This window comes from Candidatus Sysuiplasma jiujiangense (assembly GCA_019721075.1).
GTDB lineage: Archaea > Thermoplasmatota > Thermoplasmata > Sysuiplasmatales > Sysuiplasmataceae > Sysuiplasma > Sysuiplasma jiujiangense.
The window spans coordinates 57,672-98,149 of record JAHEAD010000007.1; the positions used below are offsets into that span (position 1 = coordinate 57,672).

Below are 40,478 nucleotides of genomic sequence, written 5' to 3' on the forward strand. Positions count from 1 at the left end.
AGGCAGACACTGGAAAAAGAAGTCCTCCTCCTCATAGAGCGCAGGGAGAACGCCAGGAAGGCAAGGCGGTTTGATGAAGCGGATGCAATCAGGGCAAGACTGAGCGAAATGGGCATTGTGCTTGAGGACACGCCTGAAGGTGTCAGATGGCGTAAGAAATAGAAAATTCAGTTATGTGTGTAGTAGAAGAGCAGTTTCTCTCCTTTCCTTCTCAGATTCACGAACCCGAACCTCTCAAACTGGATTGGCACGTCGATAGCTACGTCCTTTACCGATGGTTCCGCAAATCCGCTTATCTTTGATCCGTCCACCATCACAACCTCGCACGGAACTGCGCCGTCAACTGGTGCCCACTGTATTCTCGGTATGTTTTTGTTATCTCTTCCGGTGAATAATCCCTTCCTTCCGCTGAGAACGAGATTGCAGTAGTCTTTCAGCCTTATCTCCTGTCCTCTGAATCGGTCCGCGTCTGCGGAAGGTATATACACATACCTTCCCGCGTCTATGCGCCTCTTGCCTTTTTCCGGCCGATCCGGATGAAGCGGTACCTCCACGTAATCTATGTCCGGGGCGTTCTCTATTTCAATTCTCGCTGGGGTGTCGGCAAAGAAGTACCTGTTTGCATCTGCCTCAAGGAATTTCCTGTTTTCCGAATAAAGCGACTCCACCGGCACAGTGATGTCATTGAGACTCATTCCGAAATTCAGTATGAAATTTCTGATTGCCTCCGGCTTTATTCCCCTTGAGCGCAAAGACTGGAGGCTCCATGTCCTCGGATCGTCAAATCCGGAATATTCACCGCTCTCAATTTCTTTCATTGACTTGCTTTTGCTTATCTTGACGCCAGAAATGCGCAGCAGGCCGAAGTGTTCGAATCTCGGTCCTGTTATTCCCAGTTTGCCCCATATGAATTCCTCCATCAAATCCTCCATATAGAGGTCCTTGCCTCTGATTACATGTGTCATTCCGAGTTCTATGTCGTCTACGGCCCACGAAAATTCGAGCATGGGCCACACTTTATATCTTGTTCCCACTCTTGGATGACTCCTGTCTGAAATTCTGCAGAGCACCCTGTCTCTGAAAGCAGGATTCTTGTGCTTCATATCCGTCTTCGCCCTGAGAACCGCCCTGCCCTCCTCGAATTCTCCGGAGAGCATTCTATTCCACAGAGCAATGTTTTCGTCAACGTGCCGGTCTCTGTGCTGGCACTCATTCCCGTTTTCTCTGTTCTTTCTCAACTCTTCTGCGCTGCACTCGCAGACATATGCTATTCCCTCCTGTATTAGCCTCAGAGCCCAACTGTAGAAAAGTTCCAGCCTGTCTGATTTGTAGTATTCTGCATCCCACCTGACGCCAAGCCATTCCAGCCCTTCCTTTATCAGATCATATGAAAAAAGCTGCGGCAACTTTTCTTCCGAGCCTATTGTGTCGTCATAGATGAGCAGTAATTTTCCGCTGTATTTCTTTGCATATTCATCATTCAGTATTATCATTCTGCTGTTGCCTATGTGAAGAGCGCCGGACGGATATGGTGCCAGTCTCACGGTGAAGCCGGGGCCTGCGCCCTCAAGTTGCCGGAGCTGCTGAATCTTCTCCTTTTTCTCTTTCTTCAGCAGTTCAGGCGCTCTTTCGGTCAGCTCTCTGTTCTGCATTTCCAGAGACATTGAATTGACTTCCGCAACCACTCTGGATATCAGCACCATCGCCTCCTTTGCGCTGGCATTCTTGAATTTGGCCATTATTCTGCCCAGAACTGCGTTAACCTCCGCCTTCCCGTCATGCAATATGGCGTTCTGGAGGGCGAGAAGACGTGCCTCAAATTCCATTTGTTCCGTCATTCAAACCTATCCTGTGTATGCTCCATGTATATTAATGCGGAGAGTCCAGCCTCATTTTAATATACCCTGCCGGTTTAATTATTGCCTGTCCGGAGCCAGGGAACTCTTTGACTTACATAAGAGAAGGTAAAATCAGCGAAAGGCTGTACCAGAGGAATATTGCTGCCGCCGCCGGAGAACTGTCAACACTAGTTGTTCTGCCCACCGGTCTCGGTAAAACCGTTATAGCACTGCTTGTCATTGATAATGTGCTGGCGAATTCCCCGGGAAAAATACTGTTCATGGCTCCCACGAAGCCCCTGGTGGAACAGCATTTCAACTTTCTGAAGGAAAAACTCACACTGGCTGAAGGGGACATGGCTCTGATGACCGGTGAGATTCCTGCCGGCGTCCGCAGCAGACTGTGGAAGACTTCAAAGGTAATTGTCTCCACGCCACAGGTCGTCGAGAATGACGCTGAATCCGGCCACTGTGACCTGACTGGTTTCTCCCTGCTCATTTATGACGAATGTCACAGAGCAAGAGGAGATTATTCTTATGTCAGAATCGCACGAATGCACTCTTCAGCAGGAGGCGGAGGGCTTGTTCTCGGCATAACGGCCTCTCCGGGCAGCGATCCATCCTCTGTTGAGGAGATATGCAATGTTCTCGGCATAAGACACATAGAGGTCAGAACAGAGGAGGATCCGGATGTGGAACAGTATGTACAGGACACTTCAATCAGGTGGGTTGACATTGAACTCTCTGAAGAACTCTCGGCATTATCGGGTGAACTTCGTTCGATGCTTGGAGAGAGAATTGAGAAATTGAAAAATCTCAACGCATTGCCAAGAGAGTCCCAGGGTTCTACAAAGGATCTCCTCACTGCGGGCAGGGAACTGTCAATGAAACTTTCCGCAGGGATGAAAAACAGAGCGCTATTTGATTCCATGCGTATCCAGTCGGAGGCAATCAAGATCGCGCACTCAATCGATCTCGCGGAAACGCAGACTGTATATGCACTCAGGAAATTTGTCGAGAAGCTCATTTCGGAGGCGGATGGGAAGGCATCGAAAGCCTCTTCCTTCATTGTGAGCGATGAGCATTTCGGCATAGTGCAGTCGATGCTTTCGTCAATCGGGCACGAACATCCCAAGATCTTTAAATTGAAGGAAATAGTCTCCCGTCAGCTTGAAAGTGTTCCTGCGAGCAGGATAATGGTATTCACACAGTTCAGGGACACGGCGGAAATCGTGCAGAAGGAACTCTCACAGATTCCCGGCGCGAATGTGGTGAAACTCATCGGGCAGGGGACACGAGGAGAGGACAGGGGTCTCCGTCAGAGCCAGCAGAAAGAGGTTGTTTCCAGGTTCAGCTCCGGCGGTGCCAACGTTATGATATCCACTTCAGTCGGCGAAGAGGGACTGGACATCACCTCCACTGACATGGTGATATTTTACGAGCCCGTACCATCGGAAATCAGGCTTATTCAGAGAAAAGGGAGGACTGGAAGACTGAGTTCAGGCAGGGTTGCCATACTTGTCACGAGGGGAACGAAGGATGAAAGTTTCTATTATTCCTCAAAGAGAAAGGAGAGGATGATGAAGATGGCACTGATGGCGCTGAATGAGAAATTGAGCGGCAGGAGCGTCGGCTTTTCTGAAAGAGAGGCAAAGCAGAAGACAATTTTTGAATTCTGATGTAGCGTAACTGTAAATTAGACAAGCGGCAATACCATTGAACCATGCTCTACAGAGAGGTGGCTGATTTTTACGAAAAGGTCGAAGCCACAGCAAAAAGGCTCGAAATAACATCCCATCTTGCCGACATGCTCAGGAAATCGGATTGCAGTGAAATAGCATTCGTCGTCTATCTCACGCATGGCAGGCTGTTTCCTGATTTCTATCCTGACAAGATCGGGATGGCAGAGAAGATGGCGTTGCGTACTCTCTCGACTGTATGCCGTATGGATCAATCGTCAGTGGAGAGTATGTGGAAGGAGTCGGGGGATATAGGCCTTCTAGGCGAGAAACTTCTGCTGAAATCCTCTTCATCGTTTCCCGGTAAGGAACTGAGCGTTTCTGAAGTGCACAGATCTCTGGTAAAGATCACCACGGCAACTGGCCAGGGGTCGCAGGAGACGAAGATCAGTCTGCTTGCCGAACTTCTCTCCTCATCCACTCCGAAGGAGGCGAAGTACATACTCAGGATTGTCGTTGGTAAAATGAGGATAGGCGTGGCGGCAATGACGCTTGTAGATGCGCTCGCTTCCACTTTTGGAACGAAGGAAGACAGGGACGAAGTGGAGCACGCATTCAACATAACAAGCGACATAGGCAAAGTTGCGAAGACACTCTGCATCAAAGGAACTGCCGGTCTGAAGGATCTCAGGCTCGAAATTGACGTTCCCGTTCGTTCGATGCTCGCAGAGAGGCTTCCCAGCCTGGAGGAAATACTGGAAAAGATGGGCGGGAGGGTTGCACTTGATTTCAAATACGACGGCCTGAGGATGCAGGCGCACATAAAGAAAGGAAAGGCGAAATTGTTTTCAAGGCAGCTTGAAGACATAACGGAACAGTTTCCTGAAATAAGCCACGCTGTTGCGGAGGCGTTCAGGGGAAGAGAGGGGATAGTCGAGGGTGAATGTGTTCCGGTGGACGTTAATACCGGGGAACTGCTTCCATTCCAGGTTGTTTCGAGAAGACGGGGAAGGAAACATGGTGTCAAGGAAGCGGTGGAAGAATTCCCGGTGACGCTGTTCCTTTTTGACATACTGATGGCTGACGGAGAAGAGCTGCTGACCACTCCATACGTGGGGAGAAGAGACAGACTGAAGTCGCTTATTTCAGAAAGCGAACGGGTAAAACTTTCAACTGTCCAGATTGTGGACAATCTTAAGGATGCTGAAGACTTCTTCAATCTCGCCCTCCAGTCAGGATGCGAAGGCGTAGTCGCGAAGTCGCTTGCCGAAAATGCAGTGTACCAGGCTGGAGCCAGGGGCTGGCTGTGGATCAAATACAAGAGGGACTACAAATCGGAGATGATAGATACCGTTGACCTTGTGATTGTCGGTGCTTTTGCAGGAAGAGGCAGAAGGAGTGGTACATACGGAGCCCTCCTGATGGCCACATATGACAGCGGTAAGGATGTTTTTGAAACAGTGACGAAGCTCGGAACAGGTTTCGATGATGAAACGCTGTTCTCGCTGCCGAAGTTGCTTAAGGATTATGAAGTGGCGTCAAGGGATCCTGGCGTAGAGAGCAGAATGCAGGCGGATTTCTGGTTCAGGCCCGGGATAGTTCTCGAAGTCCTGGGCGCGGAGATAACACACAGCCCGGTACATACATGCTGCTGGAATGCGGTCAGACAGGACTCAGGTCTTGCGATCAGATTTCCGAGATTCACCGGAAATTTCAGGAAGGACAAGTCGCCGTTCGACGCAACCACCAGCAAGGAGATTCTCGAAATGTATAATATGCAGATGAAGAAGACCAGAGACTGAACCGCGGAAGTAATTTACATGGCGCCCACAGTAATCCGGATGTCCGTCGGGTGCTCCTCAGGAAACGTGAAATGGGCAGTCATGCAAAAACTTAACAACTTTCATGCCATCGTGAGCCCGGATTGGCCATGGAAAGGAGGATCTTCGGATATGCCGCTGTTATGACGGTGCTCCTGCTGATCGTTATCTTTGCGATTTTTCTGGTAACATCGGTCTACAGGTTGATTCCTGTTAATTTTACAAGACTCGTGAACGCCATATTCGCCGTCATCATCATATTCTTCATTTTCAGGATCATAACGGGCTTTCTTTACCGCTATCTCAGGCGCTACCTTGACATCACAAAGGTTCATCCAATTATTTTCATAGTCAACATATTCGGATATTTTATCATCGGCGTGGCTCTTCTTGCCTCCCTCGGCATAGATGTATCATCACTGATACTCGGTGGCTCACTGATTTCGGTTGTCATCGGACTTGCCGCCCAGACAGTGCTCGCGAATCAGTTCGCGGGGCTGTTAATAGCCATAGTTCGACCATTCAAGATAGGAGACTCAATTACAATCAACACATGGCAGTACGGCGGGGCGTATCCGGTCCTCTTTCCGAAATATTTTTCGGTCGACAGGCTTGAGATAACCGGGTACAGCGGGACTGTAATGAACCTTACAATAAACTACACTACAATAAGCATGGCCAATGGAGATCAGGTGAAGATACCCAACAATCTGGTCTTCCAGGCAGCGGTCATCATAAGAACAGGCAGTATATCGGTGAAGGCGAGGTACGAGGTACCGAAGTACATACCGTTTGACATTTTAAGACAGAAAGTAGCTGAAGAAATAGTGAAGCTACCGGACTACAGGGGGGAGGCGGCTGTCACCGTTGACGAAACGACACTGAACACCTACATACTTATGGTCGTCGCAAAGTTCAACGGAACAGACGCCGATTTGATGCGCAGCAATATCCATAATCTGCTCATGGGGATAGTTGAACCGCAGAAGTTCAAATCCATGACATGACGGCCTCCGGCTGTTCCGGCTCGTGCTCCGTGTCCTTTATCATTCTATTACCGATATTTTGCACTGCCCGGACGGTATCAGTGTGTATTTTCCCGTGCCATCAGCATCCTGCCTGTTCTCAATTATGTATACGCTCTGATCGATGCCGCGAAGGACACCCTCGAAAGTTATTCCGGGCGTCAGATTCTCCTGCGCCTGGCCGAGAATCCAGACCCTCACGCTCTTTCCCACAAAGTCGTTGAGATTCATAGTCTTGAAACCGAGACAGCGGATTTAACTTTTGCCTGAATAAGCGGATCGGACCAGCTTTCAGCGCAAACAGCTCCCTCCGCCGATCCTTCATTTGCTGTGGCGCATGATTTCAGGTATTTCTGTTGGAAGTCTTGCCACTGTGACTCCGGCCTTTTCAAGGGCATTTATCTTGCTTTCAGCTGTCCCCCTTCCCCTGCTTATAATTGCTCCCGCGTGTCCCATCCTCTTGCCGGGCGGCGCGCTTTTCCCTGCTATGTACGCATAGACCGGCTTGCCAACATTTTCCCTGATGAATTCGGCCGCTTCCTCCTCCGCTGTGCCCCCAATTTCGCCAACCATGACAATGCGCCTTGTTTCCCTGTCGCTTTCAAACCTGGAGAGAATGTCCACAAAATTGGAACCTATGACCGGGTCTCCTCCGATGCCGACGCATGTCGTTTCACCAAAACCTTTCTCTGTCAGTGCGTTAACGATTTCATACGTCAGCGTTCCACTCCTGGATATAACGCCAACATCGCCTCTGGCGAAAATCTTTGACGGCATGATGCCTATCTTTCCGTAGCCCGGTGATGTGACGCCCGGGCAGTTTGGTCCAATCACAACTGCTCCCTTCAGCTTTGCATAGGAGGTGAACTGCAGCGCATCCAGAAAGGGGATATGCTCGGTAATCACGGTCACGAGGGCTATACCCGCATTGATTGCTTCGAACACGGCATCCTTTGCAAACCTGGCCGGCACAAATATGCAGCTCGCATTTGCGCCTGTTTCTGAAACAGCTTCCATTACAGTGTCAAAAACAGGCATGCCATCAACATCGCTGCCTCCCTTTCCGGGCGTTACGCCCCCAACCACCTCTGTGCCGAATTCCTTCATCGACTTTGCGTGAAAGCTCCCCTGATGGCCGGTAATCCCCTGGACTATCACCCTTGTTTCACCATTCACGAGTATCGCCATTTCAGTTCCCCTCCTCGCTTACCGCTTTTTTTGCTGCCTCAATGAGATCTGTCGTTGCCGCAATGCCTATGTCCGAAAGGATTTTCCTGGCGATATCGTCATTCACGCCCCTTATCCTGGCCACTATGGGTATCCGGATCCTGCTCTGTTCCACTGCGGATTTCACTCCGAGTGCCACAGTATCGCATTTGGTTATGCCTCCGAATATGTTGATGAAAATGACACGCGGTTTCGCATCATTCATGAGGTTGAATGCGGCTGTTACTTTTCGTGGATCGTCGGTTCCACCCAGATCCAGGAATATTCCTGCCCTGCCGCCGTTTATTGTCAGTATATCCAGCGTGGCCATCGTCAGGCCCGCACCGTTTGCAATGACGCCTATGTCTCCATCCAGCTGTACAAATGCGATACTCTCACGCTTCGCCCTCTGTTCCAGAGGGGTAAGGTCATCTATGTCTTCAGAAAATTCAGGATGCCTGAAAAGCGCATCATCGTTTATCGTAACCTTTCCGTCGGCAGCGATCATTTTCCCTTCGCCCGTTATGACCAGCGGATTTATCTCCGCAAGTTCGCAATCCTCTGCAACAAACATTGCGTACAGTTTCTGTATGATTTCGTCCAGTTGCGACAGCATGCTCCCGTCCACTTTCATTTTACCGCCCAAAACCCTTGTTATGAAAGATGAATATCCGTATGGAGGAACCGAAACCATTGCTATCTTGCCCTCCTCCACACTTTCAATTTCAACACCTCCCTCAGCGCTTCCCATAAAAAGCAATGACCTGCTGCTCCTGTCCAGTATAAGACTCAGATAGAGCTCCTTTGAGACATTGAGTCTTTCCTCCAGCAGAACTGCCTTGACCTTTTCACCCTTGATCTGCATTTTCAATATTTCGTCTGTCCTATCCTTGGCGTCATCGACTGTTTCTGCAAATTTTATTCCACCTGCTTTGCCCCTCCCGCCAACAAGCACCTGTGCCTTGACCGCGACCGGATATTCTACGGATGTGATATCGTCACGCGATCTCACGACATGGCCCCTGGGCACGGGAATACCGTACTTTTCCATCATCTGCTTGGCTCTATATTCGAACAGTTTCAATGAAATCACCTGTTTTTCTCTTGCGACCTGAAGCTTAAGCAAACCGTCCTAAACTTTCACTTTCTATTTTGTATCGGCTTTGCGAAGGGGACTATCCGTCTAAGTTTATTACACTTTACGTTTCTGGTGAATTGGAGCTGCACACATCAACCTGGAAATCTGCTTTCGCAGCGCGTATGTTCAAATCAATAATGCAAAACTAAATAAGCAGGCGTTATAACACTTACAGCAACCTCAGGTTGGTGGTTTCAATTGAAGCAGATTGACTGTTCAGGCTACTGTGAATTTGAAGACGATCAACCCGTGAAGTGCAATATTCCATCCGATACACTCAGGGAAATTGTTGACACGCTTCATGGGGGCAACCTGATTGTTTATCCAAGCGACACCATCTACTGCATCGGTGCAGACATATATGACGAGCAATCGGTGAAAAAGGTATTTATGGCAAAGAAGAGGCCGTTTGACATGCCGATATCCGTCTGTGTTCCGAACTTCAAATCGGCGCTGGAGGTTGGTTATATCGACAGGACGGCAAGGATGATCATGGAGAAGTTCATGCCGGGCCCACTAATAATCCTGGTGGACAAAAAAGAAGATGTACCCGATCTCCTCACCGCCGGCACCAATACAGTCGGAATAAGGATTCCTGCGCATCCTCTGGCCCTGAACATAATGGAGGAATTCGGCCCGATTACTTCAGCAAGCGCAAATTTGCATTCAAAGAGGAGCCCTGTCACAATCGACATCTGCAAGAAGGATCTTTCTTCCAAAATCAGCATTTATCTTGATTGCGGCAGAACCAAGTACGGTGTTCAGTCCACGATAGTCGACGCAACGGGGGATACCCTTAAGGTAGTGAGAGAGGGCCCAATCAGGCGGTCAAAGATAGAGGAGTTCCTCACAACCATAACCTGAAGGTGTTGCAGACGAACAGCGATCAGAGGGATAAGCTGCTGCAGGCCGGACGGATTGCCAGGGAAGCAAGGGAAAAAGGCATAATGCTCTCTGAGCCTGGCAGGAGAATTATAGATGTTGTAGAAGAGGTTGAAGAGCTCATAAGGAATAGAGGGGGTATGCCGGCCTTTCCCGTCAATATAGGGATAGACGGCGTGGCCGCCCATTATACTCCCCCTTCAGGGGACACCCACCGTTTTCCTGAAAACGGCGTGCTGAAATTTGATGTTGGAGTCCATATTGACGGCTACATTGCAGACACTGCTGCGACAAAGGACCTTGGCGGTTTGAACACTGCACTTGTTAATTCGTCCCTTGTTGCCCTCAATGAAGCGCTCGGTGTGATCAAACCAGGTGTTTCACTCCGGTTTGTAGGCAGCGTAATCGAAAAGGCTATCACGTCGAGCGGATACAGGCCAATCACAAACCTGATGGGTCACAGCATTGAAAGGTACAACCTGCACGCGGGCTTCAGCGTGCCAAATGTGCCGGATATCACGGACATGCCCATTCCTGATGAAATCGTGATTGCTGTAGAGCCCTTCGCAACAAGCGGCAGGGGTCTGGTGGTCTCTGGAAAGATGGGAAACATCTTTTCGATGTCAAAGGACAAGGATATCGATGACGAAGAACTCGGATCGTTCAGGGACGAGATAGTAAAGGCGTACAACGGCCTTCCCTTCGCCGAGAGATGGCTTGCTGATTTCAAGAACCATAAACAGCTGCTCAGCAGACTGCTGCGCCTCGGAGTCATTCACGGCTATCAGACATTAATCGAGGCAGGCGGGGGTCCTGTGAGCCAGTGGGAGCATACGCTTATAGTCAGCAGGGATGAAGTTATAGCCACGAGCAAGTGACAGATGCAGACTGCACGAATAAACAGAAAGGCCGCTTTGATTGTAACGATCTACGCTGCCTTTGTCATCTTTGTAAATATTTTCCTGTCCGAATACGGCTACACTCCGCTGATTTTCTATTCATCGCTCTTCTGGATAGTCATTCCTCTCCTCGTCTATTCTGTAATAAAAAACCGCATCACCCGCAGGAAAGAAGGCCGATAAATAGCCCCGGGCAGATTCGAACTGCCGTCGCTGGCTCCAAAGGCCGGCATGATTGTCCACTACACCACGGGGCTGTTCCGGTGTTGGATGTATTAGATCCTTAAGTCCTTTTCATATGGCGTCTTCATATGTGAAAATTGAGCCATGCGGCGATGATACAAACGCTGGTTTCGCAATCATGATCAACCTGCTGTTCCTGCTTCCTCCGGTATTGTGGCAGGTTTTGAGTCGGCGGAACCTACAAGATGTATCGGCGTCGACCCTGTAATAAGGCAATTAACCGTCTTTCCTGGCGAATGCGTGCCGCTAACAATTATCTGCTTGTAGTTTTCGAGTCTGCCGATAGAATAGCCGTTCTTCCCTTCCTCTGTTATAAGTGCTTCGGCATTCCTTCCCTCATATTCACTGTTCCTCCTTCCGGAGATTGCGAATCTGAGGTCCGTGGCTCTTCTGGATCTCTCCTTTGCTATCCATCCGGGAATCTGTCCCTGCATTGAAGCAGCCGGTGTTCCTTCTCTTGCAGAAAAACGTGTAACGTTCACTATGTCCGGAGCTACAGTTTTCATAAGTTGAAGGCTCTGCTCGAAATCCTCCTCTGTTTCCGTAGGAAATCCCACTATGATGTCAGTGGAGATTGTTGCCTCAGGGTATCTCTTTCTGATGTTCTCCGTTATTTCAATGAATTCCCTGGCGGTATTACCTCTCTTCATGAGTTTCAGAATTCTGTCTGAGCCGCTCTGGAACGGAATGTGAAAAAATTTGTATATCCGCCTGTCTTCGTAAACATCCAGAAGCTCTTCTAGAAGCGGGGAGAGCAATGAAGGATTCATCATTCCAACCCTGAGTCTGAAATCACCTTCAATGCTGAGTATGCGCGCAATGAGATCGGGCAATGTCGTCTTCAGGTCTCTGCCGTATGTTATGGCGTCCATGCCCGATAAGAGAAACTCCCGGATCCTCCCGGGCTTTAAGTTTTTCCTGATCGCATTCAGTATTTCTGCCGGATTCAGGCTCCGGAGCTTTGGTCTTGCCAGTCGGCTGAAGCAGTATGTGCATCTGGACAGGCAGCCCTGTGCCACAGGTATTATTATGTCGTTTCTGTCAAAAGAATTCCAGCAATCCTGATCCCTGCTGAAATTGAGTCCGAGAAGAGCTCCGAGCATTTCGTAGTTTCCCGGGCTGCATATCATTGCGCCGGGAGCTGCCTGCAGTATTGCTTCACGTTTTGTGGGGGCCATACATCCGGTGACCACCATCCGCTTTCCCATGCTGTCTATTTCCCTGAGTCTGCTGATCATCTTCCTTTCTGTGAAATCGATTACCGCACAGGTGTTAAGAACAACTATGTCAGAGTCCTCCGCCCTTTCAGCTATCTGGTAGCCGCCGGCGGCGATCAGAGCCGAGGCAATTCTGCCTTCGCCATAATTCATCGTGCAGCCATGCGATTCTATGTAAGCCTTCACGTTTTGCCCGATTGCCACCGGCATTATATTGTTTTATGCAATCGCGTGGAGTTTTTTGAGCGCGAGGAGGGGGATTTGAACCCCCGAGTCCTTACGGACAATGGATGTTTGCCGCTCATTAGCAATCCATCGCCTTACCGGGCTGGGCCATCCTCGCCCCTCGGTGCATCAGTGAAATCTCATAAAACACTTTTCTATGCATTATTTGGCAGAAAGTATCTCAGCTCCCTTTCCCGGCCTGGTGATAATCGACTGTGATTTCAATCCGGCACTCTTGAATGCACGTTCCATTGCATCTGCAATGCTCTTTGAACCGTTTTTGCATATTGCAAACACTGCAGGGCCGGCGCCGCTCACCGAGAAACCCAGCGCACCTGCGTTGATTGCGGCCTTGTTCACCTTTTCATACCAGGGCATCAGCTGCTTTCTGTAGGGAAGGACAACAGCATCTTCAAGATATTTTCCAACCCTTTCTATGTTCTTCTCCAGCATCGCATGGACAATGGTGGAACATTTCGATATGTTCTCCACTGCGTCAGTTAGCGGAACGCTCTTCGGAAGTACGCTTCTGGATTTCCTTGTTTCCAGGATTACATCAGGCAGGACAACAACTATATCGAACTCAGGCAGTTTTTCAACCGGAATCGAAACAACATCCACCGGGCTCCTGTTCGAAACTATGGTGAAGCCTCCCAGAAGTGCTGCCGTAACATTGTCAATATGAGCGGAGCCTGATGCCATCTTTTCTCCAAGGGAGGAGGCCTGTATCAGATCCTCGTTCTTTGCATCGTAGTCCATTGCGACCGCCATGGCGAGAGCCGCTCCGACGGACGATGCGGCGCTGCTGCCTATGCCGCTGCCCGGTCTGACGCCTTTGGTTATCTTCATCTTGAACGGTGCGTTTACCCGGTTTTTCCATGCGATGGCGCTTGCAGCCGCAAAGGCAGCATTCTTCTTTGTAGGAATTGAATAATCGGGGACAGTTTCAATTTCCGTCTCGTAAACATCCATTGTCAGTTCAATAATATCCCTGGGTCCTTCGAGTGCAAGGCCGAATGTGTCGAATCCCGGCCCAAAATTAGCGATTGTTGAAGGTGCGGCCACCTTTACTGCGGACTTCAAATAAAATCACCTGTATGGCGGAGAAGGGTCATCGCACTGCGCAGTAATCAACCTTGGCATCCAAATTCTCTTGCTCTTTGTTCAGCTTCTGAGAACAATTTCTATATTGACCCCGTCGGGTACCTGAATCCTCATAAGCTGTCTTAGCGCCCTGTCATCCTCGGCATCCATATCGATCATTCTCTTATGGATTCGCATTTCCCAGCGATCCCAGGTGGCACTTCCTTCGCCGTCCGGACTCTTTCTTACGGGTACAACCATTCTCTTAGTCGGGAGGGGCACCGGCCCCTTCATGGTCACTCCAGTCTTTGTCGCAATCTGCTTAATCTGGGTGCAGACCGAGTCTATTTTTGCGGGATCTGTCCCGCTCAGGGAAATTCTAGCTCTCTGCGCCATATTCAACACGCCTCACGTAGTTCTCTTCTCTACTTCAGTGCAGACGCCGGCAGCAACCGTCTGTCCCATATCTCTGATTGCAAATCTTCCCAGCTGGGGGAAGTCCGAAGCCTTTTCAATAACCATCGGTTTTGTAGGCTCAATCTTCACGAATGCGACGTCTCCTGTTTTCAGGAATTGAGGTTTTTCCTCCTTAACACCGCCAGTAGCAGGATCAATCTTCTTCTGAAGTTCTGTAAATGTGCATGCGACTTGAGAAGTATGGCAGTGGAACACAGGCGTGTAGCCCACGGTTATCAGGCTCGGATGATTCAGAATTGCAATCTGCCCGACGAATGACTTGGCAACGGTCGGCACCGACTCCATCGGACCGGCAACATCTCCTCTTTTAATGTCTGTCTTCGCTATTCCGCGCACGTTGAAGCCGACGTTGTCGCCAGGGTAGGCGGCTTCCATCTGTTCATGGTGCATTTCTATTGACTTTACCTCACCGGTCTTGTTTGATGGCATGAAAATGATTCTCATGTCCTTCTTCAATATTCCTGTCTCAACTCTGCCGACTGGGACCGTTCCTATTCCTGTAATCGTATAAACATCCTGAACCGGAAGCCTCAAGGGTTTGTCAGTAACCTTTGGCGGTTCCTTGAGCTTGTCGAGTGAGGACAGAAGCGTGTCACCCTTCCACCAGGAAAGATTTCCGGACGGTTCAGTTGTGTTGTCACCAACATATGCACTTACAGGTATGAATGGAATCTCATCTACCTTGTATCTGACTGACTTCAAAAGATCGGTTACAGCCTTCTTGGTCTTTTCAAAAGCTTCCTGCGAATAGGGCGGCTGTGTAGAGTCCATTTTGTTCACGGCGACAATCAGCTGTGTAACTCCAAGGGTTCTTGCCAGAAAAACATGCTCTTTTGTCTGAGCCTCGGGACCCTTCCCAGCATCCACAACCAGGACAGCAGCGTCAGCCTGGCTCGTCCCGGTGATCATATTCTTGACAAAATCACGGTGACCAGGGGCGTCTATGATCGTGAAATAGTATTTCGGTGTATCAAACCGTCTGTGGGAAACATCGATTGTCACTCCTCTTTCCCTTTCCTCCTTCAGGTTATCCATGACCCATGCGAATTCGAACGTTGCCTTGCCCTTCTCTTCGGCTTCCTTCTTGTATTTTTCTATTAGGTACTGATCAACGTTTTTTGTATTGAAAAGCATCCTTCCGACTAGCGTTGACTTACCATGGTCCACGTGACCGATAAAGACTATGTTAAGATGGGGTTTGTTAGCCATAAATTACACTCTCTTGTAACGCGGTTTTTACGCGATTTGCTTATCAATCACAGTCTTGTATTTAATGTTTTCATGAGTCTGTCAGCCTTTCAGTTACAGCCTGACCTGAATAATCCCGTTCCATATCCCGGGAATGCTTTCCGGCTCCGCGTATTTAACACTCGTGCAAAAAAATATGAACAGAAGCACTGGTTTTTTCCGCTTTGACCGTGTTTGTTGAGGTGTCAGCATTGCAGCCATCGTCCCAGAAACGTTGTGCAGATCATTGATTGAATGTCTGATTGGTTAAATCAATAAAGTGTGTGTCCTTTACAAAGACGGATTTGCAATTGATGTGGTCGGAGAATCTAGTTTTTGGCCTGATACTCGGATTTACGCTTACGATTCCACCTGGGCCAATGAATGCGTTCATTGCCTCCCAGACAGTGTCAGGAGGAAGGGCCGCCGGCATCCTGACGGGCCTCGGTGCCATGACTGCCGATATGATTCTCGGAGCCATTGTGTATTCCGCCAGATCTGTTATTGACATACATGAATATATTCGAATTCTGTATGCAGTTGGAGCCGCGGTGCTCATATTCCTAGCATATTCTTCCTTAAAGAGCAGGAATGTTGCGGACAGCGCGACCGGGGGGAAGAGAACGTATTACCGTGCACTGATTCTTGGAATTACAAATCCATATCAGATACTCTGGTGGATAACGGCAGGACTGGCATTTGCTTACCTTGGAGGCATTATACTCCTGATAGGTCTGTTCGCGGCAATTGCAGTATGGATAGTTTCCTTTCCTGTATTGCTTCATGCGGGAACAAGAAAATATCCTGGTCTCAGGAGGATTATATCTGCATTTTCCTCCGTTGCTATGATTTCATTTGCGGCCTATTTTGTCTATCTGGCAGTCTGAAATCATTCCGCGTAGTAATTCGCATCATAAGGCTGCGGACTCAGACCCTTTCTCTTTCTTATTTCGGGAACGACCTTGTCTGATATCTCCTTGGGCACTTTTTCATAGCCGGCATTCTCAGTTGACCACAGCGCCCTTCCCTGTGTTGCACTCCTGATGGCGCTCGCAAATCCGAACATTTCTGCGACCGGCGCCTTCGCTTCAATTACGGTATTCTCCCCATCCTGCCTCATGTCGGCGATTATTCCGCGCCTCTGCTGTATTTCCCTGATCGCGTCTCCCATGACGTCCGGCGGGACATTGATGTAAATCTTCTGCACAGGTTCGTAGAGGGCCCTGCCAGCCACAGCCATCGCACCGTAAATCGCAGAACGCGTTGCCGGTATAACCTGTGCAGGTCCCCTGTGTATGCTGTCCTCATGCAGTTTGGCATCCACGAGTTTGACCTTGACTTTCATAACTCTCTCCTGCGCAAGCGGGCCCAGCCTCATTGCTTCTTCAAAAGACTGTTTGCATAATTCCATCGTTTCAAAAAGATACTGTATTCCTTTGGTATAGTCTATGAATACATTCGTGTCTATGAACATCTGGACTCCTCTGGCTTCATCCCTCTCCATGCCTATTTCCTGAAGTTTTTTAGCAAGCGCTTTTGAATCCTTTATTTTACCTTCTGTTCTTATTTCGCCGCTGGCGATTGCCTGGACTACGCTTTCCTCAAGAGGCTCGACTTCGATGTAGAATCTGTTGTGCTTGTTCGGGGACTTGCCCTCAAAAGGGCCACCTTTCCCCTCAATGCTTTCTCTGTAGACAACAATTGGTTTTGACGCGTTGATTTCGCATTTGTAGTCATTCACTATTCTGTACTGCGTAACTTCCAGATGCAATTCACCCATTCCGGAAAGCAGATGTTCGCCTGTTTCCTGGTTGATTTCTACAGATATTGAAGGGTCGGCCTTTGCAATATTCCGCAGCACATCGATCAATTTCGGAAGATCCTTCATCTGCTTGGCCTCTATCGCCACGGTCACAACCGGCTCACTGTAGTGTGTCATTTTCTCAAACGGTTCAATTCCCTGAACCGAGCTGACTGTCGAGCCTGAAATGGCGTCTTTGAGCCCTGTAACTGCTGCAATATTTCCTGCCCTGATCTCTTCGACTGGTATCCTGTCAGCACCAACGGAAAGCGCAACCGTCTGCACCCTGTTAGGCTGCGGCATTCCTGAAATGTAAAGTTCCTGTCCCCGTTTCAGCGTACCTGAGAATAGCCTTCCTACTGCAACTTCGCCCGCATGCTGATCAATTATTATCTTCGTAGCCATGAATATCGTCGGTCCATCCGGGTCAGACTTGATCAGTGCCTGCCCAAGCTCAGAATTCAGGTCTCCTTTCCAGATGGCCGGAATCCTGAGTTTCTGTGCATCTATCGGATTTGGATGATTTTTAACAACAGATTCCAGCACAACCCTGTGCAGGGGTATCTTCTGCGCAAGTGTCTTCTGGTCACCGTTGCGCAGGTGTTCGTAAATCTGCGGAAAAGTCATGCCGGTCTTCTTCATGTATGTAGCAGAAATTGCCCAGTTGTTGTAGGCACTTCCGAACAGAACTGTGTCATCCTCCACCCGCACGCCCCAGATCTTCTTCAGTCCTTCCGGCGCCGCAGCGTAAATCCGCTTGTTAACATCGTTTATGATGCTTACGAACCTCCTCTGCATATCCTCCGGCGTCACCTTGAGCTCGTTTATGAGCCTGTCTACCTTATTTATGAATAGAATGGGTCTTACCCTTTCTTTCAGCGCCTGCCTGATCACTGTTTCAGTCTGGGGCATCACCTGTTCTACCGAGTCTACGAGTATTATCACTCCATCTATTGCGCGCATAGCTCTTGTGACATCGCCGCCAAAGTCAACATGCCCCGGAGTGTCAATGAGGTTAATCAGGTAGTATTTTCCTTCGATCTCGTGCACCATTGAGGCGTTTGCCGCATTGATCGTTATTCCTCTTGCCTGTTCCTGTTCGTCATAATCGAGCAGGAGCTGTTTTCCTGCGAGCTCCTCGCTCATCATTCCTGCACCAGCAATCAGATTGTCGCTCAACGTTGTGTTATGAACAATGAGCCCTTCCACAAGCAGGTTATGTGTTCCCTCCACCGTGAAATCATAGACAAATTCCTCGAAACTGTATTCGATTGACTCTATTTCAACAGCCACAAGCTCTGACGGGAGTGCGTATAGCATTGCCACGGGCATTCCATCCTCCATCATTGCAATATTCGACCCTTGCGAACTGAGGCCTGACCCCTCTCCTGCAGTTTCAGGGTTGGAAACAAAGCTTTCGACTTTGCTTATATCGCTCAGAAAATTTCTGCTGTCCGGATCCAGTGCGACCCTGATGCCGAAGCGCAGGAGGGCAAGTGATACAGCATGCAGAAAAGTTCTTTTCCGGCTGTCCATTTTTTCAGGATTCATTCTGTTTATCATTCCGGCTATCAGATCTAATGCCAGATCACTCTGCAGGCGGTAAAAAACTCCGCCATTTCCATTCCCACCGAATAATTTTTGCAGTACACCTGTTTCGTTGCCCTCTTCAAGCCCGGCAAAAAGCTTACCGATGAGTTCCTTCCGGTCTTTGCAGTTTATCTGCTCATCTGCAAGAAGTGACGTCTCGCTTAATTCCAAATCACCAATATCGAGGAATGCCGGGGCTATGAGTCTGTCACCAGGTTTTAGTTCACACGATCGGAGTTCTGCAGTTTGACCATCCCGTAGAACAACAAATTTGTGTTCCGGAGTCACCGTAACTTCTCTTCCGTTATTTGGCTTAATCTTCAGCAGTTTTTCATCATTCCTGATCTTCCATACATGGGTGATCGGCCGTTTCTCCAGCTTCATTTCCTGTGTGTTAAGGCTAACAGTAACCTCCTTCCCACGGACCGTGTAGACGGTATTGTCCCTGTCTGAGAAAACAGGCTGCCCATGCGAGTACTTCCTGTAGAGTTCGTCGGCCGGAAGCCATGAGCCGTTGGAATAAACCATGGAATTCCCGCTCATGCATTTGCCATGGTCTATGTGTGCTGCCGTTCCGATATTTCTTATGTATCTCGGATCTTTCATTATGGCTTGAGCTCTTGCAATATTGTCTTCCTTTCTGCCCAATTAAATCGCCCTTCTAAAGTGTGCGTCAGCGAGCCGACATTGCGACTCTCTCAATCTCATCTCTCTTTGAAACAGCCGAACTTGTCATGTCGCCGTTTGATGCGAGAACTATTTCATCTGCCAGACACTGCTCTATTGATTTGGTAGATCCATGTGAAGCACCGACCGCTCCAAGACAAATGTACCTCAGTGCCAAATCCAGCCTCCTGGAGGACGACACATCTACTGCCTTTGGCACAGATATGCCACCAAACTGAAGCCTGGTTATTTCCTCTCTGGGAGCGGAATGCTCGATCGCGTTTACAAGGATCTGCACAGGATTCTTACCGGTTTTTGAACTTATAATTTCAAAAGCCTTCTCTACGGTCTTAAGCGACTTGCTTTTCTTGCCTGTGTAGTTTTCGGTTCTCATCATCTGGTTTGCAAGTCTTTCGACAATATTCACTTTAGTTTTACCAAAATTTTTGTTGGCATGCTTGCCCGATGTATGCGGGACATATATCGGAGTCAGGTTTATGTACCTCAAAAGGCCAGGATCGGAGACGATGACCTCTGACAGATCGTACTTTCCGAAAAGAAGCGCATTGTAGAGAAGTACCTGCTCGGGCTCTTCGTTTTTTTCCTTTTGCTCTTCTTCAGATTCATTTTCAATATCAATATCATCGTCGGGCATGATTCATCACCTGACCGGTTTTTCTTTTCTGCCTCGTACCATCTCATTCAGAGAAACGTTGTTCACCTTGATGACCTTGAATCTTACGCCTGGGATATCACCATATGACCTTCCCATCCTGCCTCCAATGCCTTCGACCAGCACCTCATCGTGTTCATCAATAAAATTTATGGCGCCATCACCAACGGCAAAAGCGGTTATCTGCCTTCCGTTCTTGATTAACTGCACCTTGACGCATTTTCGTATCGCAGAATTGGGCTGTTTCGCCTCAATGCCTACCTTCTCCAGAACGATGCCCCTGGCCTGTGGTGCCCCCTCAAGGGGATCCGACTTCTCCTTGAGCCTGAGAATTCTCCTCTTGTAGGCTCTTTCGCTCCATCTGAATTTTTTCCTGCTGTTGTTTAATTTCCTAGCAGTGTTCATGCCACGGGCCATTATTATTACTCCTCTATCATGACAGCTACAAACAGCGTTTTCTTTCCAACGGAAGGAATATACCGTAATGTGCGCAGTGAAATCATAGCAAAATGTCGCTCAATATATACGTTTCTATGGTCTCCATGTTTAGCATTGAGCCGTCAGGCTATCTTCTGTCATGGGAGAATGCAGGTGTATTCATGGTCTCATGTGATGCATGACATTTACAGGCTTAATGAAGGCGTGGCATGCCAGTTCCATGCCACGCAGGGCAGATAGAGCTGACTGTGCCCGCCACATGTAACGGGACAAAAGTTGCCAAGAAGAGGCCGCGTTAGCCCATGATTTCAACCCTGCGATGGAGCGACCGCCAGAAGTATGTGTACCAACATCATCGACAGGCTGCGAACTATCGCCATAAAGGAACTGCTGAAGATGAATATATTGTGAACACGCTTTCATTCTGTTGCATCGGCGAGGGTATCATCGGCAACAACCGTCATCGGTTATTTTTCAGGAGGACGCCGTGACACAGGCAAAGGGAGGCGGTTCAGAAGATGGTTTAACCGCATTGTGAACTCAATGCCGTTCTACAGCCTGATGTCCATGACGGAATACAAGGCGATGTGGAAGAATGTGCCGGTCGTCTATGCCGGCGAGGCATACACATCAAAGCAGTGCCATGTCTGTCATGATATGGGGAGTTGAGGAACATAATCCTCCTTTGAATGTGATGCATTCGGGTGACGCGGAAATGCAGATATGAACGGCACTCTCAACATAGGACAGCGTTGGGAGAGGTTCATGTCGCTTGCCGGCCGGAACGGGGCTGACTCGACACGGCCCATAAACCCGGCGGTGCGATATCCATGGAGGATGGACTTAACGGGAACCCCAACGATTCTAATCGTGGGAGGATGTCAGTCAAGAATTCAGCAGTCAGAGATTAAAACACACTGATGGTTGAAACCCTCCTCTGGATTTCATCCCTAATTTTTCTAACCTCATCAATCGATTTTCCCTTTGGATCTTCCAGTGCCCAGTCAACAAGTTTTTTATTCATTTCAGCAATCATCGGTTTCGGACAGGCCTGTTCCACGGAGCACCCCATGGTTATTACCATTTCTGCATCTTCAATCATCCTCCGTGTCAGCATTTTTGGTTTACTTGCTGAAACATCCAATCCTATTTCCGACATAACCTGCACAACCACCGGATTTGGGCTTGATGCAGGGACGGTTCCTGCGCTCTCCGCTTGCAGTCCAATCGCCTTCGCGAAAGCTTCAGCCATAATGCTTCTGCCCGCATTCTCAACACAAACAAAAAGCAATTTTCCCGGCAAAAAATCACACTCCTTCAGCCGGCAGCTGTAGTTCTGACTGTCACTGTCGGTTCGGACAGTCTGTTATCGATTTTCCCATTAACGTGCTGTTTCCTGTTTCGGTAAATCGAATCTGTGAGAAGTATCACGTCGCTTATCCTTTCCCCCGTCAGGCCAAAATATGTCCATTTTCCCTGCGGCCTTCTATATATTATGCCTGCTTCCTCAAGCGTTTTAAGATGATGCGTTACAGTTGGCTGTGACAGCTTCAGGGCGGAAGCAATCTCGCAGGTGCAGGTTTCTCCATACAATGCAAGTATTCGCACTATCAGCAGCCTGGCAGGTTCTGCCAGAGCACTGAATACCGAAACCAGCCCGGATAGTGATTCCTGATTTGGGTCAATTGTAATTTTCCGTGGAATGCATGTTTCCATGCCCTTCACTATACTTTCAGTTAAATTTAAATTTATCTATTTGTACTATGATTCAAGCTGTCTAATTCCTCCACCATTTTTTGTATCCATCCCGGAATATCGAAGTATTCAGTTGGAAAGATAGGAAATTTCGGATTGATTTGCATAAAATTCAAATAGATGTAAATAAATTTGACCCAGGATAACAATGAGTAATTCAGAACATTCAAGGAAAGAATTGAGAGTGTTTTATCCTGATATGAAATATTCCGGAAGTGAGGCGACCAGCTCAGAAAGGGTCTTTGAGGTGTACGATCCTCCTATGTGTTGTTCCACCGGTGTCTGCGGTCCTTCTGTGGACACAGTGCTTATTGAGTTTGCCCAAAACTTGGAGTGGCTGAAAAGGAAGGGGGTGGATGTTGTCAGATACAACCTCTCACAGCAGCCCGGAGCGTTTGTTCAGAATTCTGAAGTCAGCAGACTGCTGTCTGCGGAGGGAAACGGCTGCCTTCCAATAACCATGCTTAACGGAAAGGTTGTAACTTCAAGATCTTATCCCGGGCGAGACGAACTGGCAAGAATCCTTGATTTGGAGTGAAATGCGTTGAAATTGTCAGGCGCCGTCAGGCGGTTTGTATTCTTTACTGGCAAGGGGGGAGTAGGAAAAACTACTGTTGCCTCTGCAGTCGCAGTATCTCTTGCTGATGAAGGGAAAAGAGTTCTCCTCATCAGCACCGATCCTGCCTCCAACCTAGATGAAATATTCGGCATACCGCTTACATCCTCCCCGTCACAGATACCAGGCATTTCTACATTATTTGCTCTCAATATAAATCCCGAAACTGCCGCGGTCAATTACAGGGAACGTATCGTGGGACCTTACCGTTCACTTCTGCCAAAAGATGCTGTGATGAGTATCGAGGAACAGCTCTCCGGCGCATGCACGATGGAAGTTGCGACGTTTGATGAGTTTTCAAAATTTCTTGGCGATCCGCAGGCAACCGATAAATTTGATCACATCATATTCGATACGGCACCAACAGGTCACACAATGAGACTGTTGTCACTCCCGGCAGCCTGGTCAGATTTTCTCAGTTCGAGTTCATCCATAACAACATGCCTCGGTCCTCTAGCCGGACTGCGCGAACAGAAGATACTTTACGGCAGGGCAAGAAACAGGCTCACTGACAGCGCAATGACAACCATGGTTCTGGTGTCTCGTCCTGACAAGTCAGCGTTGTTTGAGGCGGAGCGCACCAGCTTAGAGCTCAGTGCCCAGGGCATCTCCAATCAGTATCTTGTGCTGAATGGCGTTTTTGAAACTGATGAAAGTGGTGATCCGACTGCCATCGAGATCTGTGAACAGCAACAGGATGCAATTGAGAAAATGCCGGAGGGTCTGAAGCATCTTGAAAGATTCGATTTCGCTCTCCAGCCATTCAACCCCATAGGTGTAGGGGAACTCAGGGCATTTATGAGTGGCAAAGCCAAGGCGGAGGCATCAAACGGTCAGTACGGGATCGACATGCAGTACATGCCTTCTTTCGAGAACATGATTGATGCACTGGCAGTCGAGGGTTATGGAATAATAATGACTATGGGCAAGGGAGGAGTGGGAAAAACTACTGTCGCCTCGATGATTGCTGTAGCACTTTCCAATCGTGGATATTCAGTTCATCTGACAACTACCGATCCTGCAGGCAAATTCTATATGGATCCGCTGCCTCCTAATCTCCGGGTCAGCAAAATAGACGCTGAACTGGAAACGGCCGCATATGTGCAGGATGTACTCAGAATTTCTGCCCCCGGGCTGGACGACGAGGGAATGAAACTGCTTGAGGAAGATCTCAGATCGCCATGTACTCAGGAAATTGCTGTATTCCGTGCTTTCTCTGAGGTCGTGGCCGAAGGCGAAAACGGATTCGTGGTAATCGATACGGCACCAACGGGCCATACGCTGCTCCTTCTGGATGCAGCAGAATCATATCACAGGGAAGTTCTACGCTCGACTGGAAATTCACCGGAAAACATCAAAAGACTACTCCCGCGGCTGAGAGACCGGAAACTTACAAAAATAGTCATCGTTACTCTTCCGGAACCAACACCCGTCCATGAGGCAGCGCAGCTTCAATCAGACATGATTAGAGCAGGCATAACACCGTTTGCATGGATAGTAAACCGCAGTCTCATCCCACTGCACATTCAGGATCATACGCTGGCCCATCGGAGGGCAGGGGAACTACGGTATTTTGCCGAGGTTGCAGGCATTTCAAACCGCACTTTTCTGGTAGGATGGAAGACAGAAAGGAATATTTAATCTGCCTGTCCTAGGAAACCAGGGCTGTATTTGCCTGAAATACTACTTGCCATCGTCTACTTAACAGCCCGTTCCGTTCACATGATTGCATCGAAAGCGAGCCAAAAGAAGTGACTCCGTGCCGCGTAAAATTGGAATCGAACTTATGCGATTACAATCTATTAAGTGATTCATTTTGTTTCGGCCCGTCCAGTAAGCATTTTCCAATCAAAGGCCGGCCCGCATTTCAGCCATCGCTGTTATCTGGAGCGATGGCAGACTTCTGCCGTCGGATTGTGCAAATACCAAGGACTCAATCGGGAAATTCCCGGTTTGTCACTAATGCGGAATACAAATTACCGGCGTTGCATTCCGATGCCTGCCATGGATATCAGTCAGATTTCTTCTGAGAAATATCTGCAGTCAGAGGACGTTATGGCCAGGCCTGGATCAGAATTTATTGAAGCTAGACGTTTATCTGCAATAACTGCTTAATTGATACAACGCCGGTATTTGCATGAACACGGACTACAGGAAATTGGTGCATAGCGCGAGGGGAGAAAAGAAAAGATTCATGGAAGATTTTTTCAGGGAGCTACTAATATCCGACAGAAAACGGAGAATCGTTATGTTCGAGGAGCTAATTTCCGGCATCGCGAAGGTTACAGACGACAGAGAGTACATCGAAATGTGCAAATTGAGCCTGGAAGTAATTCTCGCTATGGACAAAAACGTAGCGGGGGAGGTTATAAACACGAGACTTGAGGCTCAATTTGAACTGCCAGAGGCGGAGAAAGTCATTGACAGTAGAAATTTGATGAGGGCAATAAATGAAATGCCGGAAAAGGATATCATACTGGCACTGATAGAAGCGAATTAGGCGAATTCGTGTTCGAAAGCAGCCGCGCGAGATGAAACCTGCGATTACCCATATTTGATTTATGCAGTTTCGCATTTCAGCATCTCAGCGAATTGAATGCGGGAGGAGGGATTTGAACCCACGGACCCCTGCGGGACAGAATATCCCAGGTTTTTTCTTAAGTCCTGCGCTGTTGGCCATGCTTAGCTACTCCCGCTGTTCCTTTTGATTAACATGATCGGAATAAATAACATTGCCGTCCGATGTCGCGCAGGGCACTGTCCTATTTACGGTTGCTAGACACGATTAAGAGTACACAGCATGTCTCTGTAACGATTGTCTGGTCGCCTCTGCAATTTTCCCTGCTTGGGATGACAAACAATTGCGCCAAGTAATTTTCTACAAAGGAATGTGAGAGATAATTGCTGCATATTCTCATGAAATCAGAAACATACTGACCTGCCGGCAAATATTCATGAAGAAACGGAAACGTCGCAGAATTAATGCTGATATCGAACAAATTCTGCCTTCATATGACAGATACTGGAAATCCTTAATCTATCCCTGCTGTAATAATCCGGTGGTGATTTCGTGGTAAAGGAATACGGCATCTTTGTTAACGGCGAATGGGCCGGCAGTTCGAGCGACAAATCATTTGAAACGCTGAATCCTGCTACAGGTGAAGTACTTGCCAGGTTTCCGAGAGGAAACAAGGCAGATATTGAGACGGCTGTAAAATCCGCTGAGAAGGGATTCAAAGTATGGAGGGATGTCCCTGCTCCTGTCAGGGGAGAGATACTTCTTAAGGCAGCTTGGAACCTTGAGAAGAAAAAGGAGGAACTTGCCAGACTTGTTTCAACCGAAATGGGAAAAGTCCTTGCTGAGGGAAGAGGAGAGGTGCAGGAGGCTATTGATTTTTTCAAGTACATGTCGGGTGAGGGAAGAAGACTTCTTGGAGAAACAACCCCATCAGAACTTCCGGATAAATTCAACATGACCGTGAGACTTCCAAAGGGCCCCGTCGCAATGATAACTCCATGGAATTTTCCTGTTTCCATACCTTCCTGGAAGATGGGTGCAGCATTGATTTCCGGGTGCTCTCTTGTACTCAAGCCTGCGAGCGACACCCCTCTCTGCGCAGCAAGATTTATTGAGATGGTGAATGAAGCCGGCTTTCCTCCGGGCGTCATAAATATGGTCACCGGCACAGGATCTGAAGTTGGAAACGCTCTGATAAATCATCCTTCGATACGAGCTCTGTCTTTCACAGGTGGGGTAGAAACAGGAAGAGAGGTATACACACAGGGAGCAAGGCGGCTGATACAGGTACATCTTGAACTGGGAGGGAAGAATCCGATGATAATAATGGATGACGCGAACCTGGAACTCGGGATTGAAGGACTTATATTCGGCGCGTTCGGAACCTCCGGCCAGCGATGCACTGCCACCAGCAGGCTGATTATTCAGGATGGCGTTTACAGCGAATTCATGGACAGTTTCATAGACCGTGTCGAAAAATTGAAGTTAGGGAATCCGCTCGATGAAACCGTCGATATGGGCCCCGTGATAAACAGAAACGCCATGAAGAATATCATGGAATACATAGACATCGGACAAAAGGAAGGGGGCAAAATTGCCACAGGCGGCAAATCCATCAGCGATGGAACTTTTTCAAAGGGCAATTTTATTCAACCAACTGTGATTGAGACAAAACATGGCACACGCGTCAGCACCGAAGAAATTTTCGGTCCGGTACTGTCTGTAATAAAGGTCGGCAGTTTCAAAGAAGCCATCGAAGTTGCAAATGGAGTGCAATACGGTCTGTCATCTGCAATTTACACCAGAGATATAAACAAGGCATTCAGGGCAATCAATGCGCTTGAGTGCGGAATAACATACATCAATGCACCGACCATCGGAGCAGAAATTCATCTTCCTTTTGGAGGCGTCAAGAATACGGGTACCGGTGGCAGGGAGGCAGGGACATCCGCAATAGAGGAGTTCACGGAACTGAAAAGCGTGTTCATTGATTACAGCGACATGCTACAGAAGGCACAGATTGACACTGACAGAAGAGTAAAGGAAAAAATTACTCCAACCTGATTCATGCCTTGCCCCGCGATTCTCCTCTAGTAATCGCACTGGCGAAAATATGTGCAAGTCTCAGAGCCTCGGGATAGTTGCCTCTGAATATGGACGCTTTCAGGAGAGAAACCGCGTCCTCCCTGTCTAAGCCCACCCAGCTTGCGTGTATTTTCAACTTTCCTGACTTGACTGGAATGCTCTCGTACTCTCTTATAATCCTGTACCTCTCCTCCCAGTCGTCAAAATACTTTTGAAGCGCAGCGCGCATTGCGTCGAGATTCGGCAATTTGCGTGTTACGCTCAAAACAGGCAGACCCGTGACGCTGTTGATTTTCCCGAGGTCGAATACATTAAATCCGCCGCAGGCTATGCCATCGAGAAGCACGGCTCTGAGCTGTTCCAGAAATCTCGATCTGAGTATTGTCTTGCATATATTCTGGGTGGAGTCCATTCCGTCTATAGTGCACTCCGTTACAAGAGCACCTTCCACATATGAGGGGAGTCTGGCTATGATGCCCACAACCGGGACCACGCCCTCCCTGAAGCCGAATTTCCCGTCATCAAACGCAACTACTCTGGACTGTCTTTTCATCTGCATCACAGCAGCGGGAGATTCCCGGTCACAGTGTCTATTTCCTGATTCTCTGCAGGACCGATGCCCACGCACGTAACAGTTCCGGCTGGTATTTCTGTAAGACCGGCATCCGCAATAAGGCTGGTTATCAGCCCGTTTCTCCTGGCATCCTCTCTCAGTGCATGGAGTTCCTCGAGATTTTTGACCCTGACCACAATCTTCCTCTGCCCTTCATCCATCCATGAGGAAAATTTCTTTTTTTCCTTCTGGAGGCACTGCACAGCGCAGCTCACAGCCGCATGCGCCACCTGGACTGCAGTTTTTCCTGCGCTCAGTTTCAAATCTGTTCTTACAGCGACCACAAGCTTGTAATGAAAGTCAACATCATCCCTCGAGAGCATTTTTTCACCTTTCACTTTTTTTCGTTCTTCTGAAATTGTTAAGCACTGCTGCAATGAGCAGGAGTGCTGTTATTGCCGTTTCCGCAATTATGAAAAATGTGAAGTCAAGGCCATGGTGCATATATTCATAAACGGCTGTCAGTGTGAACAGAAGAAGAGTGGAGACTGCGATGCTTATTCCTGCCGAAGCGGCCACCAGCTGAACAAGGTCGCTTCTCAATCTGCCATCCCTGTCAGAGAATGCAATGACTGCAGCAAAGCCAGGAAGGAAGAAAACGAACGCAGAAACAATGGCGAGCTGAAGCAATGGGGCAAGAGACATCCCATCTTGAATGTAATTTAATTATAATAACTGGTGGTAATGGTTGCTGACATGCCCATTAAATTTGAATTACTCGAGAGAGACGGGCCGGGTCGTATATGCTCGTTTGAAACTCCACATGGAACAATAGAGACCCCTGTTCTGCTGCCTGTCGTGAATCCGAGGCGGATGATACTGTCTGCTGCAGAACTGCGCGATCAGTTTCATGCTGAGATGCTCATAACAAACTCCTTTATAATCGGGCAGGACGAGCAACTAAGCGAACAGACGAAGAGAAGAGGCATACATGAACAGCTTGGTTTTGATGGCCCCATAATGACCGACAGCGGAACATTCCAGACACATGTCTACGGAAAACTCGAAATTGATCCTTCGGCAGTCGTAGAAATACAGAGGTCGTTTGGAAGCGACGTACTGACTGTTCTTGACATATTTTCCGAACCGGATTTTTCACGCAGTGCGGCGGAAGATGCCGTGAGTGTAACAAACAGGAGAGTGAGGGATGCAATCAGACTGACAGCAGGAGAGGCTATTGTCGCATGTCCCGTCCAGGGCTCCCTTTTTCCAGATTTGAGGCGAAACGCTGCAGAAGATCTGAGTGGTGCAGGAGGTGAATATTTTGCAATCGGTGGCGTAGTCCCGCTTATGGAGGAGGGCAGATTCGCAGATCTTGCGAGAGTCATCCTCTCTTCCAAACTTGGTCTGAATCCCGCCGCACCTGTCCATCTCTTTGGTTGCGGTCATCCGCTTCTTTTTCCAATGGCCGTACTGCTGGGCTGCGACGTTTTCGACTCTGCCTCTTACATTAAATATGCCAGGGACGGCAGGATGATATTCCCGGAGGGAACATGTCGCCTATCCGAACTCAGGCACAGCCACTGCCTCTGCCCTGTTTGCTCATGCATTACTTTAAGCGAAATGAAATCAATGGACGCGGAAGAGAGAACTGTCAATATAGCAAAGCACAATCTGCATGTGCTCTTTTCAGAGATAAGGCGGATAAAGGAAGCAATTCATGAAGAAACACTCTGGGATCTTGCAGAAAGCAGGGCGAGATCAAACAGGGCTCTCCTCGAGGCTTTTGCCGTTATTTCCGAGTACAGGGACTACCTTGAGAAGCTGGAACCGATCTCGCGCAAACACGGTCTTGCCGTCGTTGATGATATCTCTCTGAACAGGCCGTCAATATGCCGTTATACCGAGCATGCTGGTAAATTGCGCCCAGGGAATCACAGAAAGCTGGTTATAGTTGATGGGAAAAAACCGTATTTTTCCCACTTTGATTTCAGCCTTGTCCACGACGACGAAGATGCTGTGGTTGTTTCCCCTTTCGGTATTGTTCCCTTCGCTTTAACGGAGACGTATCCATTTGCCCAGTCAGATTTCATGTGCTCATCGGCTGACGCCAACGTTTCAGGATACCCGGGACAGTTACACTATTCCGAATTCAGAACAGTGGACGGCGTCTGGAAAAGGAACGGCAATAAGGTACCGCAGAGCGCATACCTCAAGCTCGCAGAAACTGTATGCAGATACCAGTTCGGCGATAAAATCTCAGCGGCTATTCTTTCAGGAAATATCCAGCTGGGTTTTTCCAGGAACACTGGAAAACTGAGAACCGTTTCGACCGAAGGAAAGCAGCTCCTGTTCTTCCGTCCCGAAGACGGCCTTTTTTCACTGAAGATGTTTGGCGCGGAACGCATTAATGGAGCAACGGATAAGCCAGTGATGCGTGTAGTCTGTTCCATGGACGCTGTCCCGTTCGTCTCCGCAGGGAAAAGCCTGTTTTCGAAATTCGTGGTAGATGCGGATCCGGAAATCAAGCCATTTGGTGAATGCATAGTTACAGATGAAAAGGACAGGCTAATAGCCTGCGGACGGGCAATTCAGAACCGGAGGGAAATGCTGTCATTTAAAAACGGTGTTGCTGTGGATATCAGGGATCACTATTCTTCTTCAGCGCCCTGATCGCAATATCCACGCAAACGATGAAATCATCGGCCGTTCTGAGGAGGCTGTTGAGATTGTCAGCATCAGCTTCTGCTTCAATCGTTTCCCCCACGGCTCTGGATGTTATGTAACTGTCGTTATCGGGTAAGATTATCCTGTTCACCTTTTCAGCATCGGTTCCGCACTTTATGCTCAATGCCAGCCGGTACCTGGATATCATCTTCCTTCCTCATAATTTAAGACCGAATGCCGTTGTAAATTCTTCCACGCGCTTGAATTCAAGCAGGAAATGCCTGCCCTTGTCTGTTATGTTGTATGCTGTCCTGTCCGCGTCCACCTTCTTTTCCACAAACCCGTTTTCTTCAAGCTGCGAGAGATATTTGAGCAACCTTTCATATGACATATTTGCCTTATAGAGTATATGCGTGGGTTTCGCATCGTTTTCCTCTGCAACCGCCCTTAGAATATCGGCAAAAATTCTTGCCCTGGTCCTGTAGCCTCCATCAGGCAACCTGCGTCTTCCCCCGTTCTTCAGTTTTTGTCCTGCCGATGCCAATTGCCGTGTACAGGAGGACAAATGACAGAAGCTGGAATATGGAATAGTAGAGATACCCAGTCCCGAGGACGCGGGGCGAAAACAGAAGCAACCCGTTTATCAGATGCAACAGGAAGAGCATTGAAAAACTGGAAAGAACGAGGGCTGTGCTCGCTCCTGGATTGGAACGGTAGCTCCTCCAGACGCTTATAACAACTATAAGGAGCAGAATGAGTATGAAAAGCTGAAAGGTGAAGAAGAGCAGCAATGCGGCAGATATCGCCGCTGCAATATAATCCATTCTGGGCCTGATAACATACGCCAGCATTATGAGGAGATACGCAGTAACTTCCACGATACTGCTGATATAAATGATGGCGAATCGGCCCCCGGTTCCAGGCGAGTAGCGGCGATATGCGAGAGCTTCTGCGGCCAGCAGGACAAAATAAACTGACATCAGTGTGAATCCAATGCAGAGCAGGAGGAGATTTGTGTTCTTTGCCACAGCATAAACCCTGTACGCCCTGTATGATATTACGACAGCAACAAACAACGTTACAACTGTAACAACAACTTCCAGGACTTCAATATATGACATACTACCAAATTACACAGACACTGTCAATTTGTCAGACTTATTAATGATTCGTCTAGATCTTTCGTTCTTTCTCCTTATAAGGCAGCGTATGAATTCTGCTTCCGTGACTACATGACAGAATTGAATAAGAAGACCGGCAGAATGAAATATTTCGCCCTGGGCGTCATCGCCCTTCTTGCTGCGGGCGGGTTAGTGGCCGCAACATATGCGAACGCATCGAGCCAGGTGGCAAACAGCAATACGTCCACAGGCTCAGTTTTCAATGGAGAATACCTGGAGATTGTTGTCTGGACATACAGCGGTGGCCAGCGGATTCCGGTATCGGACGCCAACGTGACCGTTTATGCAGTTTCAGAGCAGTCGGCCGCAAACGGAACAATAACAATAACACTGACGCCAGTTGCAACAAACTCCACAAACGCCCATGGCGCTGCTTATTTCAACCTTGCAAACGGAAAATACGCAGCAATAGTACATTACAACGGCCACAGGGGCCTGGCATTGTTCGCCTTAAACAACTACAAAACAGTATTTGTCAGGCTACGTTAAACATTTTAATCCAGCCGGGATATGGTCAGAAATAAAGTGTCTGATATTCCATATCCCTTATTGTTTTGTCAACAATCTTCTGAATATCAACGTTCAGAACCGATTTGAGCAGATACTTCATTCTCGTCCTTTCGCTTTCAGTCAGTTTATCACTGATTTTCAAGCGGAGATTCCATATAAAAAATGATCACTTCAATTATCTGCTTTGGCAGGGAACATTATCTTCGCACTCTCCCCCGGTTTCCTTCACGCCTGAAATCGGAAGGTTCGGCGGATATCCTTTCCCTTTCCGTATGCAGTATTCCGAGCCAGTAGAGTTTGGCATTTTCCTTGCTGTACTGCGCCTGTTTCTGGAGAAGCGCCATTCTCATCTTCTGACGAAACTGAAGAGCCTTGGTCTCGTTTTTGCCGGAAGGCGTGTCTCCTTCCCACAGCCTTTCAAACTGCATTTCTTTCTCGGACGCCATCAGGATTCCCTTGTCCCATGTGAGTCTGTCATCCTTTTTAATTTTTGCATTATGACAACTGGTGACGGAAATAAAGTGCATACCTCGGCTGCATGAGATGCCGATCGCATCTTATCCATTTCAATGCAATTGCCAAAACTCCTGTTTTAATGGCAGGTGGCACTCGGGCATTGCACCGCCACATGAAGTCAGAAGGTTGCTGCAAAATGCTAAAGACTAATTAGTGATTCAGTCATTTTAAGAGAAGGTAAAAATATGACTGAACTTGAAGTTGGTGAAAAGGCGCCTGATTTTGCCCTGCCAAAAAGCAGGGATCAGAAGGTTTTGCTGAAGGATCTTACAAAGAGTGGAAAAGTGGTCATTGTATTCTATCCCGGTGATTTCAGTTCGGTATGCACAAACGAGTGGTGCAGCCTGAGAGACAATTTAAATGAGTTTGAGAAGCTGAATGCCAAGGTCGTTGGCATAAGTGGCGACAGCCACTTCACGCATGACGCATTTAGAAAGGCCAACTCGTTGAATTTCGATCTTTTGAGCGACTATGATCATCAGGTGTCCAAGCTTTTCAACGTTTATTACGATGATTTTCTTGGAATGAAAGGCGTTTCCAAGAGATCTGTATTCATTGTAGACAGAGAGGGCAGAATACGCTACAAGTGGGTCACAGAGGACGCGTCAAAACTCCCTGATATAGAGGAGATAAAGAACGAGCTTGCAAAGATCAACTGATTATTCTCAAAATGATTATGGCAACCTTCTCGACATTCAGTAAATAGGCTTCAAACACAAAATGCCTCAGACGTGTTTCAGGATTCATGAGTGTTCTGTGTGCTTGCATATCTCACAGAACGCATAGTAGAGATTGACGTGAGGGAATTGCATGCAGGAGAGGAACAGCCAGCACAGTTCGCTTCCTGCCGTTATAGCTCCACATCTTTGGGGAATGAGGCCAATTTTTTGCGACGGCTATTTTCGAACTGCCTCGGCCTGTCAAATGATGCCATCGCCTGTGATATCCACATTCGTGCCAAGAAGAAAAACGTCCTTTCGGGCCGGCAGACATGTGCAACAAAGCGGCCTCTCTGCAACGCAAGGCTTCCCGACGGAAGATACAGTCACTCAACAAACAACAGGATGCAGGAGGGGCTTGACCATGCGTATGTCATCTCGCGCGAAAAGCGGCTTAGTCGGATAATAATATATGTGTTATCATAACCCTCTTCATGGTCTGTAAACGCGATTTCAGGGGTTATGGGGAGAAGCCGCCCAAGTTCAAGTGGCCTGGGGGAAAGTCTCTCGCTCTTTCGATTGTTTTCAATTTTGAGGAAGGCGCAGAGCATTCAATGGAGGAAGACGGCGTCGTCGAGACGATAGGTGAATTCGGTCCCGTAAATATTCAGACGAGAGACATGGGCATGGAGAGTGTTTACGAGTACGGTCAGAGGGTGGGAATATGGAGAATACTGAACTTCCTGCGGGACCAGGAGGTGAAGGCCACATTCTTTGCTGCAGCACGCGCGCTGGAAGTCAACCCTGAAGCCGCAAGGAGGATAATGGCTGACGGCCATGAAATATGCGACCACGGGCTGAGGTGGAACGAACTTTACGGAATGAGCTACGAGCAGGAAACCAGGGAAATCGGGCAATCCGTAGCCTTGATAGAGAATATCACCGGAAAAAAACCCGTCGGCTTCTATGCAAGGGAACCGAGCAGCAATACGCTTGAAATACTCTCCCATTTCAAAAATTTCATCTATGATTCGGACTCGTACAGCGACGATATACCGTACTATTGCCGCGAAACAGGCATGCTGGTATTGCCATACACGCCTGACGCCAACGATTTTCACTTTCTCAGTCCAATGCACCGCTTTTCGACTAGCCATGAATTCGGTCAGTACCTCAGGGATACGTTTGACGTGCTTTACGAGGAATCCGCCCGGCAATCGAAAATGATGACTGCCGCATTTCATGTGAGAGTGACGGGCAGGCCGGGCAGATTTGTCGCTTTGAGGGAGTTCCTCAAGTACGTCAAGCGGAACGATCGGACATGGATTGCTACCCGGGAGGAAATAGCCAGGTTCTGGCTTTCGGAGTTTCCACGGTGAGCAGGACACAGCTCGATCTACGCTGAAAGCTGAAAATGAAAGAGAAACCAGCATCCTCAAACGAATGAATTCACGGGATGCCTTGTGGCATCAGGAAGCGACCTCTCTGCCGCAGGCGGTTTGCAATTCGACGACCGGATCCTCATTCCGCTCCTGGAAGACAGGGCCCGATTTCCATGCGCGTTAATTCCGGCATGCACATCCTACTGTCTTCAGTGCCCCGCGGAGGATGTTTTTCAATGCGCTGACATCATGTCGTTCATATGTCCGCATGGACGCTGATAACCCCTGTCTCTGAGTGCGAGCAATACATCGGCTCTTCTGCCGCACATCAGGCATTGCTGCGCGGTGCCGGCTGTTTCCACTTTGACGTACATCCACATGCCGTTGTTGCGTGGATGAATGACATTTGCTGTCACGAGGCGGACCGCGTATCTGCCATTGTATCATCCGGTGGCATGAAGTGGTTTGCATGCGGCGGGCAACTTCATCTCGGGTACACCGTCTTCCGCAAATTTTACATGATCCTGTCTGGTTCATAACCTGAATAAGGACGCGCGTCCATGTACCTGTTCCCGCTGATTACCGCCCATGTATAGAATGCGATGGAGACGACGGTGAATACGACAAGGTCGTAAGGAAATGGTATCATGTTGTTTCCGTGAAAATCCGAACTTCCCGTTGCCGAAATAACCATGACTGCTATGAAATAGACGAACAGCCACAAACCTCCTTTCAGTTCAGAGCTGTCTATCTTCACCATCCTAGCGTGATAGAAGAAGAGCAACAGACCCACCATTACCGACGGAATGGCTATTTGCACTATGTTCCAGCCTGTCCAGTATATCAGCAGGCCGCCGATTACGAAACCGACAGGACACAGGACGCTGGCAAGCGGGAGCCTGTAAGGCTCACTGCTGGCCCTGATATGTTTTCTGAAAACCATGAGGGAGACTCCTGCCGGACCGTAGGATACCAGCGATGCGTCAACGAAAACAAGAGCTATGCTGATAAACACGGGTATCATGAAAGTGTATATCGCGCTGACAATGAGGACAACAATCACTGCAACGTAAGGTATTCCCCGTCTGCTCAGCTTGCCAAAAATCGGTGGAAGATATCTGTTCTCCGCGAGTGCGGCCATCACCCTAGCTGCGCCGCCGCTGTATATCAGCGACGAAGAGGCGGATGAGTGGATAGACGTTATGAATATGAAATAAGCCATGAGCACCAGCCCCGCCTCGAATCCGAGCGCAGGCAATGGAAAGGTCAGAGTACTCAGACCCTGCCAGTTACCTGGGTGCAGGCCGAAATAATGCCAGTTGATAGAGCCGACGAAAGCAACGGACAGCGATTCATAAATGAGAAACGAGATGAAAATCGAGAGTGCGATTGCTATAGGAATGTCCCGTTTATGGTTCTTCAGTTCCTCTGCATAATCGATCGGCTGCCTAAATCCCGCATAAGCATAGACCGTGGTTGCCACCGCTAGCAGTATGCCCGCGGAGTGGTAGGGGTTGAATCCTCCCGGGAAAATCGTGAAATTCGAAGGATGAAAGTAAAACGCCAGGAAAAAGACACCTATGAACGCGAGTGAGAACAGCTTGAGCCATGTCAGGAACGAATTTGACTGATTCAGGTATGCTATGCCGAAATAGTTTCCTATGAAGAAAAGAAAAACTATGAACAGTGTCAGAAGCTCACCTTCAAAGGTCATTGTGCCTATCTTGAAATTAAAGAGCGGGCGGTAAAAATAACTCAAATATTCGACTATTGCGACCGTTTCCGAAACCGGTGCAAGTATGTAGCCCAGAAAGGCTCCCCACCCGTTGAGTATTCCCGCCAGAGAACCGTTGGAGATGTGTGGATAGGATGCAACGCCCCCTGTCCTTGGCATGAGTGTCCCAAGTTCGGCGTAAATGAGACCGATCACAAGCATCATCAGTCCGCCGATGATCCATGCAACTGTACCTGCTGGCCCTGCATCCGCCAGAACCGTCACCGGAATGAACAGTATTGCGGAACCCAGAATTGCGCTTGTTGCGAGAAAGACCACGCCGAAGAGACCCACTTCTTTTTTGTATTTGCCAGCCCTGATATCTTCTGCTGCGATATTATTGCCCCCCAGTTGTTACGCAAGTGGAATGCGCCCATGATAAACCTTGTCATATATATCATTTGTTGACTTCTTCCCGATCACCCATCACCCCCATCCACGTGTGCGCCGGAATATATTCTACAGTATCACAGCTCCGTCACGGGAAGCGATGCACACTATATCTGCGGCCGCGACATCCTGTATTCAAACACTGATGCTGCGCCCGCACCGGAAGTGTGTCCCTCAGAAATGCGGCGGGACGTACGGCGTACCATTATTCCACAGTCCCGTCGCGAGGAATCCCTCGATTTCTCCAAGAATCCTTTTCCTGAGACGTTCTGGCACCAGCAATAGAATCCCGCCACCTTTTCCGTCATTTCTAATGAGAGCATTCCTCAGGCGCTCTTCAGGCTGAATGAGGTACCCTCCCATCCCCCTCGATTTATATGTATCCTGGAGAAGATAGAATCTTCTGCTTTGGGAGGCAGTAGTGCTTCGAATAATGCCACCGGCGATGAGGAAATGGCCGACATTCCATTCATCCCTGCTCCTGCATTTCCCGCTTTTCAGAAAATCCATGATATCAATTATTGAACCCATGTTGCGGTTTGAACAAAGCATATTCATCTGCAGATTGAATATGACATGCATGCTGTCTGCAGGAAAATGCTTCCACAGCATATCAGTAAGGAGTGCGAAGTTGTGTCTCGAAAACTGTGTCTTCTGTCCGGTTCTGGAGGGTATCGGAATAACGGCAAACCTTCTGCCCAGTGTGGCTTCAGTTGCGGCCACGAGTCCTTCCACGCTTGTGCCCAGCTCGTCTGCCTGTCCAGAAACGCTTAACGGAACACTGTAGTATTTCTGGCGTATCTGTTCATCCATTCTGTTTTCATCCTTTCCGCTGAACCTGACGCTTATATTGTGTTCTTCCTCTGAAATCACTGTTCCGGACACCAGTGCGAGGCTGTCCTCTGTAATCTTGCTGTCACCGAGTCCCAGTGATCTCAGGATTTTCAGTAGCGAATACGGGCCGCAGGTCTCACTCTTCTGATCACGGAGTTCGTTGAAGATGCGGTGAAGTCGATCGAGTGTTTTCACCGGCCTGAATTCCAACTTCAGTGATTCTGTATCGTCCGCTTCAGATGAGTTCAAGAAATTTTTCAACCTCCCATTCATCCACGTTTCTGCGATAAGTATCCCATTCGGATTTCCTGACCTTCAGGTATTCTTCAAAGAAGGTGTTACCCATGGCATTTCGCAGAACATTGTCTGCCTCTGCGAAATGTATGCTTTCAATTAGTGATGTCGGCAGCGTCTTCACCCCCCGTTTCTGAAGTTCGGCCGCATCGATTGATGAAGGATCGAAGGTCATCGGCTCTCCGGGATCCAGTTTTTCTTCTATGCCATGAATCCCGGCCGCGAGGACCGCGCCAAGGGCGATGTATGGGTTGGCAGAGCAGTCAGGCAACCTGAATTCTATCCTCTTTGCAGATATTGAACCCGACGGTATCGACGGAATCCTTATCGCAGCTCCCCTGTGATCGTATCCATAGGAGATGTGTGCAGGTGCCCAGCTTCCAGGAACAAGCCGTTTGTATGAGTTGGTAAGCGGATTCACGAATGCACACAGTGCATTCATGTGCTCCATCAGTCCGCCTGTGAAATTATAGGCGGTTTCGCTCAATCCGAGACCTCTTCTGTCACTTTCATCATGAAATGCACTGCCGGATGTTTCTGCAAAGGAAAGGGAGATGTGCATGTGCATGCCGCTTCCCGCAGATAAGGTGTCCACCTTCGGCATGAAAGATGCAATCATGGATCTCGATGAGCCCATGGACTTGATTACGCTTTTCAATGCAATCATGTTATCGGAGGCGCGGAGCGCATTGGTATGCTTTGTCGTAATTTCGACCTGCGAGCTGCCGTACTCCTTCTTGAAATGTTCCACCTCAATGCCCATGTTCCCGAGTGCGTTGCCCACATCAAGCAAAAAACCGTTCAACGTATCCAAGCTATGGCTTGACATGAGACTACCTTTGATGATTGGCGTCCTGTCCAGTCCGTAGAGATAGAATTCCGGCTCGAAGGAACAGAACGGTTTCAATCCCATTTTCTCCAGCCTTGAGATCATTCTGCGCAGAAAGAATCTCGGATCGGTCTCTGATGGTGAAAGATCGGCGGGTTCGCACAGCTCTGCCTGCATTCTTCCCATGCCTGGGACATGCGGAAGCGCGGAATAAGTACTCAAATCCGGGATAAGCTTGAATTCGGAAGACTGGGCGCCATACAAGCCATCCGGAGCGAGTCTGTCAAGCACGTTGAATGACTGCTGCGCCTTTGTAACCCCTATTCCCTCCATTATTGCTTTGTCGAGAAACTTCACGGAAGTGCCCATGCTTCTTAGAACGAGGTCAAAACCCATCCAGTCTATCTTGACTATGCGAACCCCATCCTTCTCGATGCGCTCCATTAATTTCGTGACCGTATCATTGTACATCTTGGTTAACCTTTGTTGTTTTAAATTGATAGTGCTGATACCCCGGTTATTAGGCATCAATTACTCCGGTCTACGCGCAACCCGGCATTTTAATCTATGTGCTGGTTCGGTGGAATGGCGTATCAGACACCCTTGCCTAAAACCCGAGTTCGACAGGATTTTTAGCATGATCGTTCGGGAATTTCACTTTCGAAATGTAGTAGTAACTGAGAAGGAGCACCTGCTCTTCTGAACGGAACTGGACTCTCTGCAGTGAATACCTCCTTTTCTGTGTCATGAGCTTCAGCAAGTGAGGAATGCCGTCCTGTGAGTTCTGTTGCGGTTAACCATGTGCGCGTCGAATCGCGCTTCTAAGCATTCTCGCTGAGAATGATGTTCTCGCATATACACTGAATATGCTCTCCGCTGTAACGGTGGAAAGGGGCTGTCCCGGTTGTTCCTCTCCTGCAGCCTCTTCACATCTATCTCGCGATGCGTTCTAAGAGATATGCAAGCACACATGTGATACATGTGATACGTCACGTTTCCAGGAATCAACAACAGCAGTCATGCAATTCTCAATCCGGTCTTTCAATTTCGGGCTTGGCTCCTGAATCCGCGGGCCACGATGTAAGTCTCGGAACTCTGTTTCCTGCTTGCTGCAGGTTTTGAAGTCCTTACATTCTCAAATCTCTCTGAGATTCTCTCGATTACTTCCCGGGATCTTCTTCCTTCAAACATCTTTGCGGCAAATGTTCCGCCGGCAACAAGCGCATCCTCAGCCACTTCCAGTGCCGCATTTACAAGCTCCACCGACTTCTCGTGATCGAGATCATAGTTCCCGCTGATATTCGGCGCCATGTCGGAAAGAACAACATCGGCATCTCCGCCTAGAGAATCTATTATCCTTGCACGCGTCTCCTTGTCTGTTATGTCTCCGCGTAGAATAATTGCGCCCTCAAGTTTTTTTATTGACGATATATCGACACCTATTACTCTTCCCTTTTCTCCAGCTATTTCCAGCTCAACCTGGAGCCATCCCCCCGGCGCGGCTCCGAGGTCAAGGCACCGCATGCCTTCGAACATTATGCTGAATTTAGCCTGAAGCTGCAGCAGCTTATACGCGGCTCTGCTTCGGTAGTTTTCTTTCTTGGCCTTAAGGTAGTATGTATCCCTTTTCCTCTCCCTCATCCAGCGCTTTCCCAAAGCTCAGATCACCGTTCCACGAAACTTACCCACTTATTCCGTTGGATGTGGTGTTCATTTCCTGAATCACAGGCGGGCACTGAGCACACGGCTCTGTAACCTCCCGCCTCAAACAGGCGTTTAAACTCTCCG

44 protein-coding genes and 3 tRNA genes (1 of these 47 only partly in view) are annotated in these 40,478 nt (G+C 48.6%); 17 read left to right on the plus strand and 30 right to left on the minus strand.

Annotated elements, in window-relative coordinates; translation table 11 throughout:
* Positions 1-162: the 3' portion of a cysteine--tRNA ligase gene (cysS, locus tag KIS29_05500; GenBank protein ID MBX8639778.1), read on the plus strand. 1,218 nt of this gene lie to the left of the window's left edge; the window shows 162 of its 1,380 coding nt (coding positions 1,219-1,380); the start codon falls outside the window, past its left edge; its stop codon occupies positions 160-162.
* 5 nt (positions 163-167) lie between these two features.
* Here cysS and KIS29_05505 read toward each other — a convergent pair whose 3' ends face one another.
* Positions 168-1,838 carry a glutamate--tRNA ligase gene (locus KIS29_05505; protein MBX8639779.1) on the minus strand — a complete coding sequence of 557 codons (1,671 nt, stop codon included), beginning with the start codon at positions 1,836-1,838 and terminating at the stop codon, positions 168-170.
* Positions 1,839-1,945: 107 nt separating this feature from the next.
* Here KIS29_05505 and KIS29_05510 point away from each other — a divergent pair, with 107 nt between their 5' ends.
* The 3 genes from KIS29_05510 to KIS29_05520 all read left to right on the plus strand — a co-directional run bounded on the left by KIS29_05510 (position 1,946) and on the right by KIS29_05520 (position 6,344).
* Entirely contained in the window at positions 1,946-3,517 is a 1,572-nt protein-coding gene (locus tag KIS29_05510; protein MBX8639780.1) for a DEAD/DEAH box helicase, read from the plus strand.
* 44 nt (positions 3,518-3,561) lie between these two features.
* Positions 3,562-5,319 (plus strand): ATP-dependent DNA ligase, encoded by a 1,758-nt coding sequence (locus tag KIS29_05515; GenBank protein ID MBX8639781.1) that lies wholly within the window; start codon positions 3,562-3,564, stop codon positions 5,317-5,319.
* A 128-nt stretch (positions 5,320-5,447) separates the two neighbouring features.
* Entirely contained in the window at positions 5,448-6,344 is an 897-nt protein-coding gene (locus KIS29_05520; GenBank protein MBX8639782.1) for a mechanosensitive ion channel family protein, read from the plus strand.
* Between the two features lie 39 nt (positions 6,345-6,383).
* On the opposite strand, the gene KIS29_05525 is transcribed toward KIS29_05520, so the two are convergent.
* From KIS29_05525 to sucC, 3 genes are all read right to left on the minus strand, one after another.
* On the minus strand, positions 6,384-6,593 hold the full coding sequence (locus KIS29_05525) for a hypothetical protein (GenBank protein ID MBX8639783.1): 210 nt from the start codon (positions 6,591-6,593) through the stop codon (positions 6,384-6,386).
* Between the two features lie 90 nt (positions 6,594-6,683).
* Positions 6,684-7,550 (minus strand): succinate--CoA ligase subunit alpha, encoded by an 867-nt coding sequence (gene sucD, locus KIS29_05530; GenBank protein ID MBX8639784.1) that lies wholly within the window; start codon positions 7,548-7,550, stop codon positions 6,684-6,686.
* Position 7,551: 1 nt separating this feature from the next.
* On the minus strand, positions 7,552-8,652 hold the full coding sequence (sucC, locus tag KIS29_05535; GenBank protein ID MBX8639785.1) for an ADP-forming succinate--CoA ligase subunit beta: 1,101 nt from the start codon (positions 8,650-8,652) through the stop codon (positions 7,552-7,554).
* Between the two features lie 252 nt (positions 8,653-8,904).
* Between sucC and KIS29_05540 the strand changes: the two genes are divergently transcribed.
* The 3 genes from KIS29_05540 to KIS29_05550 are packed head-to-tail and all read left to right on the plus strand — an operon-like array spanning position 8,905 to position 10,670.
* A complete protein-coding gene (locus KIS29_05540) occupies positions 8,905-9,570 on the plus strand; it encodes a threonylcarbamoyl-AMP synthase (protein ID MBX8639786.1) in 666 nt (221 codons plus the stop codon).
* A 5-nt stretch (positions 9,571-9,575) separates the two neighbouring features.
* A complete protein-coding gene (map, locus tag KIS29_05545) occupies positions 9,576-10,466 on the plus strand; it encodes a type II methionyl aminopeptidase (protein MBX8639787.1) in 891 nt (296 codons plus the stop codon).
* Positions 10,467-10,469: 3 nt separating this feature from the next.
* Entirely contained in the window at positions 10,470-10,670 is a 201-nt protein-coding gene (locus tag KIS29_05550; GenBank protein MBX8639788.1) for a hypothetical protein, read from the plus strand.
* 1 nt (position 10,671) lies between these two features.
* Here KIS29_05550 and KIS29_05555 read toward each other — a convergent pair.
* The 7 genes from KIS29_05555 to tuf all read right to left on the minus strand — a co-directional run bounded on the left by KIS29_05555 (position 10,672) and on the right by tuf (position 14,941).
* Positions 10,672-10,744 (minus strand) — tRNA-Gln (locus KIS29_05555).
* Positions 10,745-10,852: 108 nt separating this feature from the next.
* Entirely contained in the window at positions 10,853-12,133 is a 1,281-nt protein-coding gene (locus KIS29_05560; GenBank protein MBX8639789.1) for a tRNA (N(6)-L-threonylcarbamoyladenosine(37)-C(2))-methylthiotransferase, read from the minus strand.
* A gap of 60 nt (positions 12,134-12,193) precedes the next feature.
* A tRNA-Ser gene (locus KIS29_05565) sits at positions 12,194-12,290 on the minus strand.
* 44 nt (positions 12,291-12,334) lie between these two features.
* Complete coding sequence (locus KIS29_05570) at positions 12,335-13,255, minus strand: homoserine kinase (protein ID MBX8639790.1); 921 nt, start codon at positions 13,253-13,255, stop codon at positions 12,335-12,337.
* A gap of 47 nt (positions 13,256-13,302) precedes the next feature.
* The gene (locus KIS29_05575) at positions 13,303-13,353 is read right to left on the minus strand and encodes a hypothetical protein (GenBank protein ID MBX8639791.1); all 51 of its coding nucleotides are present in this window, start codon (positions 13,351-13,353) and stop codon (positions 13,303-13,305) included.
* Positions 13,337-13,651 (minus strand): 30S ribosomal protein S10, encoded by a 315-nt coding sequence (rpsJ, locus tag KIS29_05580; protein ID MBX8639792.1) that lies wholly within the window; start codon positions 13,649-13,651, stop codon positions 13,337-13,339. The genes KIS29_05575 and rpsJ overlap by 17 nt, the downstream gene beginning before the upstream one ends.
* Positions 13,652-13,663: 12 nt before the next feature.
* Entirely contained in the window at positions 13,664-14,941 is a 1,278-nt protein-coding gene (gene tuf, locus KIS29_05585) for a translation elongation factor EF-1 subunit alpha (GenBank protein MBX8639793.1), read from the minus strand.
* 332 nt (positions 14,942-15,273) lie between these two features.
* On the opposite strand from tuf, the gene KIS29_05590 reads away from it, so the two are divergent.
* On the plus strand, positions 15,274-15,846 hold the full coding sequence (locus KIS29_05590) for a LysE family translocator (GenBank protein MBX8639794.1): 573 nt from the start codon (positions 15,274-15,276) through the stop codon (positions 15,844-15,846).
* A gap of 2 nt (positions 15,847-15,848) precedes the next feature.
* On the opposite strand, the gene KIS29_05595 is transcribed toward KIS29_05590, so the two are convergent.
* The 3 genes from KIS29_05595 to KIS29_05605 all read right to left on the minus strand — a co-directional run bounded on the left by KIS29_05595 (position 15,849) and on the right by KIS29_05605 (position 20,106).
* Positions 15,849-18,893 (minus strand): elongation factor EF-2, encoded by a 3,045-nt coding sequence (locus KIS29_05595; protein ID MBX8639795.1) that lies wholly within the window; start codon positions 18,891-18,893, stop codon positions 15,849-15,851.
* A 130-nt stretch (positions 18,894-19,023) separates the two neighbouring features.
* On the minus strand, positions 19,024-19,671 hold the full coding sequence (locus KIS29_05600; protein ID MBX8639796.1) for a 30S ribosomal protein S7: 648 nt from the start codon (positions 19,669-19,671) through the stop codon (positions 19,024-19,026).
* Between the two features lie 6 nt (positions 19,672-19,677).
* Positions 19,678-20,106, minus strand: coding sequence for a 30S ribosomal protein S12 (locus KIS29_05605; protein MBX8639797.1), 429 nt, complete (start codon positions 20,104-20,106; stop codon positions 19,678-19,680).
* A gap of 564 nt (positions 20,107-20,670) precedes the next feature.
* Between KIS29_05605 and KIS29_05610 the strand changes: the two genes are divergently transcribed.
* Positions 20,671-20,796, plus strand: a complete 126-nt coding sequence (locus KIS29_05610; GenBank protein ID MBX8639798.1) for a transposase — start codon at positions 20,671-20,673, stop codon at positions 20,794-20,796.
* Between the two features lie 238 nt (positions 20,797-21,034).
* On the opposite strand, the gene KIS29_05615 is transcribed toward KIS29_05610, so the two are convergent.
* Positions 21,035-21,430 (minus strand): arsenate reductase ArsC, encoded by a 396-nt coding sequence (locus KIS29_05615; protein MBX8639799.1) that lies wholly within the window; start codon positions 21,428-21,430, stop codon positions 21,035-21,037.
* A 14-nt stretch (positions 21,431-21,444) separates the two neighbouring features.
* Positions 21,445-21,843, minus strand: a complete 399-nt coding sequence (locus KIS29_05620; protein MBX8639800.1) for an ArsR family transcriptional regulator — start codon at positions 21,841-21,843, stop codon at positions 21,445-21,447.
* Between the two features lie 187 nt (positions 21,844-22,030).
* Between KIS29_05620 and arsD the strand changes: the two genes are divergently transcribed.
* The 3 genes from arsD (at position 22,031) to KIS29_05635 (ending at position 24,998) form a co-directional block, all read left to right on the plus strand.
* Positions 22,031-22,420, plus strand: a complete 390-nt coding sequence (gene arsD / locus KIS29_05625; GenBank protein ID MBX8639801.1) for an arsenite efflux transporter metallochaperone ArsD — start codon at positions 22,031-22,033, stop codon at positions 22,418-22,420.
* A 6-nt stretch (positions 22,421-22,426) separates the two neighbouring features.
* Positions 22,427-24,139 carry an arsenical pump-driving ATPase gene (gene arsA / locus KIS29_05630; protein ID MBX8639802.1) on the plus strand — a complete coding sequence of 571 codons (1,713 nt, stop codon included), beginning with the start codon at positions 22,427-22,429 and terminating at the stop codon, positions 24,137-24,139.
* Positions 24,140-24,635: 496 nt separating this feature from the next.
* Entirely contained in the window at positions 24,636-24,998 is a 363-nt protein-coding gene (locus KIS29_05635; protein ID MBX8639803.1) for a hypothetical protein, read from the plus strand.
* A gap of 97 nt (positions 24,999-25,095) precedes the next feature.
* Here KIS29_05635 and KIS29_05640 read toward each other — a convergent pair.
* Positions 25,096-25,194, minus strand: a tRNA-Leu gene (locus tag KIS29_05640).
* A gap of 374 nt (positions 25,195-25,568) precedes the next feature.
* Between KIS29_05640 and KIS29_05645 the strand changes: the two genes are divergently transcribed.
* Entirely contained in the window at positions 25,569-27,080 is a 1,512-nt protein-coding gene (locus KIS29_05645) for an aldehyde dehydrogenase family protein (GenBank protein ID MBX8639804.1), read from the plus strand.
* A 1-nt stretch (position 27,081) separates the two neighbouring features.
* Here KIS29_05645 and KIS29_05650 read toward each other — a convergent pair whose 3' ends face one another.
* Genes KIS29_05650 through KIS29_05660 form a run of 3 tightly spaced genes read right to left on the minus strand, consistent with a single transcriptional unit; the run spans position 27,082 to position 28,359 of the window.
* The gene (locus KIS29_05650; protein MBX8639805.1) at positions 27,082-27,654 is read right to left on the minus strand and encodes a DUF99 family protein; all 573 of its coding nucleotides are present in this window, start codon (positions 27,652-27,654) and stop codon (positions 27,082-27,084) included.
* A 5-nt stretch (positions 27,655-27,659) separates the two neighbouring features.
* Positions 27,660-28,037, minus strand: a complete 378-nt coding sequence (gene pth2, locus KIS29_05655) for a peptidyl-tRNA hydrolase Pth2 (GenBank protein MBX8639806.1) — start codon at positions 28,035-28,037, stop codon at positions 27,660-27,662.
* A 4-nt stretch (positions 28,038-28,041) separates the two neighbouring features.
* Positions 28,042-28,359: a hypothetical protein gene (locus KIS29_05660; protein ID MBX8639807.1), complete on the minus strand. Its 318-nt coding sequence runs from the start codon at positions 28,357-28,359 to the stop codon at positions 28,042-28,044.
* A gap of 51 nt (positions 28,360-28,410) precedes the next feature.
* Here KIS29_05660 and tgtA point away from each other — a divergent pair, with 51 nt between their 5' ends.
* Positions 28,411-30,327 carry a tRNA guanosine(15) transglycosylase TgtA gene (tgtA, locus tag KIS29_05665; GenBank protein MBX8639808.1) on the plus strand — a complete coding sequence of 639 codons (1,917 nt, stop codon included), beginning with the start codon at positions 28,411-28,413 and terminating at the stop codon, positions 30,325-30,327.
* On the opposite strand, the gene KIS29_05670 is transcribed toward tgtA, so the two are convergent.
* Genes KIS29_05670 through KIS29_05680 form a run of 3 tightly spaced genes read right to left on the minus strand, consistent with a single transcriptional unit; the run spans position 30,296 to position 31,442 of the window.
* Positions 30,296-30,529: a hypothetical protein gene (locus tag KIS29_05670; protein MBX8639809.1), complete on the minus strand. Its 234-nt coding sequence runs from the start codon at positions 30,527-30,529 to the stop codon at positions 30,296-30,298. The genes tgtA and KIS29_05670 overlap by 32 nt on opposite strands.
* A 9-nt stretch (positions 30,530-30,538) precedes the next feature.
* Positions 30,539-30,820, minus strand: coding sequence for a DUF4364 family protein (locus tag KIS29_05675; protein ID MBX8639810.1), 282 nt, complete (start codon positions 30,818-30,820; stop codon positions 30,539-30,541).
* Positions 30,813-31,442: a hypothetical protein gene (locus KIS29_05680; protein MBX8639811.1), complete on the minus strand. Its 630-nt coding sequence runs from the start codon at positions 31,440-31,442 to the stop codon at positions 30,813-30,815. The genes KIS29_05675 and KIS29_05680 overlap by 8 nt, the downstream gene beginning before the upstream one ends.
* A gap of 120 nt (positions 31,443-31,562) precedes the next feature.
* On the opposite strand from KIS29_05680, the gene KIS29_05685 reads away from it, so the two are divergent.
* Positions 31,563-31,991 (plus strand): hypothetical protein, encoded by a 429-nt coding sequence (locus KIS29_05685; protein ID MBX8639812.1) that lies wholly within the window; start codon positions 31,563-31,565, stop codon positions 31,989-31,991.
* A gap of 25 nt (positions 31,992-32,016) precedes the next feature.
* Here the strand turns inward: KIS29_05685 and KIS29_05690 are convergent, their stop codons facing one another.
* Positions 32,017-32,154 (minus strand): hypothetical protein, encoded by a 138-nt coding sequence (locus tag KIS29_05690; GenBank protein ID MBX8639813.1) that lies wholly within the window; start codon positions 32,152-32,154, stop codon positions 32,017-32,019.
* Positions 32,155-32,209: 55 nt separating this feature from the next.
* On the minus strand, positions 32,210-32,458 hold the full coding sequence (locus tag KIS29_05695; GenBank protein MBX8639814.1) for a hypothetical protein: 249 nt from the start codon (positions 32,456-32,458) through the stop codon (positions 32,210-32,212).
* Positions 32,459-32,713: 255 nt separating this feature from the next.
* On the opposite strand from KIS29_05695, the gene KIS29_05700 reads away from it, so the two are divergent.
* The gene (locus KIS29_05700) at positions 32,714-33,187 is read left to right on the plus strand and encodes a peroxiredoxin (protein MBX8639815.1); all 474 of its coding nucleotides are present in this window, start codon (positions 32,714-32,716) and stop codon (positions 33,185-33,187) included.
* 494 nt (positions 33,188-33,681) lie between these two features.
* Positions 33,682-34,566, plus strand: coding sequence for a polysaccharide deacetylase family protein (locus KIS29_05705; protein ID MBX8639816.1), 885 nt, complete (start codon positions 33,682-33,684; stop codon positions 34,564-34,566).
* Positions 34,567-35,083: 517 nt separating this feature from the next.
* On the opposite strand, the gene KIS29_05710 is transcribed toward KIS29_05705, so the two are convergent.
* From KIS29_05710 to KIS29_05730, 5 genes are all read right to left on the minus strand, one after another.
* On the minus strand, positions 35,084-36,637 hold the full coding sequence (locus tag KIS29_05710; GenBank protein MBX8639817.1) for an APC family permease: 1,554 nt from the start codon (positions 36,635-36,637) through the stop codon (positions 35,084-35,086).
* Positions 36,638-36,907: 270 nt separating this feature from the next.
* Positions 36,908-37,816 carry a hypothetical protein gene (locus KIS29_05715; GenBank protein MBX8639818.1) on the minus strand — a complete coding sequence of 303 codons (909 nt, stop codon included), beginning with the start codon at positions 37,814-37,816 and terminating at the stop codon, positions 36,908-36,910.
* Positions 37,803-39,161 carry a glutamine synthetase family protein gene (locus KIS29_05720; protein MBX8639819.1) on the minus strand — a complete coding sequence of 453 codons (1,359 nt, stop codon included), beginning with the start codon at positions 39,159-39,161 and terminating at the stop codon, positions 37,803-37,805. The genes KIS29_05715 and KIS29_05720 overlap by 14 nt, the downstream gene beginning before the upstream one ends.
* 136 nt (positions 39,162-39,297) lie before the next feature.
* Complete coding sequence (locus KIS29_05725) at positions 39,298-39,438, minus strand: hypothetical protein (GenBank protein ID MBX8639820.1); 141 nt, start codon at positions 39,436-39,438, stop codon at positions 39,298-39,300.
* A gap of 293 nt (positions 39,439-39,731) precedes the next feature.
* On the minus strand, positions 39,732-40,346 hold the full coding sequence (locus KIS29_05730; GenBank protein MBX8639821.1) for an RlmE family RNA methyltransferase: 615 nt from the start codon (positions 40,344-40,346) through the stop codon (positions 39,732-39,734).
* Positions 40,347-40,478 lie beyond the last annotated feature (132 nt).

Excerpts from the sequence above, each read along its gene's own strand:
- KIS29_05505 (MBX8639779.1), bottom strand. The coding sequence starts at position 1,838 with ATGACGGAACAAATGGAATTTGAGGCACGTCTTCTCGCCCTCCAGAAC.
- KIS29_05515 (MBX8639781.1), top strand. The coding sequence starts at position 3,562 with ATGCTCTACAGAGAGGTGGCTGATTTTTACGAAAAGGTCGAAGCCACA.
- KIS29_05520 (MBX8639782.1), top strand. The coding sequence starts at position 5,448 with ATGGAAAGGAGGATCTTCGGATATGCCGCTGTTATGACGGTGCTCCTG.
- KIS29_05525 (MBX8639783.1), bottom strand. The coding sequence starts at position 6,593 with ATGAATCTCAACGACTTTGTGGGAAAGAGCGTGAGGGTCTGGATTCTC.
- sucD (MBX8639784.1), bottom strand. The coding sequence starts at position 7,550 with ATGGCGATACTCGTGAATGGTGAAACAAGGGTGATAGTCCAGGGGATT.
- KIS29_05550 (MBX8639788.1), top strand. The coding sequence starts at position 10,470 with ATGCAGACTGCACGAATAAACAGAAAGGCCGCTTTGATTGTAACGATC.
- rpsJ (MBX8639792.1), bottom strand. The coding sequence starts at position 13,651 with ATGGCGCAGAGAGCTAGAATTTCCCTGAGCGGGACAGATCCCGCAAAA.
- tuf (MBX8639793.1), bottom strand. The coding sequence starts at position 14,941 with ATGGCTAACAAACCCCATCTTAACATAGTCTTTATCGGTCACGTGGAC.
- KIS29_05590 (MBX8639794.1), top strand. The coding sequence starts at position 15,274 with ATGTGGTCGGAGAATCTAGTTTTTGGCCTGATACTCGGATTTACGCTT.
- KIS29_05595 (MBX8639795.1), bottom strand. The coding sequence starts at position 18,893 with ATGAGCGGGAATTCCATGGTTTATTCCAACGGCTCATGGCTTCCGGCC.
- KIS29_05600 (MBX8639796.1), bottom strand. The coding sequence starts at position 19,671 with ATGCCCGACGATGATATTGATATTGAAAATGAATCTGAAGAAGAGCAA.
- KIS29_05605 (MBX8639797.1), bottom strand. The coding sequence starts at position 20,106 with ATGGCCCGTGGCATGAACACTGCTAGGAAATTAAACAACAGCAGGAAA.
- KIS29_05610 (MBX8639798.1), top strand. The coding sequence starts at position 20,671 with ATGCCGTTCTACAGCCTGATGTCCATGACGGAATACAAGGCGATGTGG.
- KIS29_05620 (MBX8639800.1), bottom strand. The coding sequence starts at position 21,843 with ATGGAAACATGCATTCCACGGAAAATTACAATTGACCCAAATCAGGAA.
- arsD (MBX8639801.1), top strand. The coding sequence starts at position 22,031 with ATGAGTAATTCAGAACATTCAAGGAAAGAATTGAGAGTGTTTTATCCT.
- KIS29_05635 (MBX8639803.1), top strand. The coding sequence starts at position 24,636 with ATGAACACGGACTACAGGAAATTGGTGCATAGCGCGAGGGGAGAAAAG.
- KIS29_05650 (MBX8639805.1), bottom strand. The coding sequence starts at position 27,654 with ATGAAAAGACAGTCCAGAGTAGTTGCGTTTGATGACGGGAAATTCGGC.
- pth2 (MBX8639806.1), bottom strand. The coding sequence starts at position 28,037 with ATGCTCTCGAGGGATGATGTTGACTTTCATTACAAGCTTGTGGTCGCT.
- KIS29_05660 (MBX8639807.1), bottom strand. The coding sequence starts at position 28,359 with ATGTCTCTTGCCCCATTGCTTCAGCTCGCCATTGTTTCTGCGTTCGTT.
- tgtA (MBX8639808.1), top strand. The coding sequence starts at position 28,411 with ATGCCCATTAAATTTGAATTACTCGAGAGAGACGGGCCGGGTCGTATA.
- KIS29_05670 (MBX8639809.1), bottom strand. The coding sequence starts at position 30,529 with ATGATATCCAGGTACCGGCTGGCATTGAGCATAAAGTGCGGAACCGAT.
- KIS29_05680 (MBX8639811.1), bottom strand. The coding sequence starts at position 31,442 with ATGTCATATATTGAAGTCCTGGAAGTTGTTGTTACAGTTGTAACGTTG.
- KIS29_05695 (MBX8639814.1), bottom strand. The coding sequence starts at position 32,458 with ATGGCGTCCGAGAAAGAAATGCAGTTTGAAAGGCTGTGGGAAGGAGAC.
- KIS29_05700 (MBX8639815.1), top strand. The coding sequence starts at position 32,714 with ATGACTGAACTTGAAGTTGGTGAAAAGGCGCCTGATTTTGCCCTGCCA.
- KIS29_05705 (MBX8639816.1), top strand. The coding sequence starts at position 33,682 with ATGGTCTGTAAACGCGATTTCAGGGGTTATGGGGAGAAGCCGCCCAAG.
- KIS29_05720 (MBX8639819.1), bottom strand. The coding sequence starts at position 39,161 with ATGTACAATGATACGGTCACGAAATTAATGGAGCGCATCGAGAAGGAT.
- KIS29_05725 (MBX8639820.1), bottom strand. The coding sequence starts at position 39,438 with ATGACACAGAAAAGGAGGTATTCACTGCAGAGAGTCCAGTTCCGTTCA.